The sequence below is a fragment of the Nocardia sp. CA-135953 genome (assembly GCF_050955735.1).
In the GTDB taxonomy this organism is placed as follows: domain Bacteria; phylum Actinomycetota; class Actinomycetes; order Mycobacteriales; family Mycobacteriaceae; genus Nocardia.
Genome location: NZ_CP192082.1, coordinates 3,205,071 through 3,261,677 on the forward strand (window position 1 = coordinate 3,205,071; position 56,607 = coordinate 3,261,677).

Here is a 56,607-nt window from a genome sequence, read left to right on the forward strand (position 1 = left end):
GCTCGCACGGCCTCGATCTGAATCTGTTCGCCGGCTGACCTAGTCGGCGACCGCTTCGGCGAAGGTTTCCTCCGGTGACTCACCGGTGCCACTGTCCGGCCAGCCCGGATAGACCGGTGGTGTGCCGCCGAATGCGGGGCACAGACTCTTGTAGCTGCAATGTCCGCACAGCCAGCTTGTGCTCGGCAGGAACTCTCCGGTCCGCCCGGCCGCCAGAATGGCCTGCCACAGGGCCGAGAGAGTGCGTTCGAAGCGCAGTAGTTCGTCCTCGTCCGGGGCATAGGTGAGGACCTGTTCGTCGGCCAGGTAGATCAGCCGCAATTGGGTGGGCAGGATGCCGCGGGTGCGCAGCACCACCAGCGCGTAGAACTTCAGCTGGAACAGCGCCTTGGTCTCCTGGGCGAGTCCGGGCGCCCGTCCGGTCTTGTAATCGACGACACGCAGCTCCCCGGTCGGCGCGACATCGATGCGGTCGACGAACCCGCGCAACAGCACACCGTCGTCGAGTTCGACCTCCACCCGCGACTCACACGACTCCGGATCGAACCGGGTCGGATCCTCCAGCCGGTAATACGTCTCGACGAAAGCGCGCACTTCGCCGAGAAAGCCCGCCAGCCCGTCCGCTGCGACCACTTCGGCGCTCTCCGGTCTGTCGGCCAGCACCCGGGCCCATGCGGGCTCGACAAGCTCGGCAGCCCGTTCGAACCGGCGTTCCCCGGCGGGCAGTCCGTACAGATCCTCCAGTACCGCGTGCACCACTGTGCCGCGCACCGCGATCCGGGTCGGCGGCTCCGGAATCCGATCGATCGCCCGGAACCGGTACTTCAGCGGGCACTGCTTGAAATCCATTGCCCGCGAAGGTGACAGCGCCGGACGCGGACGGTCGGGTGCGACCTCCCGCGCGGTGTCGGCAGGGGGCGTGAATACCGGCGGATGCATACCTGGCAGGCTATCCGGGCGCACCGACACGCCGGTGCCACCCAGGACAGACAGCAGCGACGACCAGCGAACGGAGATACATGACGGCCAGACGGACCGGGCCATTCACCATCGGGGACCGGGTACAGCTGACCGATGCCAAGGGGCGCCTCTACACCGTGGTGCTGGAACCGGGTAAGGAATTCCACACGCATCGCGGCGGTATCAAACACGACAACCTGATCGGCGCCGATGAGGGCAGTGTCGTGCAATCCACCAATGGCACACCGTATTTGGCGTTGCGGCCGTTGCTGATCGATTACGTGCTCTCCATGCCGCGCGGTGCGGCGGTCATCTATCCCAAGGACGCCGCCCAGATCGTGCACGAGGGTGATGTGTTCCCCGGCGCGCGCGTGCTGGAGGCCGGTGCGGGCTCCGGCGCGCTGACGTGCTCGCTGCTGCGCGCTGTCGGCCCGCAGGGCCAGGTGGTCTCCTACGAGATCCGCGAAGACCACGCCGACCACGCGATCCGCAATGTGGAGACCTTCTTCGGCGAGCGGCCGGACAACTGGTCGATCACCGTCGCGGACGTCGCCGCCTACGCCGGACCGCCGGTCGATCGCGTCGTCCTGGACATGCTCGCCCCGTGGGATGCGCTGCCCGCCGTGTCCAAAGCGCTGGTCCCCGGCGGTGTGCTGATCGTCTATGTGGCGACCGTCACACAATTGTCGAAAGTGGTCGAGGCGCTGCGCGAGCAGGAGTGCTGGACCGAGCCGCGCTCGTGGGAGTCGATGGTGCGCGGCTGGCATGTGGTCGGTCTGGCGGTGCGGCCCGAACATCGCATGCAGGGCCACACCGCCTTCCTGGTCAGCGCGCGGCGGCTCGCCGAGGGCACGGTCACCCCGAAGCCGCAGCGTCGCCCGTCGAAGGGTTGAATCAGGCCGGCACGCAGGGCGCCTGCGCGAAGCCGAGCATCAGGCAGCCGCCGGCATCCGAGAGCTTCCAGGCGCCGTCGACGTGTTCCCAGGTCAGGGGCATGGCGGGGGCGGTGCCGTGCGGTGAGGTGATGGTGACCTGGGCGGTCGCGGAATTGCCGCTGGTGGTGATATCGGCGACCGCGTAGGTGAGCTTGCCGTAGCCGCCGAGCGCCTGGTTCATCTGGTCGATATTGGCGGCGCGCTTTTCGCCGTCGACGATCAGCTTGGTCTTCTCGGATGTGGGTCTCGTCGGGTCGGAAAGGGCATCCAGGACGGCGGTGAGCGTTTCGGCGGTGGGTGCGGCGACGTTGCCGTGGTCGCCGTGACCTGCGGCGCTGGTGGACGCGGCGGCGGAAGTGGTACTCGTGGCCTTGGCATCGGACTTGTCGTCGGACCCGCAGCCGGTGAGCCCGACGGTAGCGGCCATCGCCGCCGCGGCGATAACCATGGACATACGCAGCGTCCTGGCGGGAAGGAGCATCGTCAGCAACCTTTCGGTTCGATCGGCGAAGCGCGTCGCCGTGGACTGGTTAGGGCAGGCTAACATGGTGTATCCGCCGTCGACCGCAGCCCAGATGTGATCACGACGAAACCATGTCGGAAAGCGAGAACGGTTCGCGCCCGGTAGCGTTAATAGACCGGGACTGGGAGGAGCAGCACATGAGCCCCATCGAGAATTCGGATTCGGCGGCCTGGAGAGAGCTCGAGGCGGTACGCGCCGAAGCGGCTGCACTCCGAAGGCAACTCGCCGATTCGCCGGATCGCGCACGGGAATTGGAAGCCCGCATCGATTCGCTGACCATTCGCAACACCAAGCTGATGGACACCCTCAAGGAAGCGCGCCAGCAGTTGGTGGCCTTGCGCGAGGAGGTCGATCGGCTGGGTCAGCCACCGAGCGGGTACGGAATTCTGATCGGTGTGTACGAGGATCAGACGGTCGACGTGTTCACTTCGGGCCGCAAGATGCGCTTGACGTGTTCACCCAATATCGACACCTCGACCCTCGAATACGGTCAGACCGTCCGTCTCAACGAAGCCCTCACAGTCGTCGAAGCCGGAATCTTCGACGCCGTCGGTGAGATCGGCACCCTGCGCGAGATCCTCGACGACGGACGCCGGGCGCTGGTCGTCGGGCATGCCGACGAGGAGCGCGTGGTGTGGTTGTCGGGTCCGCTGGCCAAGGTCGCCGAGGTCGATGATCTCGACGATCCCGATTCGCCGATCCGCAAGCTGCGGCCGGGCGATTCGCTGCTCGTGGACACCAAGGCCGGTTTCGCCTTCGAGCGGATTCCCAAGGCCGAGGTCGAGGATCTCGTACTCGAGGAAGTCCCCGATGTCGATTACGGCGATATCGGTGGTCTCGGTCGACAGATCGAGCAGATCCGCGATGCGGTGGAATTGCCGTTCCTGCACAAGGATCTGTTCCGCGAATACGCGCTGCGCCCGCCCAAGGGTGTGCTGCTCTACGGTCCGCCCGGTTGCGGTAAGACGTTGATCGCCAAGGCCGTTGCCAACTCGCTGGCGAAGAAGATCGCCGAGGCGCGCGGTGAGGATGCCAAGGAAGCCAAGTCGTTCTTCCTGAACATCAAGGGCCCCGAGCTGCTGAACAAGTTCGTGGGTGAGACCGAGCGCCACATCCGGATCATCTTCCAGCGGGCACGGGAGAAGGCGTCCGAGGGTACGCCGGTGATCGTGTTCTTCGACGAGATGGATTCGATCTTCCGCACTCGTGGTTCGGGCGTGTCCTCCGACGTGGAGACCACGGTCGTGCCGCAGCTGCTCTCGGAGATCGACGGCGTCGAGGGTCTCGAGAATGTCATCGTGATCGGTGCGTCCAACCGCGAGGACATGATCGACCCCGCGATCCTGCGGCCCGGACGTCTCGATGTGAAGATCAAGATCGAGCGCCCGGACGCCGAATCGGCACAGGACATCTTCTCGAAGTACCTGACCGAGCAACTGCCGCTGCACGCCGACGATCTCGAAGAGTTCGGCGGCGACAAGGGGCTGTGCATCCGCGCGATGATCGAACGGGTCGTCGACCGGATGTACGCCGAGAGCGAGGACAACCGCTTCCTGGAGGTCACCTACGCCAACGGTGACAAGGAAGTCCTGTACTTCAAGGATTTCAATTCCGGCGCCATGATCCAGAACATCGTGGACCGCTCCAAGAAGTACGCCATCAAGGCGGTACTCGACACCGGCAACCCCGGCTTGCGCATCCAGCATCTCTACGATTCGATCGTGGACGAGTTCTCCGAAAACGAGGACCTGCCCAACACCACGAATCCCGATGACTGGGCCCGCATTTCGGGTAAGAAGGGCGAGCGGATCGTCTACATCCGCACCTTGGTCACCGGCAAGAACGCCAGTGCCAGCCGCGCCATCGACACCGAGTCGAACACAGGTCAGTACCTGTAGGTTTCGAACCGAGGGCCGCGCTTCCGTCTGGGAGCGCGGCCCTTCGGCGTTTCCGGGGTCATCGTCGTGTTCGGCGGTGTGCTGTTGGTCGTGGGGATCTGGGCGCTGTTCCGCCTGGAGATGTTGCGGCCGTACCGATTCCCCGCGCCGCTACCACTGCTGCTGGCTGTGGCATTCATCGCGACCAAAACGGTCGCCCTACTACACGGCCGGCTGCTACGCGGCGATCACGGCGGCGGGCGCGGTGCACTGGACCGAATACACCGAACGATGGCGAATCTATCCGACTGTCCCGCTGGTCGCGATTTCGGTGGCGATCGCGATGTTCACGATGCCGTGGCAATTCGAGTCGTCCATCGATCCGGTCGACAGCCAGGCCGAGGTATCGAAATCGGCCTCTACGGCAAGTTCGGCTGTCCCGAGTTGCGCGAGGCGAGCGCCAATGCCTGCCAGGCGCTCCCACCGGCCGAGCGCGGCAACGCAATGGCGGATGCGATTGTTCGCACGCACGGCTGCCTCTGCTCGGTACGGATGTCAGCAGACTATCGAGAACCCGCCATCGACGGTAGGCGAACTCGAGTCGCTCGCCGGTGACGAGATCGTATACGACACATGCCCTTTCGCATTGTTTCGTTGTGAAAGGGCATGTGCCGTACGGACGCTAACCGAGTTCGGCCAGTTGGGTTACCGCCGGCGCCATGCCCTCGATCCACGCCGCCGGGGACCCGGTGGTCGGGATAACGATCACGGTGTGCACGCCGATCTTGGCGTAATCGGCCATCTCGCGGACGAATTCGTCGCGATTGTCCGGATTCGGGCGCGGATTATTGGCCATGATGGTGATGCGAATATCGTCGAAATCGCGCCCGACATCGTCGCAATGGCGGCGCAGGATGTCGAGTTTGTGGGCGACATCCTCGGGGGCGGAACCGAAAAGGTTGCAGGCGTCGCCGTACTGCGCGACCAGCCGCAGCGTCTTGCGTTCGCCGCCACCGCCGATGAGCACCTTGGGCCGGTTGATCGGCTGCGGCGAGCACAGCGTCTCGGCCAACTGGTAGTGCTTGCCGTCGAAGGGGCCGTTGTTCTGCGGATCCCACATCTGCTGACAGATGCGCAGCGTCTCCTCGAGGCGCTCGAACCGTTCGGCGATCGGCGGGAACTGCACACCGAGCCCGCGATGCTCTCGTTCGAACCACGCGGCGCCGAGGCCGAGCACCGCACGGCCACCCGAAAGGACATCGAGGGTGGTGACGATCTTGGCGAGCAGGCCGGGATGCCGGTAGGTCACGCCGGTGACGAGCAGGCCGAGGTCGATACGGGAGGTGTGCGCGGCCAGATAGCCGAGGGTGGTGTAGCCCTCCAACATATTGGACTCGGCCGGGAGGCCGGTCGGCTCGATCTGGAAGTAGTGGTCCATGAGCGACAGCCAGGTCGCACCGGATGCCTCTGCCGCGGCGCCGACCCTGGCCAACTCGCCCGCAATGGCGGTGGTGCCGCCGTCGATGTCGAATATCGGTATGTGAAAACCGAGTTCCATGAAGTGATCCCCTGGTACTAGACGATTTTGCACTGCCAACGCTATGACCTGGAGTGCACTCCAAGTCAAGTGTTGTTCGGGGGGCACCAAAGACCAGTGGCGGTGTCGCCATGGACGACACCGCCACCAGCTTATGTCGATCAGCCCTGAGCGGTGGTCACCGAATTCAGGACGACATCGGCGTTCGGGCGTCCGTCTTCCCCGCCCGCGGCGCCCGCATCGGCGACCCGCGCCAGCACATCCATACCGGCGGTGATCTTGCCGAACGGAGTGTAGTTCGGCGGCAGCTGCGAATCCTTGTAGACCAGGAAGAACTGGCTGCCATTGGTGTCGGGACCGGCGTTGGCCATGGCGACCGTACCGGCCGGATAGGTGGCGCCGTCCAGGTTCTCGTTCGGGAACTGGTAGCCCGGACCGCCTGTGCCGGTGGCAGTGGGATCACCACACTGCAGGACGAAGATGCCAGCGGTGGTCAAGCGGTGGCACTGGGTGTGGTCGAAATATTTCTGCCCGGCCAGGAATACGAAGGAGTTCACCGTGCGGGGTGCGCGGGCGGCCTCCAGGGCGATACCGACTGTGCCGCAGGTGGTTTCCAGCTGCGCGGTGTACTTCGCGCCCGTGTCGATCGCCATCGCCGGCTCGCTGGCCCACTGCTTGCCCTCGGGCTTGGCCGAATCGGGGGCCACGCATCCGGCGACCGGTGTGCCCGGATCCGCCGAGACCCCGCCCGCGGCGAAGATCGCGAGGGTGGTGCCGACGGCGAGTACACCGAGGCCCCGTAGCAGGGCAGTCCCGACTCTACGATGCTGCCTGATGGGCTGATGGTGGTCGAATTGCCGGACCTGCACTTCGCTGCTCACCGGTCAGGATCTCCTTCTGTTGTGTATCGCATCGGGTGATGCTGAGCGGATCATTCCATCTCGACGCTTCCAGCGGAACGAGATGCGTATTGCGACTGTGTGGCAATAGAAATCAACGGATATGCGGCGAATGGGTGGCCATCAGCAGCAGTGACTACCCGCAGTACGCGCCGAACCCGAATACCGGCGAACCCTTCGGCGACAGCGTCCGGACACAGCCCGCGACGCAGACGATCTACAAGGATGCCGAGCACCCGTCCTCGGTGATCGTGCCCGTCATCCCGGCCGGTCACCACGGCGCCACCAGCTTCGACATCGAGCCGGGATCCTAGGCGCGGCGAACGCGACGGTAGGTGGGGGCCGCGGTGGTCGCGGCGGCGAGCTCGCCGGTGAGCCAGTCCAGCTCGCCGTCGGTGATCGCGGCGACGGTGATGCGCAGGTGATCGCCGTGCGGGTGGTCCTCGACCTCGAAGGGGCGGCCGGGGGCGGCCTTGATACCCGCGGCGGCAAGCGAGATCATGGCCGCGTTCTCGTCGGCGACGGGGAGCCACAGGTTGATGCCGTCGCCACGGGCGACGGCGACGCCCTTGCGAGCCAGCGCGCGGCGGAGTTCGGTTGAGCGCCTGCGGTATTCGGTACGGGCGGCGGCTACGGTGCGTGCGGCGGTGTCGTCGTCGAGCATGGTGAGCAGCAAGCGTTGCAGCAGTCGGCTGGTCCAGCCGGGGCCGAGCATGCGCCGTTCGATCATCGGATCCAGGAAATCGGCGGGGCCGCCGACCACCGCGAGGCGCAGGTCCGCGCCGTGCGATTTGGAGTAGGAGCGGATATGTACCGTCCGGCTCGGCAGTCGCGAGCCGAGGGAGCGCAGTGTGGTGGATGCGATGCCCGCGGAGTGGTCGTCCTCGATGACGAGAGTGTCTGTGCCGGTCAGGATTTCGGTCAGTTCGCGGGTGCGTGCGGCGGTGAGCGAGACGCCCGTCGGATTCTGTGCGCGCGGCTGCAGGATCAGCGCTGCGGCGCCACGTGTCCGCTCGAGATCGTGTGGCAGTAAACCGGATTCATCCATGCGAACCGGAATGGGCCGAGCGCCGATCCGGGCGAGCAGGTCGAGGAACGGTGGGAAGCAGGGATCTTCGACAGCGACTGCATCGCCCAACCGTACATGGGTGGTGAGCAGTCGGTCGATGGCGTCGAGCGCCCCGTCGACGACTGCGAGTCGTTCGGCGCGGAAGGGCCAATCTGTGCGCACCTTGGCGGCCAGTTCCGGTAGCACGGCCTCGCCCAGATAGTCCGCCGCGAGATCATTGCCGCGTCCGTGCTCGGTGATCGCGCGCAGTGCGGCGACCAGATCCGGTAGCAGCTTCGGATCGGGGGTGCCCCGGGACAGATCGATGCGGAAGGCGCTGTCCGAAGGCGGGTGCAGGCGCTGATAGCGGCCCGTGGGCGTGGATGCGCGGGTGGCGCTGCGTTCGCCGACGAAGGTTCCGGCACGCCCCCGCGCCACTATCGCGCCGGTGGCGGCCAGCGCGCGCCAAGCCTGGTTGACGGTAGCGGGGGAGACCCGCAATTCGCGGGCGACTTCACGCACGGTCGGCAGCCGCGATCCGGGTTCGATTGCTCCGGAACGAATCCGGCGGCTCACTGCGGCCGCGATTCCGGCCGGAGTGCGATCTTCGAGATCCGCGTTGAACAGCCCCGACCCGGCTGTGACAGGTGCGGGCATGGTGTCTCGCAGGTCGTCTGCGGGCACCTGCGGCGCGGTCGTCGGATCGAAGTTCACAGCGTCATTCTGCGTCGGGCACAGCGCCGGAACGGAGACCGGCCCCAAGGTTTACGGCTACGAAACTGTTTCCGCAATCTTGTAACACAACCGAATTGGATCTCGGTGAAGTATAACAAAGCATGGGAATCGTTCGAGCGGCGCTCGTCCAGACGAACTGGACGGGTGATAAAGAGTCCATGATCAAGGCGCACGAGGACTACGCACGCCAGGCTGCCGCACAGGGCGCCAAGGTGATCTGCTTCCAGGAGTTGTTCTACGGCCCGTACTTCTGCCAGTTGCAGGACACGAAATTCTACGAGTACGCGGAATCGGTGCCAGGGCCGACGACGGAGCGATTCGCCGCCCTGGCAAAGGAATTGGGTCTGGTGATGATCCTGCCGGTATACGAGCAGGAACAGCCCGGGCTGCTCTACAACACCGCGGCGGTCATCGACGCCGACGGCAGCTACCTCGGCAAGTACCGCAAACATCATATTCCGCACGTCAACGGATTCTGGGAGAAATTCTATTTCCGGCCGGGAAATGTGGGCTGGCCGGTCTTCGATACCGCGGTCGGCAAGGTCGGCGTGTACATCTGTTACGACCGGCATTTCCCGGAGGGCTGGCGCGCGCTGGGCCTGGCCGGCGCCGAAATCGTCTTCAACCCCTCGGCGACCTCGCGTGGCTTGTCCGGTTACCTGTGGAAGCTGGAGCAACCGGCCTCCGCGGTCGCCAACGAATATTTCATCGGCGCCATCAACCGGGTCGGCATCGAGGAATACGGCGATGACGATTTCTACGGAACCAGCTATTTCGTGGATCCGGAAGGTAAATTCGTCGGGGACGTCGCCTCGGACACCGATCCGGAACTGGTGATCCGTGACCTCGATATGGATCTGATCAAGGTGGTGCGCGACCGCTGGGCGTTCTATCGCGATCGCCGCCCCGACGCCTACGGACCGATGGTGGCTCCCTGAGGCTGGTGATATCGATATGACGAAGACATTCATTCACGGCGGCACGGTGGTCTCGGCCACCGGCTCGCAATTGCTCGATGTGCTCGTCGACGGCGAGACCATCGTCGCGGTCCTGCAGCCCGGCGCCACCGCATTGGGCGCGGATCTCGCCGAGTCCGCCGATGTGGTCATCGACGCGACCGGCAAGTATGTGATTCCCGGCGGCGTGGACGGCCACACCCATATGCAGCTGCCCTTCGGCGGCACCGAGGCATCCGATACCTTCGAGACCGGCACCCGCGCGGCCGCCTGGGGCGGCACCACGACCATTGTCGACTTCGCGGTGCAGAAGCCGGGGGAGCGGGTGCAGGACACCCTCGGTCTGTGGCACGAGAAGGCCGCGGGCAACTGCGCGATCGACTACGGCTTCCACCAGATCATCGGTGAGGTGAACGACGAATCCCTTAAGGGGATGAGCGAATTGGTGGCCGAGGGAGTCACCAGCTTCAAGTTGTTCATGGCCTATCCCGGTGTCTTCTACTCCGATGACGGTCAGATCCTGCGGGCCATGCAATCGGCGGGCGATCTGGGCGCGTTGCTGATGATGCACGCGGAGAACGGCATTGCCATCGATGTGCTGGTCGAGCAGGCACTGGCCCGCGGTGAGACATCGCCCTATTACCACGGCGTCTCTCGGCCGTGGCAGATGGAAGAGGAGGCCACCCATCGCGCGATCATGTTGGCGCAGTTGACGAACGCGCCGCTGTATGTCGTGCACGTCTCGGCCAAGCAGGCGATGGAACAGATCGCCGCCGCGCGGGGCAACGGGCAGAACGTCTTCGGTGAGACCTGTCCGCAGTATCTGTATCTGTCACTCGAAGAGCATTTGGGCGCACCGGGTTTCGAGGGCGCGAAGTGGGTGTGCTCGACGCCGCTGCGGTCGAGGACGGAGGGGCATCAGGACGAGCTGTGGCGCTATATCCGCACCGGTGATGTCACATCGGTGAGTACCGACCACTGCCCCTTCTGCATGAAGGATCAGAAAGAGTTGGGGCTCGGCGACTTCAGCAAGATCCCCAATGGGATCGGGGGCGTCGAACATCGGATGGATCTGATGTTCCAGGGCGTCAAGAACGGATTGATCTCATTGGAGCGCTGGGTCGAGGTCTGCTGCACCACCCCGGCGCGCATGTTCGGCATGTATCCGCGCAAGGGCGTCATCAGTCCGGGCGCCGACGCCGACATCGTTATCTATGACCCGAACGGGCACACCAGCATCGGGTTCGGCAAGACCCACCACATGAATATGGATCATTCGGCCTGGGAGGGCTTCGAGATCGACGGACACGTCGACACGGTGCTCTCGCGCGGCCGCGTGATCATCGACGACGGCTCGTATCTGGGCAGTGCCGGTCACGGCCGGTTCATCGCTCGTGAACTGTCGCAGAACCTGATCTGACCCGATTGACCTGATTGACCTGATTGGAGGGTGCCGCATGGATATCGGTGTGGTGCTGCAATGCACACCGCCCGCCTCGCGGGTGGTCGAACTGGCCAGACAGGCGGAGACGCATGGCTTTTCGCATGTATGGACCTTCGATTCGCACCTGCTGTGGCAGGAGCCCTACGTCATCCACAGCCAGATTCTGTCCGCCACCCGAAGGGTGGTCGTCGGCCCGATGGTCACCAACCCGGCCACCAGGGACTGGACCGTGACCGCGTCGACCTTCGCGACGCTCAACGATATGTTCGGCAATCGCACCGTCTGCGGCATCGGCCGCGGTGACTCCGCGGTGCGCACCCTCGGCGGCAAACCGACCACGCTGGCGACATTGCGGGAGTCCATCGAGGTGATCAGGGAACTCGGCAACGGTCGCAGTGCCCGCATCGGTGACACCGTGGTGCGCTTCCCGTGGGCGAGCGCGTCGCGGCTCGAAGTGTGGATGGCCGGATACGGTCCGCGCGCACTCGATTTGACCGGCGAGGTCGCCGACGGATTCATTCTGCAACTCGCCGACCCGGATATCGCCGCGTGGACGATCGCCCGGGTGCGCGCGGCCGCGGAGAAGGCGGGACGTGCGCCCGGATCGGTGAAGATCTGCGTGGCGGCACCGGCCTACGTCACCGATGGATCCGATGCCGCGACAGCGCATGCCCGCGAACAGTGCCGCTGGTTCGGCGGCATGGTCGGCAATCACGTCGCCGATATCGTCGCGAAATACGGTACCGACGGCGATATTCCGGTCGCGCTCACCGACTACATCGCGGGCCGTCAAGGCTACGACTACAACGAGCACGGTCGCGCGGGCAATACGCATGCCGAATTCGTTCCGGACGCCATCGTGGACCGCTTCTGTGTAATCGGCACGCCCGACGAGCAGTTGGCTCGGCTGCACGAGCTGGAGAAGTTGGGCGTCGACCAGTTCGCGGTCTATCTCCAGCACGATGCCAAGACCGCCACATTGGACACGTACGGGGAGTCGGTGCTGCCCAGGCTGGCGCATCCGGTCACGGCGACGGCGGGTGCCGAGTGATCGCCTCGGCAGCGGCGGGGTGCTATGAGCTGGTCGAGCGGCGTCTCGCGAAACCGGTTCCGGTGTCGGTGGGTGATCGATGAGAGCGGGAGCCTTGCGGGCGCGGCAGGTCGGCTACGCGGTCGGTGTGCTGGTGCTGGTGATCGCGGTCTGGGAACTCGTCAAGTACTTCGTGCCCGAACGCGGGGTGAGTATCGGCGACACCCGTATTCTGCCGCGCACGAGCGACGCTGCATTGCCGCACGTCTGGTCGGTCATCACCGTGCTCGGTGACAAGGACGGGACAGGCACCGTCGGCGGAACACTGCTGCGCACAGCGGGATTCACGTTCGGGCTCGCGCTGTTGGCGTTGACGATCGGCACGGTAGTCGGTGTCGCGCTCGCGGTGGTGATGCAGCGCTTCTCCTTCGTCGAACGCGGATTACTGCCCTACATCGTTGTCTCGCAGACGGTTCCGTTGATCGCCTTGGCGCCGCTGGTGGCCGGGTGGGGCGGGAAGATCGTCATTGCCGGTGCGCCGTGGCGGCCGTGGATGAGTATCGCGGTTATCGCGTCGTATCTGGCCTTCTTCCCGGTGGCGGTCGGGATGTTGCGCGGATTGCAGGCGCCGTCCAAGGCATCGGTGGAATTGCTGCACAGCTACTCCGCGAATTGGTGGGAGACTTTGGTGCACTTGCGGTTTCCCGCCGCAGTGCCGCACTTCCTGCCCGCCTTGCGCTTGGCCGCCGCGGCATCGGTGATCGGTGCCGTGGTCGCGGAGATCTCGACCGGCACCGCGGGTGGCATCGGCCGTCAAATCATCGTCTTCTCCCAGCAGGCCACCGGCGACGCGGCCCGGCTCTACGCGGCTGTTCTCGCCGCCGCACTGCTCGGTGTCGCGGTGACCGCCGTCGTCGGTTCGGCAGAAGTGGCACTACGTCGTTACAGCCGTCCCGCCGGGACGCGCGGTTCCTCAGGAGGTACCCGTTGACCGGGAAAGTGGAATCGGCCACCACGGGCAGCGATGTGGCCGACGCGCAGATCCGGAAGCCGGATCCGGGTATCGTCGCGGCGAAGGCCGAAGAGGTCGCGGCAGTCGACCTCACCGAAGTCGGCAAAATCTTCGACGCGGGTTCGGTTACCGCGCTCACCGGTGTGTCGCTGAAAGTCCTTGCGGGGGAGTTCGTCTCGCTGATCGGTCCCTCGGGCTGCGGCAAATCCACCCTGCTGCGCATCATCGCCGATCTGGAACGACCGAGCAGCGGCACCGTGACCGTGCACGGCAAGTCCGCGCGGCAGGCCAGAATCGACCAGGACTACGGGATCGCGTTCCAACAGGCTGGACTCCTGGACTGGCGCACCGTTGCGGCCAATGTCGAACTGCCACTCGAGTTGCACAAGGTCCCGAAGGCCGAAAGACGCTCTCGCAGTGCGGAACTCCTCGAGATGGCCGGTCTCACCGATTTCGCACACCGCTATCCGGCGGAACTGTCCGGCGGTATGCAACAGCGCGTGGCGATTGCCAGGGCATTGGCCCGTAGACCTTCGCTGCTGCTGATGGACGAACCATTCGGGGCGCTGGACGAAATGACCCGCGAACGCATGCAGGGCGAGTTACTGCGCATCGCCGGAGAGACCGGTGCCGCAGTGGTTTTCGTGACGCACTCCATTCCGGAGGCGGTGTTCCTGTCCGACCGGGTGGTGGTCATGTCACCGCGGCCCGGCCGCATCACCGAGATCGTGCCGACCGGCGGCTGGGGCCGTGCGGCGGGCGTCAGCGGTGACGATATCCGTTCCAGCGAGGCGTTTTTCGAGGCCGTCGCCGCCGTCCGCACCGCACTGCGCGGCGGACACGGGACCGCCGACATCATCGTGGCGGGACAGGATCTGCAATGAAGACGTGGCTACCACCGGTGATATTCGGTGTCGGCGGATTGGCGCTGTGGCAAGTGCTGACCGTCGTTGCGGGTGTGCCGTCGTTCCTGCTGCCCGCGCCGACCGCGATCGCGAAACAGTTCACCGAGAACTTCGACCGCATCGTCGATGCCGCCACCGCGACCGGTACGAACGCGCTCATCGGCCTGCTGGCCGGTGCGGTCCTCGGCATTGTGGCGGCCATGGTCGCGGTGCGGTTCCGGCTGGTCGAGGGGCTGTTGACGCCGCTGGCCGCCGCGGCCGCCGCGGTGCCGATCGTCGCGCTCGCCCCGCTGCTGAATTCGATGTATTCGACCACCACCGAAACCCCGCGCCGCATGGTGGTGGCCATCGTGGTGTTCTTCCCGATGTTCGTCAGTACCGCCCGTGGCCTGCGGCAGGTGCCGCAGGTGCACGCCGATCTGATGACCTCGTATGCGGCGGGCGGCTGGCAGATCACCCGCACGGTGCGGCTGCCCGCGGCACTGCCCTACCTGTTCACTGGGCTGCGGATCGCGGCGCCGGGCGCGGTGATCGCGGCCATCATCGCCGAATATTTCGGCGGCCTGCAGAACGGCCTCGGCAGCCGAATCACCTCCGCCGCCGCGAATACCGCTTATCCACGCGCGTGGGCGTACGTGGTCGGCGCAATGATCGTCGGCCTGCTCTTCCTTGCCGTCGTCCTGATCCTCGAACAATTGACCCGCCGACCTCGGACCATCCTGATCCGTGACATCTATGGGAGATCGAAATGAGAACTGCCACAGGGCGTTTACGCGCTTGTCTAGCGCTGGTTGCGTTGGCGGCGGCCGCGCTGACCGGCTGCAGCACCACCGACAACAGCTCGGGAACCACCGCAGACGGCCTGACCAAGGTCCGCCTGCAATTGCAGTGGTTCAAGCAGGGGCAGTTCGCGGGTTATCTGGCCGCCGTGGATCAAGGCTTCTACAAGGAGCAGGGCCTGTCCGTCGAAATCCTCGATGGCGGAACCGATATCGTGCCGCAGACGGTACTGGCCCAGGGACAGGCCGATTACGCGATCGCCTGGGTACCCAAGGCGCTGGCCTCGCGCGAGGCCGGGGCGGGTATCACCGATGTGGCGCAGGTATTCCAGCGCTCTGGCACCAAGCAGGTGTCGTTCAAGTCCGACAACATCACGGGCCCGGCCGCGCTGCGCGGAAAGACCGTCGGAAACTGGGGTTACGGCAACGAATTCGAGCTGTTCGCGGGCATGACCAAGGCGGGCATCGATCCGTCCAAGGATGTCAAGCTGGTCCAGCAGCAGTTCGATATGAACGCCTTCCTCGCCAAGGACATCGCTGCCGCCCAGGCAATGTCCTATAACGAATACGCCCAGCTGTTGGAGACGAAGAATCCGGGCACCGGGAAGCTCTACACCGCAGACGATTTCGCCACCATCGACTGGAACGACGACGGCGTGGCCATGCTGCAGGACGCGATCTGGGCGAATTCGGAGAAGCTGAAGGATCCGAAATACCAGGACCAGACCGTCAAATTCATCGCGGCCTCGCTGAAGGGCTGGGCGTTCTGCCGCGACAATGTCGACAAATGCCGCGATATCACCGTCGCCGCGGGCAGCACGCTCGGCGCCAGCCACCAGCAGTGGCAGATCAACGAGGTGAACAAGCTGATCTGGCCCTCGCCCAACGGGATCGGCATGATCGACAAGTCCGCATGGGACCGCACCGTGAAGATCGCCAAGGAGACCAAGAACCAGGAGGGCGTCACGGTGCTGAAGCAGGATCCCGATGCGGGCGCATTCACCAACGAATACGTCACCAAGGCACTGGACCTATTGAAATCCGGTGGAATCGACGTCACCGGAACGGGATTCGCGCCGCAGCAGGTGACACTGACCGAAGGCGGTAAATAGGTGGTCGATCATGTCTTCTATCCGTGGAGCGCCCAGGCGACCCTGAATCCGGTACCGATCGTCGGCGCGTCGGGGTCGTGGTTCTGGGAGGAGAGCGGCAAACGCTACCTCGACTTCTCCTCGCAACTGGTGAATGTCAATATCGGCCACCAACATCCGGATATCGTCGCGGCCATTATCGATCAGGCGCAGAAACTCGCGACCATCTCGCCGACCGTCGGCAATGCGGCACGCAGCGAACTGGCCCGGCTGATCGTGGAACGCGCACCGGGCGAGCTGCAACGGATTCTGTTCACCACCGGTGGTGCGGAGGCCGTCGAACACGCGGTGCGGCTGGCCCGCAGCTACACCGGCCGTACCAAAATGCTCGCGGCATACCGCTCCTATCACGGCGGCACCGGCGTCGCGATCGGGCTGACCGGTGAGCCGCGGCGCTGGGGTGCCGAGCCGACCAATGTCGACGTGGTCCGCTTTTTCGGGCCCTACCCCTACCGATCCCCATGGGGCTCGAGCACTCCCGAAGAAGAGACGACGGCGGCGCTGAACCACTTGCGTCAGGTCATCGAATTGGAAGGGCCGCAACATATTGCGGGCCTGATCCTGGAGACGGTGGTCGGCACCAACGGTGTGCTCGTGCCGCCGCCGGGCTATCTCGCCGGTGTCCGGGAAATGTGCGACGAATTCGGCATCGTCTATATCGCCGATGAGGTGATGGTCGGATTCGGCCGGGTCGGTGAGTGGTTCGCGGTGCGGGCCTTCGACGTCGCGCCTGACATCATCACTTTCGCCAAGGGCGTGAACTCCGGTTACGTTCCGCTCGGCGGTGTACTGATGGCCGAGCGGATCGCCCAGCGCTACGACAATACGGTGTATCCCGGCGGACTCACCTATGCTGGACATCCCCTCGCCTGTGCCGCGGGCATCGCCTCGATCAATGTCTTCGAACGCGACGGCATTCTCGACCATGTGCGCACCGTCGGCGCGGATGTCCTCGGAAAGGGCTTGGCGGAGTTGGCGTCTCGACATCCGAGCGTCGGCGAGGCGCGCGGCCTCGGGTTCTTCTGGGCACTGGAGTTGGTGCGCGATCCACATACCCGCGAGCCGCTGATTCCGTTCGCGGCTGCTGGTCCCGCCGCTGAACCGATGAACCGGGTCACCGCCGCGGCCAAGGACCGTGGGCTGTGGCCGTTCAATGCGGGCAACCGCTTCCAGATCGCGCCGCCGCTGACCACCTCGGCTGACGAGCTGCGCACGGGGCTGGAGATCGTCGACGAGGTGTTGGAGGTCGCCGACGAATACGTGGGGTGAATCGCCTGCTGGCGGGCGGGAACCGTGGGCATCGGTGTCATCGCCGCCGCGGCGTCGGCCGTTGTCATTGCCGTCGGCGTGAACGATGCCTTTTCTGCACTGCGATTTCGACCACGTCGAACCAGTTGCGAAGGTGGACAGTCGAATCGGCTATCCGGGCAACACCCAGAACGTCACCGTGTGGAAAGGTACCGATCTGCGCCACCGTGGTCGCAGGTGTGGCCGACCTGGATGCACCTGTAGGTACGCTGCGACCATGACATCTGGGCAAACCGAGATCTGGCACAACCCGCGGTGCAGCAAGAGCCGCAATGCCACCGCACACCTGGACGAGGCGGGCGTGGACTACACGGTCCGGCGCTACCTCGACGATCCGCCCACGGCGGCGGAATTGCGGACCGTGCTGAAGCGCTTGGGCGCCGAGCCGTGGGATATCACCCGCACCGGCGAGCAGATCGCCAAGGATCTGGGCCTATCCGCCTGGGGACGCACCGCCGCGGACCGGGACCGCTGGATCGAGGCGCTGGCGGAGAATCCGCAGCTGATCCAACGGCCGATCGTGCTCACACCCGACGGCGGCGCGATCGTCGCGCGCGATGAGCAGACCTTGGAATCGCTGGACCCTTCGTAGCCGAAATAGCCGGTAGGGTCGGCATTTATGAAGGTACAACTGCGTCATAGTCCGGCCTCCGCGGTCGCGCGGTGCTTCCTGGCCGGCGGCGAGCCGATGCGGGTCGAGAGCGGCGCCATGGTCGCGCATTCGGCGGGAGTTTCGTTGCAGGCCAAGGCCGAAGGCGGAATTCTCGCCGGGCTGAAGCGTTCGGTGCTGGCGGGCGAATCATTTTTCGTCTCGACCTTCACCGCACCGCCGCAGGGCGGCTGGGTGGATGTGGCGCCCGCACTGCCCGGCGACATGCTGAATCTGCAGATCACCCCTGATCGACCGTTCTTCATCAGCCGCGGCGGTTGGATCGCCAACTCGCACGGCGTGCAGGTCGAGGGCAAATGGGGCGGTTTCGCGAATCTGTTCGGCGGCGAGGGCGGCTTCGGTCTGCGCGCGCACGGCGAGGGTGAGGTGGTCGTCGGTGTATTCGGCGCGATCGATGTGATCGATCTGCAGCCGGGCGAGCCGATCACCATCGATACCGGCCATGTGGTGGCTTATGACCTGACCATGAACTTCACCATCCGGCGCGCCGTATCCGGGCGTTCCATCCAGTCGCTGAAGTCGGGCGAAGGCTTCGTCTTCGACTTCACCGGACCTGGCCGGGTGCTGCTCCAGACCCGTAATCCGGGCGCCTTCGCGGCCTGGGCGGGGTCGGTGGCGTCCTCGGGTTAGTCACCGGTTTTCATGACCCCCTTACCTGCCGGACACCTAGCCCATGCAGAATGCAACTTTCATATCGGGTCCAGCAAGGGAATGTACATGGAGCTCCTCGAAGTCGTCGCGAACCTCTTCACCCAGGTCATGGGTGCTATGAGCGGTAGCGCCGCCTGACGGAACGCAGGCTCATCGGCCCATCAGATCCTCGACCTGGTGGGCCGATGGCGTTTCAACCCAGCAGCTGGTCGGTGAGGATTCGGGTGTCCGGGACGAACGGCCAGGTCGGGTCGGCCAGATGTGCGCGCAGTTCGGCATCGGTCCACCACCAGCCATCCACGATCTCCTCGGGCTGGTGCCGCATGGGCCCGTCGTAGCGCAACTCGTAGGCGAACAGATGGCAGCGCATCGGCGCCCCCTGCCAGATGCCGTCCCAGGACGCGCCGGCCCGCAGGGGGAGCGGTGACGCGTCAGCGGGCAGGACGATGCCGAGTTCCTCGGCGAGTTCACGGACCGCGGTCTGCGCCGGTGTCTCGCCGGGGTCGACGACACCACCGGCCAGGCAGTCGTGCATACCGGCGAAGACCATCTTGGTATCGGTGCGACGGTGCACATAGATGCGCTCGCCGTCGCCGGAACGAACGAGCACACCAGCACTGGCATGCCAGATGCCGTCGCGATAGACGGTGGCCCGGTCGGCCGCGCCGATTTGGCGGCCCACGGCGTCATAGACCGCGATCATCTCCTTACTAGGGTGCACGAACACCGGTCGAGAGTAACCTGATCTGCGCCCGCCACCCCGAGAGAGGACCGCCCCGGATGGTGCTTCCGCGCACACTGGCGAAATTGAACCGGCACGTGACGAATCCGATCCTCGGTCGGTTGGCCGGGAAAGTGGCCCCGATGAGCATGGTCGTACACAAGGGACGAAAATCCGGGCGGGCCTATAGGACTCCGGTGTTGGCGTTCGAATCCGACGGTGTGTACCGGATCGCGCTGACCTACGGCCGCGATGTCGACTGGGTCAAGAACGTCACGGCCGCAGGCGGTTTCGAGCTCGAGGCCAAAGGGACCGTCGTGCTGCTCAGTGATCCGGTGGTTGTGCACGATGCGTCGGCGTCGTGGGCGCCACTCGGCGTTCGGCAGGCGCTGCAGGTGCTGTCGGCGACGGATTACCTGCAGGCGCGTCCGGCGTAACAATCTGCTGAGCATTCGGTTCGCCCGCGCGCAAAAGGCAGTGTACGGGACATATTCGCTGGCATGCGTCGGGATCTCTTGTGCAACAACGCCTCCGGATGCCCTCGAGCATATCGGGCAGATCAGGAGGCAGACCTACGGTGAAGTGCGCGACCAGAGGGCGAGTTCTGTTGGGCGGAACGCGAGGAACGATAGGCAAATCCCGAGCATTGAGGTTATGCGGCTTCGCGATGCGGACGTTCGAGTGTGTTCCGCGCGCGTTCCAGTACCTGTCGCGGCTCGAAGTGGTCAGCCTGCCACGAGTCGGTGCCGATGCCCACCTTCCCGCGCCAGGCCCGCACGATCTCGGCGTGCACCGGCCATCGCACGAATCGGCGCATGTCATCCTCCGATTCCCACACCGTGATGGATCCGCCGCGCCACGCGGTGGGCCTGCCCCACAGCCACAGGCCCACCGCGCCCTGCATGACCGGCCAGGTGTTCCCCAACTCGAGCCCGATCTCGTAGATGCTGCGGACTTCCTCTTCGGACCGGGCGAGGAAGTCGGTCACGCTGATGAACACACGCCCGGAAATGTCCTGGCGCGGACCGGGTTTCCATGGCATGAGCACGATGCCGTCCTCGAACGGCTTTTCGGGGGTCTCGATAGTACGCATGCGCATATAGTAAGCTCAAGCGTACGAATATGGGAAGTCGGTGGTTCGAACTCGGCTGATCGCGCGCAAGGGTGGAATCAAGGCGGCTGCCGATCCGTATGCGGGACGCCCGGTTGGGGCTGATGATCGCAGTCAGATTCGGTTTCCGGTTCCGATCGGGCCGGGTCCGAGCCGGAAAATGAGCGAAAGCCGTTGCTGTGCAACGGCTTTCGTGTCCAATGGTGTTCGGAAAGGGTTCGCCGCACGTCCTGATCTCGCCGGGCATGGATTCGTGCCCATGATCCCGTATTCATCGGCACCGCCGATGTCACTCGGGTGGCGGCCGCGCACCTGATCGTGGTGTGCGCGGAGATCCTGTTGACCCTCGCCGAATCGGCCGAGAAGCGCCGTGGGCTTTACCGCGTGCAGGCGCTTCCCGGTGTCTTCGTGGTGGCAGGTCAGAGATCCATGAGATCGGCTGCGAGACTGGACAATTCGTTCTTGTAGGTTGTCGCGAGTCCGACCAGTGAGTTGGCTTGGGCCTCCTGCGCTTTGATCATGGTTTCGAGAACCGTTACCCTTCGCCGAAGTTTCGCGATGATCCTCGCCTGATCGCTGATGATCGCTGCATGATCACTGATTCTCGCCGCTGCACCCTCGACGGCGGATGCCGGTTTCTCGGTGGCCAGGACGACTGAACTCGAATACGTCACCAGGTCCTCTGCTTCGACCGCCACCAATCCCACTTTCTCTTCGGACTCGACGCCTGTCTCGTCGTCGGTCGCTATCGCATCTTCGGGTACATCACTCTCGATGGGGCTGCCCGCGTCCTCAGCTTCTTGCTCGACCTCACTAGCGGTGTTGCCCTCGGCTACCTCTTCAGGTTCCGCAACCCCGACTTCTGCCTCGGGGTCGGTCTCGGCCACGGGTTCGGCCGCCGGTTCTGGTGTCTCCGTAACCGCGGGCTCTTCCTCGGTCACGGGTTCGGCCTCGGCCACGGGTTCGGCCGCCGGTTCTGCTGCCTCCGCAACCGCGACCTCTCCCTCGGGTTTGGTCTCGGTCACCGGTTCAGCCTCGGCCACGGGTTCGGCTTCTGGTTCTGGTGTCTGCGCAACCGCGGGCTCTTCCTCGGTCACAGGTTCAGCCTCGGCTACCGGTTCGGCCTCCGGCTCTGGTGTTTCCGCAACGGCGGGCTCTTCCTCGGCTATCGCGTCTGCTTCGGCGGCGAATTCCACTTCGGGGGATTGGGTCGCGTTCTCTTCTTCAGCTACGTCGATGTCACCGACCTCGGCCACTGGGTGGTCCCTGGTTGGTGCGTCGGTATCGGTAGCGACTACCTCGGCGGAGGCTTCGGTCTCCTCATCGTCAGCTGCGTCTTCTTCGTCCGTTTCCACGCCCACTGCGCCAGATTCCGCTTCGGGCTCTTCCTCGGTCACCGGTTCAGCCTCAGCCGCTGGTTCGGCCTCCAGCTCTGCTGACTCCGGCGATGCCTCCGCAACCGTGACCTCTGCCTCGGGTTCGGTCTCGGCTACCGGTTCGGCCTCCGGCTCTGGTGTTTCCGCAACGGCGGGCTCTTCCTCGGCTATCGCGTGTACTTCGGCGGCGAATTCCACTTCGGGGGACTGGGCAACGCCTACTTCCTCAGCTACCTCGATGTCACCACCCACCTCGGCCACCGTCTCGTCCTTGGTCGGTGCGTCGGTTTCGGCAGTGACCACGTCGGCGGAGGCTTCGGTCTCCTGATCGTCAGCTGCGTCTTCTTCGTCCGTTTCCACGCCCACTGCGCCAGATTCCGCTTCGGGCTCTTCCTCAGTCACCGGTTCAGCCTCAGCCGCCGGTTCGGCCTCAAGCTCTGCTGCCTTCGCATCCGCCACCGCGACCTCTGCCTCGGGTTCGGTCTCGGCTACCGGTTCGGCCTCCGGCTCTGGTGTTTCCGCAACGGCGGGCTCTTCCTCGGCTATCGCGTCTGCTTCGGCGGCGAATTCCACTTCGGGGGATTGGGTCGCGTTCTCTTCTTCAGCTACGTCGATGTCATCGACCTCGGCCACTGGGTGGTCCCTGGTTGGTGCGTCGGTATCGGTAGCGACTACCTCGGCGGAGGCTTCGGTCTCCTCATCGTCAGCTGCGTCTTCTTCGTCCGTTTCCACGCCCACTGCGCCAGATTCCGCTTCGGGTTCGGCCGCCGCTGGTGGCTCACCCTCGGTTACTACCTGCCCCTGTTCAACCGCTTCGAAGATCCCGGCGGCCTCAGCATCGGGTGACTCAGCCGCAGCTGCCTCGTCCGCCAGCTCTGTTACGTCGGACGCTTCGGCCTCGGGGGCGGGGGGCGCATGTTCTTCGTCGGCTGCGGCCACAACTACTTCTGCCTCGGGCGCCTCCTCAGCGTGTGCGGGTGCCTCGCTTTCAGCGACCACCTCCGCTGCAGCGGCCTGCCCCTCTTCGGCCCCCGCCTCCGCCGCAACGGTCGGTTCAGCCCCGGCGACTACCGCATCGCCGTCTTCTGCGGCGACGTCCACCTCGGCCGGTGTTTCGGTCGTGACATCCGCACGGCCTTCAGCTACCTCGCCGGAGGCGCTGACCACCTCCTCGTCGGCCGCCGTGACATCACCTTCGCCGGTGTCGGCGTCCTCCGTGGTCTCGACTTCGGCTTCGGCCTCAACTGCCGGTTCGGCTTCCGGCGCTTCACCTTCGGCCTCAGTCTCAGCCACGGTAGCGGTCTCCGCCACCGGCTCCGCACCTTCAGCGTCAGGTTGGGCCTCGCCAGCTTCACTCTCGGCAGCGACATCGTCTTCGGCGTCCACGCCGACCGTTTCCGCAGCCGCATCCGCGACCTCGACTCCGTCGGCCTCGACTGTCCGCGCGACTTGCGGCACTTCATTGTCGTCTGCTGTAACGGCTTCGGTCTCGGCGGCAACAGCATCGGCTTCTGCGACCGGCGCCGCAGCTTCGGCCTCAGCGTCAGGTTGAGGCTCGGCGGTGGCTTCGTCTTCGTCGGCGGTCGCTGCTCTTTCCTCGATCGAGTCGGAAACTTCGGCCTCGGCCTCGGCTGTCGATTCGGGTTGCGGCACTTCATCTTCAGCTGTGGCCGAGTCTTCGGCGGCTGCCTCACTCTCGATTGCGGCGGTTTCGGTGACCGCTTCACCCTCAGCAGCCGGATCGCTCTCGGCGGAGGATTCACTGGCGTCGGGTGCCTCAGCCGCGGGTTCCGACTCAGCGTCGGCGACGGTCTCACCTTCCGTCAGTTCACTCTCAGCAAATGCGGATTCAGCTCGCGACGCTTCGGTGCCCTCGGTCACAGCTGCGGGCTCCCGCTCGGCCGCCACATCGTGCTCAGCCACCGATACCGTAATCTCCTGGGCTGCTTCAGCTTCAGCAACCGCCGTTTCGCTCTCAGCCGCCGTTTCGCTCTCGGCGAGCGCGGATTCGCCCGCTGCGTCCGGCGCTCCGACCTCGGCCGCAATGGCCGTCTCCGGCTCGGTCACCGCCACCTCGCCGTCGGTAGCTGTCGTCTCCTCCTCGGCGTCATCGGTGGTCCGTGCCCGGTCGTCGGTCGTTGTCATAATTGTCTGCCCTTTCGAACACTGCGATACTTCCCCGGCTCGAGCCCCGGGGGCCTACAGCGTCGCACGGGATCGAGGTTGCTGCCGCCGAATCCGGCGGTGCTGGTACGTAATTCAGCAGAAGTACACAGTCGACACCAATCTGTGACCCGAAATGTCGGTGACGTCGTGCTCGCTGGTTCCGAGCGGCCGCAGCTCGTCACGCGACCACACGCGCACGACTCATGTGAACCCCTGATGCTGAAATGTTGCTGTGCCAGTGCAAAACCCGGTCGGCGCGAACTAGCCGCACCCGATCATGGTCAACCCTGCACGCCGCAAGGTCGCGCTCGTGACCGAATGGTCCGAGCGGCGGATGGACGGGTATGGACAACGCGAACAATCTGAACGCGCGCTACATCGGCATCAACGTCCCGCCCGGGAGGGCCACCTTCAACGATCGGGCTCATCGGCGGCCCGAACCTGTTCACCCTCGGCGGCCGTTACGTGGCGGGCGCACCGGCAAGAACACCAATATCTACATGCTCTTCGATATCGACAACCTGGACGAGGGGCAAGCACAGCGGTGAATATTCGCCGATACCGGCCCGTGGCCACCCGCGGTCGCGACCATCAAAGGGGTCACCTACGTCGCTTGGCTCGGCACCGACGGCCAGAACAAGCTCAACTTCGCCGACCTGGGCTCACTGCCGACTATCTACCGAGGCGGCAGCGGATAGCCGCCCGTCCGTCGGCGCCTCAGCCGTTGCCGTAGATGCGATCCGGGACGACGAGAACGACCGCGCGGCGCTCGGCAGCCATGACCCGGTCATATTCGTCCCAGTCGTCGTGGGTGCCACCTGCCGCAGTAAAAACCTCCCGCAGCAACTGCCGCAGCCGTTCGGCGTCGATGTCCGGCATCGGGTCGTCGGGACCAGCGATCCACACCGATCCCTCAACGGTCGCCCACGCCCACCCGACACGGACGACAACCGTCATCCGCGCTCGAACACGGAGGTTGTCCAATTTGCGCGTACCACCGCGGATCACCATGCCAACCACGGGCTCACCGGTCTGCGGGTGCGCCAACACTCCTGCGTTGACGAGCGAGGAGTGAACAGTGCCATCGGCCCGCGAGGTCGAGACGACGCACAGGCCATGATCGCCGGTGATCAGCCGAGCAAAATCCGCGATATCGGTCACGGCCGAAGTCTACGGAGCGCGGGCGACAACGCGGGCGTGCCGAAGCAAATCCGTACGACCTCGAACGCACGGCCTGCCACAGCCGTTCCGGTGGGACGAGTTCGCCGCGTCGCGCGGTGGTCATCACCGGACGTGGCGAAGCCGGAATTACGCGAGGACACTGAAGGCGTAGCGCCGAAGTCGACTTCAGGAGCAATGTGATGGCACCCGACAGGCCTTTTGGGTTCGATCCGGAAGAATTCGAGCGCGCGTTGCGGGAGGTGGGGATCGAATTCCGTGACCTGCTCGGAAAGGCCGGCGAATACATCGATCGCACCAGCGGGAGTACCCTGGCGTCGCTGCTCGGCCAGTTTGTTCAGCCGGAGCGCACGCGGCCACCGAAGCCCGAGGGCGAGACCACCGGCGAGACCGGCAGTGGAGTCTGGGTCATCTACAGCGTCGATGACGCCGGCGAGGCCAGGGTCGAGCAGGTTTTTCCGAGCGAGCTCGAGGCTTTGCGTGCGCATCGCGACAATACCGACGAACGCCGTCGCGTGCGGTTCCTGCCCTACGGTGTCCCCACAACGGCGCTGGGCACCCAAGTGCCAAGTTCTGATTGACGGCAGCGCAATAGACGACCAGCCTGTGTCGACGCCGCGCCACTCGGCTGGATGATGACCTCGAGAGCGGCTTGCTGGAGCGGTCGCTCAGGTACATGGCCTCGGCGGACCGGTCGGCCAAGACTTGATCGCTGGGCGGACGTGGTCAGCCCTCTGAGCGGTCGGCGCGGCAGGCGCCGCTGAGCGGGTCGCTCGTCTCGCCACGACGGGTCGCGTTTCGAACTCTCCGGAAATTTCGTGCCGTCCGGCGAGTTCTCCGAACGGCACGAAACCCGGTGCTCAAGGAAGTTCCGGATGCACACCGCGGAGAGCTATCTCGTTGGCAGGCATACGGAGTCATCAGAGTTCACCCAGCCGTGGTTACTCTACCCGGCCAATGAACGGTTCGAATTGGGCAAATTCACTGCAATAGTGCGCATTCGCCGCCGTGTGGCGTAGTGGCACAAAAGGAATCCGGCCCCGAGAGGGCGTCACGGACGAAGCGGTGATCTACCGAGACCGAATCAGGAGGCAGGCTTGGGCTGGGTCAGGTCCCTGACGCCGGTGATCGAATTGATGATGTTGAGGATGGCGGTGGTGCCGTGGTCGACGGCCGAGCTGCCGGAGTCGAACAGGGCGGAACCGGAGGACGAGCCGGCCGAACCCGAGGATGAGCCGCCGTCGGCCGAACCCGACGCGGAGCCGGTGGCGGCCGAGCCAGTGGGGGAGGAGGGAGCGGCGGAGGCCATCGCGACCGGGCCGAAGAACAGGGCGGCGGCGGAGACGGTGGTGGCGGCGACCAGGGCCTTGCGAGAGAACATCTACGGAGCTTCCTTTCACAGATGGATAACGACGCCATCACGGCGCGCACCACAAATGTTATGAAGAAGAAATCTGCAAATCCACTTCTCTCATTGTGTGAATAATCACCGTTAATAATCGGCTAACGGTCAATAATACCGATGTAACACATTTGATCATCATTTCGGATGCGAATTCCATGATCAAATTCGATTGATTTCTTCGAGGGCGCCGCGTAATAGCGTGCGGCGGACCCGATCTCGCAACCGACCTTCGATCTCGGCGCTGCTCGACCTAGCGTCGCCGACGCGCGCAGGGGCCGCCGTGATGAGGGCGATCCGGCGTTACCGGGCGAGTTGTCCCGCCGCGCACCGGCACGAAACACGCGAAATCCGATGTCGTCACTCCCCTGCTGTGCTATAGGACTGCGGGCGTCGCTGCACTGCTGTCGTGTATCGGCCGGTGGTCAGCGCTGGTTCTGCCGCGAGCTGCGGGACAGCGTGCGTCGGAATGCTTGCAGGTCATCCTCGAGTTTTCGGTGCAGCCAATAGTTGCCGATGAAGCCGAAGACGCCTGCGATGGCGAGCCAGCGGATCGAATCGGTGACCAGGGCGACCTCGTCCGGTTTCAGGAACATCAGACCGTGGATGACGCCGATCAATGGAATAGATGCGGCGACTGCGAGGTAGCGGGTGCTGCGGCGGCTGAGGGCGCGGAGGTTGTCGTGGTCCTCGGGCGTGGTGCCGTACGGAAGAAGGCGGGGGTAGATGACACGGACGACGAAAAGGGTGACGAGAAAGAACGGGTAGGCGACGGCGATCGCGCCGGAGACCAGAAGTGAAGCGGACAAGTGCACCACCTGGCCGAGGGACAGGTCGGTGTCGCTGAGCAGTGCCATCGTGGTCACAATCGCGCTGACGCTCCACCCGGCGAATGCGACCCAGGCGACTCGGTCACCGACAGACAAGGTGTCCCTTCGTGCCAGCGCCAGAATCTCAGCGGTGAACGTCCGGCCCTTCCTCAGTCCGCGCCACACCACCAAAAAAACCCTGCGGCACAAGTAGTTCGTCACGATGAGGACCAGCAGGGGGATGATCAGCTCGAGCACCGGGTTGATGGCCCGCAAGGACTGTCGCTGGTCGTCCGGAATCCACGCCTCGATCAAGGCCTTGTTGTGTACGTTGCCGTACAGCACGCCGAGGAAGCCTCCGGTCGCGCTGGCCAGGGTGACGAGCGCCCCCAGCGACCAGGGACCGACTTTCGAACGCAGACTGCTTCCTTGCGGGTCCACGAGATCGCGGGCGCGACGGTCCAGGCACAGCTCGAACTGCCGCGCCAATTCGGCGCCGCTCGACCAACGGTTGTCCCGCTGTGGCGCAAGGCATTTCAACAACACTCGGCACAGGGTCGGCGGGCAGTCCGACGGCAGCTCGGACAGGAACCGTGGTTCGATGTCTTGTTGTCGCAGCTCCAGCATGCGCGCCAGCGAGGTTTCGGATTCACCTGCCAGTGGTTCGTCGTCGAAGGGCCTGCGGCCGGTCAATAGTTCCCACAGCATGACCCCGAGCGCATAGATATCGCTGCGCAAGTCCAGATCTTCGGCGGTGGTCGGCAGCTCCGGATGGCAGGCGGCGAGTTGTTCGGGGGACATATAGGCCAGCGACCCGCCGAAGTACGCCATCGGATTGGTTCCGGCCACGTGGTTGCTGAAGCTGACATTGAAGTCGGCGAGCTTCGGAATGCCTTCCGCGGTCAGCAGCACATTGGCGGGTTTGATATCGCGATGCAACACCCCGCGGCGCGCGGCGTAGTCGAGCGCTTCGGCGAGCCGGCTGCCGAGCCACGCCACCGTTTCCGGCCACGAGTATCCGGTGATATCGCGGCGGATACCGGTCCCACTCGGGACGATGCCGCCCTGGTCCTGAATGGCGTGATCGACGGCGTCGAGCAGCAGGGCGCCGCTGCGGAGCTCCGGTGATGGTGCACGCACCAGATTCAGCACCCCGAGCAGCGTGCCGCCCGGAAGGTACTGCATATACATCAATTTGAGCTCGCCGTTCTCGATCAGCCGGTGATCGAAGACCCGCACGATGTACTCGTGATCGAGCTGCGCCAGCGTCTCCGGCTCGGTGCCGCGGTTGTACGAGATCTTCACCGCGACCAGCCGTTGCATCGACCGTTGCCGCGCCAGGAATACCCGTGCGAAGGCGCCGCTGCCCAGTCCGATGAGCAGGTCGAAATCGTCCACGCTCGCACCGGCGCTGATCCCGTTGAGCGCTTCCAGAGACCGCGGCGGGGCGATCAGCGTGCTGCGGTAGTTGATATCGGACCCGGTCGGCGCGGTGGTACCCACTTCGGTGGGCTGCGTACCGGGTTCCTGGTCGCGTCCGGATCGGCGCCGTACATGGAACTCCTCGAAGGCCAGATCGGGTGGCGTCGGCCCGGTGCACAACTCGGCGTATTCGGCGCAGTACTGAGCGAGCCGCTTCGGATGGTCGTAGCGCAGCCATCGGTACTCCAGATCGACCTTGATCAGCTCGATCAGGCACATCCGCCGCAATCCGGGCGCATCCGGCAGATACTCCGCGAGGTCCGGTGGCGCACCGGTCTTCTCCCAGGTGTCGGCGAACCGCCTGACAACCGATGCCAGCAAGGTGCGAGTTCGGTGGACAGCATCCGACTCATTCGTCGTCGGTTCCAACTCCGCTCCGATCATTCCCAGAAGGCATCTCCAAGATGCAGTCTGTCATGGCGGCGAGGCCGCGACCAGGGATTTCCTGCCGGGACAGAGTGCGGGGGGTCTGGACAGTCGGGGGCCGCCGGGCGCCGAACTCGCCGATCAGGTGCTGCCGCCCTGGCCGCGGCCACGAGGGTGCTCGGCGAGCAGGACCCGCGCGAGGCCGACAACTTCCGCCGCACGGTCATGATCGCCGTCGAAGCCGCCGCCGGGTCCCGCAAGGGCGAGCCCAGCCTTGCGACGGCCACGACAGCCCGCAAGATCACTGCGGCCCTCGATGCAGCCCGACGGGTGTGGAAAGCCGAAATTCCTTGTCCTGCAAGTGTTTCAGCTTTCAGCCGGGCTGTCCCTCACTGGTTTGTGGTGCTCTTGGTGCCCACTGAAACGGCCGTCGGAATTCGCGTCCCTTTCAATGTGGTCGGACTGCGCCTGACGTCGCTTAACGCTGAAAGCCCTTGTCCGCGTGGAAAAGGGCTTTCAGCTCACGTGCGCTCGCGCGGGTCGAGCACGACCTGTGTTCCCGGCGTGGTTGCGACCTGCAGGGTGCGCAGTCGCAGCAGTGTCGGGTGTTCCTCGAGCAGTCGCGCGGTATTGGCCAGTGACCGTAGTGCGGCCGCTTCCGCCCGCGCTCGTTCGAGCTCGGCCCTGCCGCGTTCCTTGGCGAGCACGGTTTCCAGTGCGGCCTTGCGTAGTTCGCCGGGCAGCATCAGGTCGCGGGCGTTGAGTGCGTCGACGCGTATGCCGAGTCCTGTTACCGCCGTGGTGATTTCGGCGATGTCCCCGACGAGCAGCGTGCGGTCGGTGACGAGTTCGTCGAGGGAATGGCTTGCCACGGCCCGGCGAGCGGCATCCTGCACCGCCGCGTACAGCACGCTTTCCGGGTACTGCGCGCCAGTGGTGAACGCCGCCGGATCGGTGACCTGCCAGTTCAGTGCGTAGCTGACCCGCAGTGAGAGTCCGTCGCGGGTGAGCAGTTCCTGGCCGCTGACATTCAGCAGCCGGGGCCGCATGTCGACGACGATCAGCGTGCAGCGCTTGGCGTCGTAGCGGTGGCGTCCTGGCTCGAGTACTCGCTCGAGTGTGCCGTCGCGGTACAGCAGCGTTCGCTGCCACTCCATGACCGTCGTGTACATGTTTCACTCCTCCCGTACCGTGTGTCGTTGGCTGCCTGGTTATTCGGATGTCACCCGGTTCCGGTCACGGATTCGCGGCGGGGGCGTCCCGCGGCCGTAGCCGTGGAGCCCGCAGAGCCGTTTGCCGTATCCGACCGGAACCGGGTGACAGCGCAGTGGGAATCGAACCCATCCAGGCTTGGAGCCCTTCGCCAGGTGCGAGACCGAGCCCGACACGGGGAACGCGGGTGCGGAGATTCCGCTGCGCCCCTTGACTCGACCTGGAACAACCATAGGTTTCGCGGCACGGGTCCGCGAATGATTTATCGCCGCTTCGGTTTCACGCCGGGTTTGGGGGCGGCGTCGGCCCGGGTCGCGGCGACTCGCTCTGCCTCGTCGGCTGTTTCGGCATCGAGGCGGCGGTAGACGAAGTGCTGTTGTACGAGCGTCCAGGCATTGTTCGTGACGAAGTACAGCAGGATCGCCACCGGCAGCACTGCGCCGCCGAGAATCGCGGCCACCGGGAAGACCCACAGGCTCAGCGTGCGCATGAAGGGCAATTGCGTCGCCCCGGTCTGCCGATCCATTGACGCGCGTGCAGTGAAATGCGTTGCGATAGAGGCGATCAGCATGAGCGGAAGGGCCACGACCGCCACGGTCGACAGCAGTTCGCCGGCACCGCCGAGTGTTGCCGACAGCGGTGCGCCGAACAGATCGGCATGCAGGAACGACTGCACATCACCCGGACCGAAGAGGTAATTCGCAGTCGCGGCATTCTGTTCGGCCGTCATTGTCGCGGTACGCCCGAACGGTAGATAGTCGAATGTCCCGGTGCGGTCGAACGAACGCAGCACATGGAACAGGCCGACGAACACGAAGACCTGGGCGATCATCGGAACCAGGCTCGAGAACAGATTGACACCGTTGTCCTTGTACAACTGCTGGATTTCGGTATTCCTGCGGACCGGATCGTCTTTGTATTTCTGCTGAATGGCTTTGACGCGTGGTTGCAGCCGCTGCGCAGCCGCCTGGGTGCGCGCTTGTTTCAGAAATGGCGGGAATAGCGCTGCGCGGAGGGTGATCACGAGAAATATCACCGCGAGCACCCACGCGAGTCCGCTGATGGGACCCAGGACGGCGGCGAAGGCGGTGTGCCACAACCAGAGAATGGCGGACACCGGGTAATAGATGAAGTCGAGCATGGGAGCACCTGATTGTGGGAACGTGCGTATGCGCACGTCGATGGAATGGTCAGCCGGATCGCCTGGGGACCAGGCGGCGAGTGATCGCTAAGCGGTGACCGAACCAGGTGCTCGTGGGCGCGGACGTCCGGCGGTGTCCGGATTGCTCTGACGCAGGAAGGAACCCCGGCGGCGACGTTGCGCCGAGGGCGGCGGGCCCGAGTGGGCCAGCGCCATCGGGATACGTCGAGTGCTCTGCAGGGCGAGCAGCGTCAAGGTCAGCGAGGCGGCGATGACACCGAAGACGGCCAGTGCCGCCGGTTCATTCGACGGCGCCGCGGCCAGGGCGAGCGCGGGCACGACGAGTGCGAAGACCGCGAACGCCATGATGTGTACCCGCGAGAACATGCCAAGAGCTTACCGATTACATTGCACAGCCGCCGTCCGCTGTGAACGGGTAGACGAACTGGTCGCCATAGCCGGTCGGGTAGTCGGGTTTCGCTGCCATACCGAGATCGTCGGTGCCGAAGCGTCGTGCCGGATCGTAGGAGTAGGTGCGGAACAGGTGATCCCAGATCAGCGTGAACAGGCCGAAATTGACATCGCCGATACCGGCGAACTTCAGATGATGGAAGCGGTGGCCCTCGTTCATCGCCAGCAGGTGTTTGGCGGGTCCGATCCGGTAGTCGGCATTGGAGTGTTGCAGCAGCAGCTGGATGGCGACCGAGAGAGCAAGGGCTGCCGCGACATTCGATGGCAGGCCGATCAGGATGAGCGGGGCGACACCGGCGGCCATCTCCACGGTCTGGTGCAGCGGATGTTTCATCAAACCATTGAGGCCGTAAAAGCGTTCGATGCTGTGGTGCACCGCGTGGAAGCGCCACAGAAGTCCGATTTTGTGACTGGCCAGATGTACCGTGGTGATACCGAGATCAGCGACCAGGATGGCAAGCAGAACCTGGCACAGGAACGGCCACGAGGTCGGCCAGCCGTCCGGAGCGGGCACGATGGCCGCCAGCAGCGGAATCGCCGCGACGCTGAGCAGGATGAGCATTTCGTTGACGAAGGCATGGATGCAATCGCGCAGGGTGTCGTCGAGATCGTGATTCCAGTCGGCCTGGTACGGAATCAGCCGCTCCACCAGAAACGAGGCGACGATCGCGACCGCCAGTGCGAGCAGTAACGAAATTTTCGGCGCGCCAGCGGAACTCAACGCAATACCGACACCGTTGAGGCCGATCAGCATGAAGGGCACATAGCCGTAGCGCGCGAGACGCTGTGTGGGCGTGTAGGTAATGGTGGTCATAGGGGCAAGCCTGGTCGGCCGTGCCCGGAATGGCTTGAACGATTCGGCTGGACCTACGGGGCGTCGCCGAGATCCCAGTCGACGCGTCGGTTCAGGGCCGAGGGTGGCAGTCCAAAGGTGCGGCGGCAGGTGCGGGTCAGGTGGGAGCTATCGGCGAAACCGGCGGCGTGGGCGGCGGCGGTGAGATCGTCTCCGGAGCGGACGCGGGTTATCGCCACATGTAGTCGGAGCCAGAGAATATAGGGCCGCAATGGAATTCCGACCTGTTCGGTGAACAGATGGGTGAGTCGGGTTGCGGAAATGCCGACCCGGCGTGCGACATCCGCGCCGCGGATCGGTCCCTCGGCGACGATGGAAGGCAGCAGTCGCAGCACCTCGGTCACTGCCTCGTGGCGCACGTCCTCGATGCTGTGCGAATTGTCGCGTTCGAGATCATCGACAACCTCGGCGACCAGTTCGGCGAGTGTTTCCCGCTCCGGATCGATGGGCAGGGAATGTTTATAATCGGCCCACCCGTAGGCATGGGCTCTGCGGTCGGCGGCCGCGCCCGCGACGGACTCCGGATCGAGATAGATCGCGGTGCCGCGCTCGGCTCCGGTGGCGATGCGATGCGGTGCGTCTGCGGGCACGATGACATGTGTGCCGCGATGCCGAATGCCGCTCGCGTCCACCACGACCACCGGCGTACATGCGGCGACCACTTGGACTGCGTGATGGGCGTGCAATGCGGTGGTGCCGATACTGCCGCCGAAGGCGAGCACGCCGGCGCGCAGCAATGCGGTACCCTCCCAATGCAATTCACCGGGGGACCCGGAGACATAGTGCACGGATCGGGGCGAGGTGGCTGCCCCGTCGGTAACCAGAGCCTTCATAATCGGATGCTCCCGGGTGACTGCGAATCCCGAATCGGATCCCTCACGGAGACTATCCGGCCGCACGGCCGCTGTCAGGATAACTGCGACGCGATCGACGAACCCGATGATCAATGGCCGGGCTCAGGGTGTCCGGGAATCGGATGCGCAGCGAGACCGTCACCGGAGCAGGGGAATCACAGCCGCACACCACCGAGCGGCGTCCTGCGGCTGAACTGCGCCGCATTACGCGGCCGGGACCACAGCGCAGCGAGAACCGCCGGGCAGCGTCGATCCCGGTGACTGCGGGATCCGCGGGTACGGCGGCAGGCTCCCGTAGAACCCGTAGACCAGCGTCGCGGCTCTCCGGTGCAAATCGTCGACGACCCGGGTCCTTGTCGGCGTCATTGAGCCTCTCCGTCCCGCACTACGGGTACAAGCTCTCGATCGTGTCGTTGTAGCGGGTGGCGATCGGGGAGCGCTCGAGTTTGCCGGGCGCCGTCAGAACATCGCTTCCGGGCTCCACACCTCCGGTAGCACGATGTACTTCTTGATCTGCTCCACCTGGGAGAGAGTTCGCTATTGGCGGCGGCAACACCTGCGGATACGCGGATCGGTCCGTTTCTCGCTCGGATTCGGGTCCGTCATTGATGTCGAAGTCGTATCGTGAGACTCGGCGAGCAGGACATGCCGTGACCCATGGACGGGTCCGGTCGTCAGGGCGTCGCCTCGCCACCCGCGGATAGACCTGCACCGCGAAAGCGAGGAGCAAGCCGTGTTGAACGAGCGAGCAGCCTTGACTGCCACCACCGACGGAATTCTGGAATACATCTGCGCCGCGGAAGTCGAATACGTCGATATTCGATTCTGCGACGTTCCCGGTATACAGCAACACTTTTCGATACCGGCCGTCACATTCGGTGCGGATCTGGTCGACAACGGGATCGCCTTCGACGGCTCGTCGGTGCGCGGATTCCAGTCGATCCACGAATCGGATATGTTGCTGCTCCCGGATCTGCGCACCGCGCAATTGGATCCCTTCCGTGCCGCGAAGACCCTGAACTTGAACTGCTTCGTACACGATCCGCATACGCACGAGGCCTACAGTCGCGATCCGCGCAATGTCGCGCGCAAGGCCGAGGAGTATCTGAAGAGCACCGGCATCGCCGATACGGCGTACTTCGGACCGGAGGCCGAGTTCTACATCTTCGAGGCCGTGCGCTACGACACCACGATGAACGGCGCCTTCTACGAGGTGGATTCGTCCTCCGCCGACTGGAACACCGGCGCCGAATACAATCCGGACGGCACGATCAACCGCGGGTACAAGGTGCGCCCGAAGGGCGGCTACTTCCCGGTGGCCCCGTACGACGCCGATGTCGATGTGCGCGATCGGATGTGCACGAATCTGCAGAACGCCGGCTTCGAATTGGAGAAGGGGCACCACGAGGTCGGTACGGCGGGCCAGGCCGAGATCAACTACAAATTCAATACCCTGCTGGCCGCCGCCGATGACCTACAGCTGTACAAGTACATCATCAAGAACACCGCATGGGCCGAGGGCAAGACCGTCACCTTCATGCCCAAACCACTGTTCGGCGACAACGGTTCCGGAATGCATGTGCACCAATCCCTGTGGTTGAACGGCACCCCGCTGTTCTACGACGAAGCCGGATATGCGGGCCTGTCCGATCTGGCCCGGCACTATATCGGCGGACTGTTACTGCATGCGTCATCGTTGCTGGCATTCACCAATCCGACGGTGAACTCCTACAAGCGCCTGGTGCCCGGGTTCGAGGCACCCGTGAATCTGGTCTACAGTCAGCGCAATCGTTCAGCGGCCGTGCGCATTCCGGTCACGGGCGCGAATCCGAAGGCCAAGCGTCTGGAATTCCGCTGTCCCGACTCCTCGGGCAATCCGTACCTGGCCTTCGCCGCCATGATGATGGCCGGCCTGGACGGTATCCGCCGCAAGATCGAACCCCCCGTCCCGATCGATAAAGACCTCTACGAGCTCACCCCGGAGGAATCCGCCGAGGTCACCCAAACCCCACCCAGCCTCGACAGCGTTATCGAACGACTGGAAGCCGATAACGGCTACCTGACCGAAGGCAACGTGTTCACCCCGGATCTGATCGAAACCTGGATCCGCCTCAAGCGCGAAAACGAAATCGCGCCGGTGAACCTGCGTCCGCATCCGTACGAATTCGAGCTCTACTTCGACGTGTAGGTCAGTCGATGTGCAGCTCGCCGTTGACGGTGAGGAAGGCGTGGGGGTGAGGCCGACATGGCGCGGAAGGTATCGCTGAAATGCGAAGGGAAGGCGAAACCCGCGTCCGCGGCGGCGCGGGTGAGGTCGTGGCCCGCGTCGTAGGCCCTGCCGACGCGCAGCATCCGCGCCCACTGCACGTAACGGGCGGAAACTGGTGCCGGTCTGTTCGGCGAAGGTATGCAGGAAGTAGGAGGTGGATAGTCCTGCGGCACTTGCCTTTTCGGCTGCGCGCTGCTTGCTGGGTCGGGTCGGCGCGAATGGCCGTGGCGACGGCGGTGATGCGGGGATCGCGGATGGTAGGAACCGGGACGCTGGCCCCGGATCCGGATACCGGATCGGCCGAACAGGACCTGACCGTCCTCCTCGAGGCGCTCTACAGTGTGGTCGAATATCCGTTGCGGGTCAAGGCATTACGCGGGTTGATGGCCGAGGCTCAGCTGGACTGGTCCACCTACTCGGTCCCGGACTTGCCGATCTGGAAGTGGATGTGATCGATATGGGCCGCGCGACCGGATGTGGCCGGGAGCGGATGGTCATCCGGATGGTCGGGATGCAGGATGAAACTCGGATCGCCGATGCCGGAGATGGCAGTCGCGGGATCGGGACTGTCCGAGCAGTCCTGCCATTCACCCGCCGCGAAATCGTAGACGCTGCGGAAGAAGTCGGCGACGAACAGATCGCCGTCCGGATCGCCGAGCGGACTCGCATCGGGTTCGTCGAGTCGGTAGCGCACCCGGGATCCGGTGCCGCGCGGCCATGTTCCGCCGGGTGTCACGGCGGTCTCGACGATGCCCCAATGCGCTGCCACGGTGATTCTGCGCGATACGTCCCCGACCGGCATGGTGACACCGGCGAAATCGAAGGCGCGGCCCTGGCCGTGGCAGTCGTCGGAATGCGTTCGGCGGCCATCTACTCCGAGGGTGTGCAACTCGGTGACGCCGAAATTTGCGGAGAGAAATCGGCAGAATCGAACCAGTGCCAACGCATTTCGCGAATCGAGGTGTTGCGGTGCTACCGGGGTGCTGCTGTGGCGGACGACCACCCCGGCGAGACTGCCCGGTAGCGGCCGGCCGGACTGTGGGTCGAAACCTGCGAATCCGACCAGAGCCGGGGACGCCGGCCCGTCGAAGCGGATCAGGTCATCGTTCGCGAGACGTTCGAGTTCGGCGAAAGCATGGTCCTTACTCATTGCTCGGGCCGGTTCCGACACCACGCACCTCCTGTGCATCTGAAATCGATACGTCGACGCAGTTAGGTGACGTCGTGTCAGCATCCGGCATCGGCGCGGAAAGCACACGAGTAGTCCGCTACTCGTGTTCTCCTCGGCCGCGTCCGATCGCATTCGCACCGGTTTCGGGTCTTGAACTGCGGCGATGTGCGCAGACGGGCGGTGGCTCAGTGTTCGCGGGCCAGCGCGCGGTAGCTGAGATTCCACACCGACTCGACCGGGCCGCGCTCGAACCGGCGCATCCACAGGTGCGCGAGAGTCACGATGATCAGCGCGACCAGCAGGTAGATACCCACGGTGAACGGTACGCGGGCGTCAGGGGAGACGCGCGCGGCAAGGCCCAACCCCCACCCGTAGCACAGCGCCGAAGCGACCAGATTCTGCAGGATATAGCAGCTCAGCGCCATCCGCCCGACCTCGGTGAGCCGCCTGCCGACGAATCCGACCCGCGGACGACGCAGGTAGAACTCCGCGACCAGCGCGAGCAGGCCCAAGGCGACGAACGGGGCGGTGCCGTACCTGGTCAACAAGACCAGATCGCCGCCGAGCACGCCGACCGACAGATCGATCGGCGCGGCAACAGCGAATCCGACGATCATGAGCCGCCTCCGTATCCGCGCACCCTCCGGTCGGAACACTCCCGCCCGGAACAACTGCGCACCCGCGAGGAACAGCGCGATCGACATCGGGAAGACGAAGATCGGCTCGAACCGGAATATGCCCGCGTTCGCCAGTCGGAACCACACCAGATCCCAGAACGACCCGTCCGCATAGGGATTCGGATCCAGCGGCGCTCGCGGCGTCGAATCCTGTTGGTTCGCAACGGCCATCGCGACGCCGATGAGTGTCAGCACGGCAATATGGAATCCGGCCGCGATGGTCAGCCAACGACGTTGCGCGCGTTCACTTGTCGCGAGAATGAAGGCGACGACCAATCCCGTGACGGCATAACCCATCAGCACATCGAACTCCGCGATGAACACGAAGTTCAGCACACCGTCGAGGAACAGCAGCCCCGCCCGCCACGGATAGCTGCCCGGCCACCGTCGATCGGCCCGCACCGCCGAGCCCTGCTGGATGGCCAGGCCGATGCCGAACATGATGGTCAGCAGCCCGAGGAACTTGCCTTGCGCGAGTTGCTGCAGCACTCGCTCCGACCACATCCAGCCGGTCGCCGGGCTGCCCAATTCGTCGATATATCCGACGATGCCCTCGGGATGGGTGAGGATCCAGATATTGGTGCCGAGCGTGCCGAGGATCGCGATGCCGCGTAATACGTCCAGGGCGACCAACCGCGTGGGATTCTTCGGCTGGGTGAGGCTCGGTTCATCCGACTTGCGGTGGCGCCCCGTGATTTCGGCGATCGAATCGGTCATATTCCGAATATCCGGCCGCCGGGGCCTGGCCGTATCCTCCGGAAGTACCACCATCGGTATGACATCGTGGTCACCCGAGATCGCCGATGCCGCCGGTCGCGACCGGCGGCGGGCACGCGTCGCCTAGGCTCGACGGTATGCAGCGCATCATCGGTATCGAGGTCGAATACGGCATCTCCACACCCACCGAGCCGTCGGCCAACCCGATTCTCACCTCCACCCAAGCGGTTCTCGCGTATGCCGCCGCGGAGGGGGTGCCGCGCGCGAAGCGCACGCGCTGGGATTACGAGGTGGAATCGCCGCTGCGCGACGCCCGCGGCTTCGACCTGAGCCGGATGAACGGTCCGGCCCCCGTGATCGACGCCGACGAGGTCGGCGCGGCCAATATGATCCTCACCAACGGCGCCCGGCTCTACGTCGACCACGCCCATCCGGAGTACTCCGCACCCGAGGTCACCGATCCGCTGGATGCGGTCATCTGGGACAAAGCCGGCGAACGGGTCATGGAGGCGGCCGCGCGGCACGCGTCGAGCGTGCCAGGTGCGCCGCGACTGCAGCTGTACAAGAACAATGTCGACGGCAAGGGGGCCTCGTACGGCACCCACGAGAACTACCTGATGAGCCGCGACACCCCGTTCAACCAGATCATCGTCGGGCTCACCCCGTTCTTCGTCTCACGCCAGGTGATCTGTGGTTCCGGCCGGGTCGGCATCGGACAGTCCGGTGATCACGCCGGATTCCAGCTGTCCCAGCGCGCCGATTACATCGAGGTCGAGGTCGGCCTGGAGACCACGCTCAAGCGCGGCATCATCAACACCCGCGACGAACCGCACGCCGATGCGGACAAATACCGCCGCCTGCACGTCATCATCGGCGATGCCAACCTCGCCGAAATGTCCACCTACCTCAAGGTCGGCACCACCGCGCTGGTGCTGGATCTGATCGAGGCCGGCGAGGATCTGTCGGATCTGCAGCTGGCCCGCCCGGTCACCGCCGTCCACCAGATCAGCCATGACCCGACTCTGCGTGCCACAGTGGCGCTCACCGATGGCCGTGAACTCACCGGGCTGGCGCTGCAGCGCATCTACCTGGACCGGGTGGAGAAGTTCGTGGCCCGCAGCGGCAACGACGACGAGCGCGTCAAGGACATCCTGGAGAACTGGGCCAATGTGCTCGATCTGCTGGAACGCGATCCGATGGAATGCGCCGATCTGCTCGACTGGCCCGCCAAGCTGCGCCTGCTCGAGGGAATGCGCAAGCGCGAGGGCCTGAGCTGGGCCGCGCCCAAACTGCACCTGATGGACCTGCAGTATTCCGACGTCCGCCTGGACAAGGGTCTCTACAACCGCCTTGTCGCGCGCGGCTCGATGAAACGCCTGGTCAACGAGCAGCAGGTGCTCGACGCGATGACCAACCCGCCGACCGACACCCGCGCCTACTTCCGCGGCGAATGTCTGCGTCGATTCGGTGCCGATATCGCAGCGGCCAGTTGGGATTCTGTGATCTTCGACCTGGGCGGGGACTCGCTCGTGCGCATCCCGACCCTGGAGCCGCGCCGTGGCACCCGGGCCCACGTCGGCAAGCTGCTCGACGGTGTGCATACCGCCGCCGAGTTGGTCGAACAGCTGACCACGTAGCGCTTTTGGGGTGAATACGCCCAGGTAGCAACGAATATCGCGAACGCGATCCGCACGGAGCGAGTCTTACGAGCGACCGTTCGCGGCCCGTCTCGCGTCCGAGTCGTCGAAGCGCATGCGACGAAGTCGCGAGTCTCGACGGCTCGGACGCGAGACACCAGGGGGCCGCGAACACGCCGCGCCACAGGCGCGGCAAATCGAACACAGTCGCGAACACGCCGCGCCCGCGCGGCCAATAACCGAGCACGTTGTCAGGGCGGCTGGGTAGTGTTGATGTACGGGCACGGACATTGCTCATGATCAGGGTCGTGCTCAGAATGGAGCCCTGGTCATGATGAGGACAGAGGAGGTCGGCTGCCATGGCACAAGAGCAGACCAAGCGCGCCGGGGGCGGCGACGAGGACGAGGGCCCGGAGGGCGTTGACGCCGCCGGTCAGGAGCGCCGCGAAAAACTGGCGGAGGACACCGACGACCTGCTCGACGAGATCGATGATGTGCTCGAGGAGAACGCGGAAGACTTCGTTCGCGCGTATGTGCAGAAGGGCGGCCAGTGACAGCAGGTGACCCCTTGCGTCTCCACCCGGGGCACGCCCTCTCGTCATTCACCGAGCACCTGCGCATGCACGCACCGGAACTGTTGCCTGGCAACCGATTCGGCGCGATCGAAGGTGCCACCGGAATTTCCGGTGGCACCGCCGCGAAGGACCTGGCTCCGCACGGAACCACCATTGTGGCGGTCTCGTTCCGCGGTGGTGTGCTGATCGCCGGTGACCGCCGGGCCACCCAGGGAAACCTGTTGGCCAGCAGGGATATCGAGAAGGTATACATCACCGACACCTATTCGGCGGCTGGTATCGCGGGCACCGCGGGCATGGCCATCGAGATGGTGCGATTGTTCGCCGTCGAGCTGGAGTACTACGAGAAGATCGAGGGTGTCTCGCTGACCTTCGACGGCAAGGCCAACAAGCTGTCGAAGATGGTGCGCGACAACCTCCCTGCCGCGCTGCAGGGTCTGGCGGTGGTTCCGGTGCTGGTCGGCTATGACCAGCACGCCACCGATCCGGACAAGGCCGGTCGCATCGTGTCCTACGATGTGGTCGGCGGGCGCAGTGAGGAGCGGTTCGGCTACACCGCGGTCGGTTCGGGTTCGATGTTCGCGAAATCGTCGTTGAAAAAGCTGTACGCCAAGGGAATCGATGAGGATCGCGCATTGCGGATCGCCGTCGAATCGCTCTTCGACGCGGCCGACGACGACACCGCCACCGGCGGACCGGATCTGGTGCGCGGCATCTACCCGACGGCGATCGTCATAAACGACGAGGGCGCCGACGAGGTGACCGAATCGCGTTTGGAGGAGATCACGCGGGCGATCGTCGCCGATCGCGAGGCCGCGGAAGAGGGGAGTGCCACCGCATGACCGAGTCAGGGCACGGAGGAGGCAGCCTGCGTAACCACGGAGGGCCCCTCGAGCATGCGAAGAAGGGCACAGCATGACACTGCCGTATTACGCGTCGGCCGAACAGATCATGCGCGACAAGACCGAGCTCGCGCGCAAGGGCATCGCTCGCGGTCGCAGTGTGATCGTGCTGACCTACGACAAGGGTGTGCTGTTCGTCGCGGAGAATCCCTCCGCGACATTGCACAAGGTGAGCGAGCTGTACGACCGCGTCGGGTTCGCGGCCGTCGGCAAGTACAACGAATTCGAGGCACTGCGCCGCGGCGGCATCCTGCAGGCCGACCTGAAGGGCTACCAGTACGACCGGCGCGATGTCACCGGTCGTGGCCTGGCCAATGCCTACGCGCAGACCCTGGGCACCATCTTCACCGATCAGCTCAAGCCCTATGAGGTGGAGATCTGCGTGGCCGAGGTCGGCTACCCGGAGCAGTCACCGGAATCAGTGCTGTATCGAATCACCTTCGACGGCTCGATCGTGGACGAGCGCGAATATGTGGTGATGGGCGGCACGACCGAGCCGATCATGACCGCGTTGAAGACCTCTTACCAGCCCGGACTCGATCTGGCCGGTGCCGTCGACGTGGCTGTGAAGGCCCTGAAGGCCGGGGTGCCCGAGGGCGCCGCGGACAAGGACAAGCGGGTGCTGGGGGTGGGTTCGCTCGAGGTCGCCACCCTCGAACAGGCGCGGCCGCGGCGGGCGTTCCGCCGGGTCGCGGGCGTGGCCCTGGACCAGTTGCTGAACGGCGGTAAGTCGGCGAACAAGGCCGAGGCGGCGTCCGCCGAGGCGAAGTCCGCCGAGGCGAAGTCCGCCGAGGCGAAGTCCGCCGAGGCGAAGTCCGCCGAGGCGAAGTCCGCCGAGGCGAAGTCCGCCGAGGCGAAGTCCGCCGAGGCGAAGTCCGAGGACGCTCCCGAATCGGAGTAGTCCACCACGATCGTTCGACTGCGAAGGCCCTCCCGATTTTTCGGGAGGGCCTTCGTTTCGGCCGGTAGTTTTCCGCCGAACATTTCGCTCACGTGCGAAATCGTTGTGAAGACGTATGCACCGGGGTTGTCCGCAGCCCCACGCGAGTACATGACATGGCTGTAATGTCGATAGTGTGCAGCGACGAATCATGGGGATCGAGACCGAATTCGGTGTGACGTGCACCTTCCACGGACACCGTCGGCTCAGCCCCGACGAGGTGGCCCGGTATCTATTCCGCCGGGTAGTTTCCTGGGGCCGTAGCTCTAACGTGTTCCTCCGCAACGGCGCTCGGCTCTACCTCGATGTCGGGTCGCATCCGGAGTACGCCACCGCAGAGTGCGACAACTTGGCGCAGCTGGTCACTCACGACCGGGCTGGTGAGCGCGTGCTGGAGGAGTTGCTGATCGACGCCGAACAGCGCCTCGCGGAGGAAGGCATCGGCGGCGACATCTACCTGTTCAAGAACAACACCGACTCCGCGGGCAACTCCTACGGCTGCCACGAGAACTTCCTCGTCGTGCGGGCCGGCGAGTTCTCCCGGATCTCGGATGTGCTGCTGCCGTTCCTGGTCACGCGTCAGCTGATCTGTGGTGCGGGCAAGGTGCTGCAGACGCCGAAGGCGGCCACGTTCTGCCTGTCCCAGCGTGCCGAGCACATCTGGGAGGGCGTCTCCTCGGCGACCACCCGCTCGCGCCCGATTATCAATACCCGCGACGAGCCGCACGCCGATGCGGAGAAGTACCGGCGTCTGCATGTGATCGTCGGCGACTCGAATATGTCCGAGACCACTACCATGCTGAAGGTCGGCACGGCGGCGCTGGTGTTGGAGATGATCGAGGCGGGCGTCTCGTTCCGCGATTTCGCCCTGGACAACCCGATCCGCGCCATCCGCGAGGTCAGCCACGACCTGACCGGTCGTCGTCCGGTCCGGCTCGCAGGCGGACGCCAGGCGAGTGCGCTCGACATCCAGCGCGAGTACTACGCTCGCGCCGTCGAGCACCTGCGCAATCGCGACCGCGACCCCAATATCGACCAGGTTGTCGATCTGTGGGGCCGCACCCTGGACGCGGTCGAGGCGCAGGACTTCGCCAAGGTCGACACCGAGGTCGACTGGGTGATCAAGCGCAAGCTCTTCCAGCGCTACCAGGATCGCTACGGCATGGAGCTGTCCGATCCCAAGATCGCCCAGCTCGATCTGGCCTACCACGACATCAAGCGCGGCCGTGGCGTCTTCGACCTGCTGCAGCGCAAGGGTCTGGCCAAGCGCGTCACCGAGGACGAGGCGGTCGACGCGGCCGTGGACACCCCGCCGCAGACCACCCGCGCCAAACTGCGCGGCGATTTCATCACCGCCGCCCAGGAAGCCGGGCGTGACTTCACCGTCGACTGGGTGCATCTCAAGCTCAACGACCAAGCCCAGCGCACGGTCTTGTGCAAGGACCCGTTCCGCTCCGTCGACGAACGAGTGGATCGGCTGATCGCCTCGATGTAGCCCTCTCCAGGTTGCGGCAGCGATCAAGGTCGCCCGTGCTGTCACAGACCTATTGAGCGCCGCACACAGGTTGTGACTTCTGTGCGGAGTCCGACAGGTCTGTGAGGACCAAAGTCGGCGCGGGCTTGCGGCTAGCTGTCGGTGAGATAGCGCTCGACGGACTCGACCTTCGTGGTCATCGCGTCGGTGACGCCTGGTCGGATGTCCGCTTTCAGGACCAGGCTGCAGCGGGGTGCGACCTGGAGTATGGCGTCCGTGGCTTCCTTGACCACGGCCATCACCTCGTCCCATTCGCCCTCGACAGTGGTGAACATGGCATCGGTGCGGTTCGGGAGGCCGCTGGCCCGCACGACGCGCACGGCCTCGGCGACGGCTCGGCCGACGTCCACACCCGTACCCAGCGGTGTCACGGAGAACGCGATGATCATGACTCCATAATGGCCGCGGCGAACCGGATCGGGGTGAATCGCGCGCCGACGCGCGGTCGCGGCGGGCGGCCGATTACCCTGTGTCGAGTGGCGATATCCAAGGTCGAGCGGCTGATGAATCTGGTCATCGCGCTGCTGTCGACCCGGCAATTCCTGACCGCGGAGCGGATTCGGGACAGCGTCGCGGGGTACGAGGATTCGGCCAGCGACGAGGCGTTCAGTCGAATGTTCGAGCGCGATAAGAACGAGCTGCGTGACCTGGGGATTCCCCTGGAGGTCGGGCAGGTCAGCCGATTTTCGACGGTGGAGGGCTATCGGATAAACCGCGACGCCTACGAACTACCCGATATCGATCTGACCAGCGAGGAAGCGGCGGCGGTCGCGGTCGCGGTGCAGATGTGGGAGTCGCCGGAGCTGGCGGCCGCAGCCGAGGGCGCGCTGCTGAAATTGCGTGCGGCCGGGATCCACGTCGAGACCGATGCCGCGGTGGCCTCGGTGCCCGCGGTCCCCGCGCGGACCCGTGGCTCGGATGCGGTGCTCGGCAAGCTGCTGACCGCGATCGACGCAGGTCAGGCGGTGCGGTTCGAACATCGGGGTGCAATCAACGAGCCGTATGTCATGCGTGATGTGGAACCGTGGGGTGTGGTGACCCACAACGGCCGCTGGTATCTGGTCGGACACGATCGGAACCGGGATGCGGTCCGAAGCTTCCGCCTATCGCGCATCGGCGACGATGTGACCGCCTACGGGCCGCCCAATGCGGTCAGCAAGCCCGATGGTGTGGATCTTCGTGAGATCGTCGGCACCGTCACCGGCAGCGCCCCGGTGACCGGCACCGCGACGGTGTGGGTGGCCGATGGCCATGGCCGCGAGATCCGCCGACTGGGACACGTGTTGGAAGAGCGCACCATCGGCGAACGCCACGGCGTAGTTGTCGAATTGCCCATCCGATCCCGAGATTGGTTGGCGCGCTTGATTACCGGACTCGGTCCAGATGCCGTAGTGCTCGCACCGGAGGAACTACGCGCGGACGTGGTGGCGCGATTGCGTTCGGTCTTCGACCACACGGAGGTCACCGCATGAGCGAGCGAGCAATGGATGCAGCCGAGCACTCGCTCGTGCTGGAGTCGAGCGTCAGCGAGGCGCGGGCATGAGCGAGCGCAGCGAGCGAACAATGGATACAGCCGAGCACTCGCTCGTGCCGGAGCCGAGCGCCAGCGAGGTGAAGGCATGAGCGAGCGAACCAGGGCGCCAGCCGAGCGGACCACAGGCACAGCTGAGCGCAGTCGACTTTCGGTTCGGCTCTCACGGCTGCTCAATATGATTCCGTACTTCATCGCGAATCCGGGGATCAGTGCCGCCGAGGCCGCCGCCGATCTCGGTGTGACCACCAAGCAGTTGATGAGCGATCTCAACCAGCTGTGGATGTGCGGACTACCCGGTTACGGGCCGGGCGATCTGATCGACCTGTCGTTCTCCGAGGAGAGCATCGAGGTCACCTTCTCTGCCGGTATCGACCGGCCGCTGCGGCTGACCTCCACCGAGGCGACCGCGTTGCTGGTGGCGCTGCGCTCGATCGTGGATATGCCGGGCATGGTCGATCCGACCGCGGCACATGCGGCGATCGCCAAACTGGAATCGGCCATCGTCGGTGGCAAGACGGTCGACGAGGCCCGCGAACACCTGCCGACCGAGGCCCCGGCCGTTTCGACGGTGCGTTCGGCGCTGGCCCGACAGCGCGCGCTGCGCCTGGTCTACTACTCGGCGAGTCGCGATGTCGTATCCGAACGTGTCGTCGATCCCATTCGTATTGTGTTGGTGGACAACAACAGTTACCTGCAGGCGTGGTGCCGCGAGGCCGAGGGTGTGCGACTGTTCCGCTTCGATCGGATCGAGGCGGCTACCGAACTCGACGAGCCCGCCCACCCGCCGAGCCATGCGACCGAGGCGGCCGCCGCGCTCGACCTGTTCCAGGACGATCCCGCGGTTCCGTTGGCGCGCTTGCGCATTCGCGGCGATTACGGTTGGGTGCTCGATCAATATCCGATGCATCGGATGGCGGTGCACCCGGACGGCAGCATCGAGACGACCATGCGCTTCGCCACCATGGACTGGATGGCGCGGCTGCTACTCGGCTTCGGTTCCGGCGTCACGGTGCTCGGTCCACCCGAATTGATCACCGCGGTGCGCGAACGCTCGAATGCCGCGCTGGCCGCCTACGAAGCGGCCGGGTTCCTGGAGACCAGATGAATCGCACGGAGGCTGGAACGGCGTGAGTGAGGTGGTGGCACCCGCCCGGGTGCTGGTCTTGGGAGCCGGAAGTATCGGGTCCTTTGTCGGCGGAAAGCTGGCGGCGGCCGGCGCCGATGTCACATTCGTCGGCCGGCAACGGGTGCTGGACGAGATCAGCGCATCCGGGCTGCGACTCACCGACCTCGACGGCGGTGACGTCGCGGTGGCGGGGGATGCGGTGCGGGTATCGACCACACCGGAGGATGTCGGGTCCGCCGATCTGGTGCTGGTCACGGTGAAATCGGCGGCGACCGCGTCGGCCGTACGCGATCTCGACGGCAAGATCCGCCCCGGCACCGTGGTGCTGAGCCTGCAGAATGGGATCGGCAACGACGCGGTGATCCGTGAGATCCTGCCGACCTGCGTGGTGCTGGCCGGCATGGTGATGTTCAACGTCGTGCACCATCCCGACGGCCGCTTCCATCGCGGCACCGAGGGCGGACTGGCGGTGCAGGACGATCCGGCGCTCGCACAGTTCACCGACGTATTCGCGCGGGCCGGTCTGGCACTGCGGCGCTATCCGGACCTGCTGCCGGTGCAATGGGCGAAGCTGCTGCTGAACCTCAACAACCCGATCAATGCGCTGTCCGGCAGGCCGCTGCGCGAGGAACTGTCCGACCGTGACTTCCGGCGCTGCCTGGCCCTCACCCAGCGCGAGGCACTGGCCGCGATGCACAGGGCGCGCATTCGCCCTGCTCGGCTGACACCGCTGCCGCCGGAGTGGATGGCCCGGCTGCTGACCGTTCCGGACGGGATCTTCCGCCGGGTCGCCGCGACCGTGCTGGCCGTTGATCCGGAGGCGCGCTCGTCCATGGCCGATGACCTCGAACTCGGTCGCAAGACTGAAATCTCCTGGTTGTGTGGTGAGATCGTGAGCCTCGGCGCGATGGTGGGGCTGGCGACACCGGTCAATCAGCGTCTCATCGAACTGATCGTGGCCGCCGAACACGGCGACCGCCGCGACTGGACCGGACCGGAACTGTTGGAGCAACTGCGAACGGCCGCAGGACGATCTTGAACCCGGCGGGCCGCGAACTTCGTGTCGTATACGTGCGGCTGAACGCACAGCGAACGCGCGCCGACGCGGGCGTTCTCGCATGTCATAGTCCGGTAGCATCGGAGCTACCACATTCTTGGGAGGTTTGATTATGGGCAGTCTGAGCATCTGGCACTGGCTGATCATCGCCGCGGTCTTCGTGATGTTCTTCGGCGCGAAGCGTATGCCCGATGCCGCCCGCAGCTTGGGCCGCTCGCTGCGCATCTTCAAGAGCGAAGTCAGCCAGATGCAGAACGAGAGCAGCAGCGCACAGGCAAGTGCAGCACCGGTGCAGCAACCGGCCGCCGAACTGCCGCAGGCCTCGGCGGTCCAGCCGACGGTCGCGCAGCCGCAGGCCGAGCCTCAGGCCCAGCCGAAGTCGCTCTGAGCCCAGCCATGCCGCCGGGGTGAGTAGCGAACTCGCTCCGGTCCTAGTGCTGTTGCCCGCCGACCGCTGCGGGCACCGTCGACCCCAGGGGCCAACACACCACCATGCGAATCCCGTTCGATCCCCGGCGCAGTAAGCGCAGGACGAATCCCGACGGCACCATGTCGTTGGTCGAGCATCTGCAAGAGTTGCGCCGTCGGCTGCTGGTCTCGATCGCGGCGGTCGTCGTCACCACGCTGTTCGGCTTCTTCTGGTACGCGCACACGATCTTCGGTATCGAAAGCCTCGGTTCGCTGCTGACCGGGCCCTACTGTTCCCTGCCCGCCTCGTCGCGGGCCGTGCTCACCACCGACGGCGCCTGCCGTCTGCTGGCGACAGCGCCCTTCGAGCAGTTCATGCTGCGGTTGAAGGTCGGTATGACGGCCGGTGTGGTACTGGCAGCTCCGGTATGGCTGTATCAGATCTGGGCCTTCATCACGCCCGGTTTGTATGCGAAGGAACGCAAGTACGCGGTCGGCTTCGTCACCTCCGGTAGCGCGCTGTTCGTGACCGGCGCCGTACTCGCGTATTGGGTTGTCGCGCACGCGTTGAGCTTCCTGCTGAATATCGGCAACAATGCGCAGATCACCGCGCTGAGCGGTACGCAATACTTCAGCTTCATCATCCAGCTGCTCGTCATCTTCGGTGTCAGCTTCGAAATCCCGCTACTGGTAGTCGGATTGAATCTGGTCGGAGTGCTGCACTACGACAAGCTCGCCAAGTGGCGACGCGGAATTGTCTTCGGGCTCTTCGTCTTCGCTGCGATCGTGACCCCGCAGGACCCGTTCTCCATGCTGGCCTTGGCGCTGGCGCTGACGGTGCTGTTCGAGGTTGCCATCCAGTTCTCCCGGATCAACGACAAGCGGCGCGCACGTCGGGAGGCCGAGGAATTGGCGGCACTCTCGGACGAGGAAGCCTCGACGATCTCCGGCCCCGAGCCTGTCAACCCCGCAGATTCGATCATTGATCCGTCGGAGAAATCGGCGCGGGCTATGCCTACCCGCCCCGCAGGCGCAGCCGGCGACCATCCCCCCGTGTCGGACTACTCCGATACCCTCTGACCGTGACGTATCACCAGTCGCAGGCGGGCGAGCTGGCAAAGTTCTCTGCCGAGCTGACTTTCGGGTTGGATCCCTTTCAGCGCAATGCCTGTAAAGCCCTCGAGGGCGGGCACAGCGTGCTGGTCTGTGCTCCGACCGGCGCGGGTAAGACCGTCGTCGGCGAATTCGCGGTGCACCTCGCGTTGGCAGCGGGCGGAAAGTGTTTCTACACCACACCGATCAAAGCGCTGTCGAACCAGAAGTTCGCCGACCTGACCGAGCGCCACGGGCGCGACCAAGTCGGACTGCTCACCGGTGACCAGTCGATCAACCCGCACGCGCCGGTGATCGTGATGACCACCGAGGTGCTGCGCAATATGCTCTACGCCTCCTCGGACGCGCTGCGCGGACTTTCGTATGTGGTGATGGACGAGGTGCACTACCTCGCCGACCGTTTCCGCGGCGCGGTCTGGGAGGAGGTCATCCTGCATCTGTCGCCGGATGTGCGGCTGGTCAGCCTGTCCGCGACGGTCAGCAATGCCGAGGAATTCGGCGCGTGGATGGAAACCGTGCGCGGCGATACCGCGGTGGTCGTGGACGAGACCCGCCCGGTGCCGCTGTGGCAGCACGTGATGGTCGGGCGGCGGATGTTCGATCTGTTCGATACCGACTCCAGCGAGCAGAAGGTGCTCGTCGACGAGGATCTGGTGCGCTATATCCGCCACCGTGAAGCGGCGGACCGAATGAACGGCTGGGGTGGACCGCGCGGTCGCGGTGGCAACCGCAACTTCCGGCCGTTGCCGCGGCCGGAGGTGCTGGCCAAGCTCGATGAGGAAGGGCTGCTGCCCGCGATCACCTTCATCTTCAGCCGGGCCGGATGCGATGGGGCCCTTGCTCAATGCCTGCGTTCGCGACTGGATCTCAGGGGGACGGCAGTCGGCGGAGCCGCCGGGGTGGGTAAGAACAGCCGTGACGACGAGACCGAAGAGATCGACGCGATCATCGAGAAGCACACCGGGGATCTACCCAAGGGCGATTTGGAGGTGCTCGGCTACTGGGAATGGCGCGAGGCGCTGCATCGCGGCTTGGCCGCGCATCACGCGGGCATGCTGCCCGCCTTCCGGCATACCGTCGAGGAATTGTTCGTGCGCGGTCTGGTGCGGGCCGTATTCGCCACGGAGACACTGGCTTTGGGCATCAATATGCCCGCGCGGACGGTGGTTCTCGAGCGGCTGGTCAAGTACAACGGCGAGTCGCACGCCGAGCTGACGCCGGGGGAATACACGCAGCTCACGGGCCGGGCCGGGCGGCGCGGGATCGATGTCGAGGGCCACGCGGTGGTGCTGTGGCAGCCCGAGGTCGACACCAGTGCGGTCGCCGGTCTGGCCTCCACCCGGACCTATCCACTGCGCAGTTCGTTCCGGCCGGGCTACAACATGTCGATCAATCTGATCGATCGGATGGGCGCGGACGAGTCGCGGGCGCTGCTCGAGCGGTCTTTCGCGCAGTTCCAGGCCGACCGGTCGGTGGTAGGGCTGGTGCGCGGGATCGAGCGCAATGAGGGGCAGTTGCGCAAATTGCGAGATCAGCTCGGCGGTGAGGACGGCGGCTTCCTGGAATACATTTCCCTGCGCGAGCGGATCAAGCAGCGGGAACGTCAGATCGCGCAGCAGGGTCGGGCCGATCGCCGCGGGGCCGCGGTCGACGCGCTGGTCTCGCTGCGGCGGGGTGATGTGGTGGCCATTCCGTCCGGGCGGCGGGCCGGGCTCGCGGTGATTCTGGAGCCGGATGCCACGCCGGGGGATCCGCGTCCGCTGGTACTGACCGAGGACAAGTGGGCGGGTCGGGTATCGGTCGCCGATTTCCCGGTGCCCGCGAAGACATTGGGGCATATGCGGCTGCCGCGCAAGATCGATCACCGCACGGCACGGACTCGGCGTGATCTGGCATCAGCGTTGCGCAGCACCGGGATCTCGGCGCCGGGCCGGCCGCGGCGCGGTGACCGTTCGCAGGCGGGCGAGGACCGCGAGCTGTCGACATTGCGGCGCAGTCTGCGTTCGCATCCGGCGCATACGCGGCCCGATCGCGAGCAAATGAGCCGGGTCGGCGAGCGGTACAACCGGCTGCTACGCGAGACCGAGACGATGCGCCAGAAGGTTGCCGCGACCACCAATTCGCTGGCGCGCACCTTCGACCGGATCCTCGGCCTGCTCGAGGAACGCGGGTTCGTGCACGCGGGCGAAGTGACCGCCGACGGACGGCGGCTGGCCAGGATCTACGCCGAAAGCGATCTGTTGGTCGCCGAATGTCTGCGGCAGGGACTGTGGCGTGGGCTCGGTCCGGCCGAATTGGCGGCGGTGGTTTCCATTCTCGTGTACGAATCCCGCCAGGAGGGCGGCTATCTCGGCGCCAGCGGGCCCACCGAACCGATTCGCCGTGCGGTCGGCGCGACCATCGGGGTATGGAGCGAGTTGCGTTCCGACGAGGCACGGCACAAGCTGCCGCCCACCCGTGAGCCGGATCTCGGTTTCGTGACAGGTGTATACAAATGGGCGCGCGGCGATGGGTTGGCCGAGTCGTTGCTGGCCAGCGGTGATCAGAACGCGCCGCTGTCCGCGGGCGATTTCGTGCGGTGGTGCCGACAGGTGATCGATCTGCTCGATCAGATCCACGGAACCGCCGACGATGTGGAGATCGCCGGGACCGCGGCCAAGGCCGTCCGCGCGATCCGACGGGGTGTCGTAGCCGTGGACGCCGCGTAGCCGATTCGATTGTGATTTGATTTCTTTCGCGTACCGACCGTGGCGGAGGAGTCGGACAGGATCGCACCTCATACGGGATTGGTCCTGTTGTGCGACGAGTCTCACGCGGGGGGCTACCGTGTGTATAACGATGCGAGTGGAGGCAACCAGATGAGCGGCCCGTACGGACCGAACGACGCCCCTGGTCCCGGGGAGGGACGCAACGATCCCACCCAGCAGTGGGGCGGACAGCAGGCACCCGGTGCAGCCGGGCCGACTCAGCAGTGGGGTGCTACCCCGCAGGCGCAGCCGACTCAGCAGTGGGGCGATCCGAACGCGCAGCAGCCGCAGTGGGGTCAGCCGAATCCACAGAGTCAGCCCAGTCAGCCGCAGTGGGGCCAGCAGAACCCGCAGAGTCAGCCCAGTCAGCCGCAGTGGGGCCAGCCCCAACCCAGCCAGCCGAGTCAGCCGCAGTGGGGGCAGCAGCCGACCCCGCAGGACTGGTCCGCGCAGCAGGGGCAGCAGCAGCCCTGGCAGCAGGCCCAGCAGCAGCCGTGGCAGCAGCAGACCCCGCAGCCGAGCAGCGGCGGCAAGAGCAAGGGCCTGTTCATCGGCCTGGGTGTGCTCGCGCTCGCTGTCATCGGCGCCATCGTGGTACTGGTGCTCGTGCTGACCAGCAAGGACGAACTCGACCAGGCCGCCGTTCAGGACGGCGTCAAAAAGGTGCTCTCGGATTCTTACGGAATCCAGGACGTCGCCGATGTCTCCTGCCCCTCCGGCCAGCAGGTCAAGGTCGACGCGACCTTTACCTGCGACATGAAGGTCAGCGGCGAGCAGAAGAAGGTCACCGTCAAGATCACCAAGGACGACGGCACCTACGAGGTCGGCCGTCCGAACTGACGGTTCGTCGGTCGACAGGTCGGCGAGCGGGCGTCGGTGGGGCGGCCCGCTGCGCGGGCCTAGTAGGCGAGCGGGGCACGTTGGCGCGGCGACCAGGTACTCCTCGGGTAGGTCCCAACTCCTGACTCGGGCGGCGCAGCACCGAGCTGTTCGCCTGGTGGCGCAGAGGGAGCGACGGCCTCGCACAAACTGTGCAACCTATGCGAGGTCACTGGGTATGCGAGGCCTCGTGCTTGTGTATGGGATCGATGCGGTCACCCCGGGTGCGCCGCGGTCAGTGCCGCGATCAGGCGGGTGATGGGGCTTTCCGCGTTGTACATGGCGGCCAGTTCGCGGAGGCGGTCCGGGTCGGCGGGGGCCATGGGGAGGGTGTCGGGGCAGGACAGCTCCACATCGGCGTCGCAGACCACGCGGGTGACCGGGGCGGCGGCCTTCAGGTAGGTCTCGGCGGCGCGGAGTTTGGCGCGGATGCCCTGGGCCATATCGGCTGCGGGGTCGTCCACGGCCGCGGTGAGCGCGTCGAGGGAGCCGAAGCGGGAGATGAGCATCGCGGCGGACTTCTCGCCGATACCTGCGACGCCGGGCAAACCGTCGGAGGAGTCGCCGCGCAGGGTCGCCATATCCGCATAGGCAGGGCCCGCATTCTCCAGTGGCACACCATATTTCGCGGACACCTCGGCGGGACCGAACAATTCGGCCTTGGCCAATCCACGACCGGCGTAGAGCACGCGCACCGGCGGTGCCGGCTCGTCGCGGACCAGCTGGAGTAGGTCGCGGTCGCCGCTGACGACCACCACCGGATCGGTGCGCTCGCGGGTGGCCAGGGTGCCGAGCACATCGTCGGCCTCGAGTCCGATCGCACCGCCGGTGGCGATGCCCGCCGCAGCGAGCACGTCGAGGATCATCTCGACCTGCGGGGTCAAGGTGTCCGGCACGTCCTCGGCGCCGGGTGCCGCATCGGCGGTGGTGTCGAGGCGGTGGGTCTTGTAGGTCGGGACCAGCGCCACCCGGAATGCGGGGCGCCATTCCAGGTCCAGGCAGACGACCAACCGGCTCGGCTTGTGCTTGGTGACGAGCGAGGCGACCATATCGGTGAAGCCGCGCAGGGCGTTCACCGATCGGCCGTCGCGTGCGGTGATTTTCTCCGGAATCGCGTGGAACGCGCGGAACCACAGACTCGCGCCATCGAGCAACAGCAGGGGTCCACCGGAAGTCGCAGTGTTCACGCCGCTGAGGCTACCTGTCCGCAACGACAATCTCGGGTGATCGGTATTCACATTCGCGTTGATTTCGAGGGCGGGTAACGTCGCACGGTATGAGCTCGCACACGGAGTCCCGATTCGCGGCGGATATCTACAGTGATCGACTCGAGCGGGCGGTGCAGTTGATGCGCGCCGCTCATCTGGACGCGCTATTGATCACGCCGGGGCCGGATCTGCGCTATCTCATCGGCTCGGCGGCGGAGTCCTTCGAGCGGCTGACTTGTCTGGTGATCACGGCCGACGGCGCCACCCCCTCAGTGGTGATTCCGAAGCTCGAACTGGCCGCGCTAGAGGGTTCGGCCGCGGGTGAACTCGGTCTGCAGGTACTGGATTGGGTCGACGGCGTCGATCCGTATCAGCTCGTGAAGTCGTCGCTGCACGTCGGCTCCCGGGTCGCGGTCACCGATGTCATGCCCGCATTGCATCTGCTGCCGCTGGCCGAATCCGTCAGTGGACTGCCCACTTCGGCCACGCCGGTGCTGCGAGAGCTGCGAATGATCAAGGACCAGGCCGAAATCGAGGCTCTGCGACGTGCGGGTGCGGCCATCGACCGGGTGCATGCGCGGATGGGTGAATTCCTGCGCGTCGGGCGCACCGAGGCCGAGGTCGGCGCTGACATCAAGGCGGCGATCGTCGAGGAGGGGCATACCGAGGCGGCGTTCGTCATCGTCGGCAGCGGACCGCACGGCGCCGATCCGCATCACGGCGTGTCCGATCGTCGCATCGAAGCCGCAGATGTGGTGGTGATCGATATCGGTGGCCCGGTCGAGCCCGGCTACTACTCGGACTCGACCCGCACCTACGTCCTCGGTGAGCCCACGTCCACCGTGGCCACACAATTCGGGGAACTCGAGCGCGCCCAAGCTGCCGCGGTCGCCGCCGTCCGCCCCGGTGTCACCGCCGAATCCGTCGACGCCGCAGCCCGAAACCTGTTGACCGAAGCCGGTTTCGGTCCCGCCTTCGTCCACCGCACCGGCCATGGCATCGGTCTCTCGGTCCATGAGGAGCCCTACATCGTCGAAGGCAACAGCCTGGTCCTGGCACCCGGCATGGCCTTCAGCATCGAACCCGGGATCTATTTCCGTGGCGATTGGGGCGCACGCATCGAGGACATCGTCGTGGTCACCGAAGACGGCTGCGAGTCGATGAACCAGCGGCCGCATGGTTTGACAGTGCTCTGAGCCGTGCTGTGCCTGATTGACGGCTGGGGTGCGCCATCGCTACTGGCCGTGAATTCGTCGTAAGAGTGACCGCGCTGTGAGCGGCGTGGCGCATGCGCAACTACAGTGACGGCGCCCCGGCGCGATGATTCTTCGCGCCTGAGAGGTGGTGCGGTCAGCAGGGGCGCGGCGAAATGTCCTGGGATGCAATGACTTCGGGTTCGGGGTCGGCGGTGCATCAGGCCGGGGTAGGCGCGAGGGTGCTGCTGGAGAGTACGCGCTGGACTCGAATGGCGATGACCACGCGGGTCGGGTTCTCTCGGGGAACTCGGTAGCGGCCCGCGTATCGGTGCACGGCTTCTGCGACGTTGTCCGGATCGTCGAGCACCGTGGCCGGGCCTTCCAGGGTGATCCAGCGGATTCCGTCCACCTGGCTTACCGCCGCGTAGCCGGAGCGCCGCACATTGCGCACCTTCACCGAGCCGTCGTTGGTGATCACTCGCGCGATCCCGGCTTCCGGATCCCAGGTGAAACCCACCGCGACCACATGCGGCGTGCCGTCGGCACGCAGGGTGGTCAGGGTCGCGAGGTGGCGTTCGGCGACGAATTCGAGTGCGGCAGTGGACAGCTGTGCGGTGCTGGTCGGCATCCCCTGACCGTAGCGGTATGCGGGCCGTCCAGCACCGGCACATACCGAGTCCGCACGTCTGGTACGAACTGGTCAGTTCGGTGTTTCGTGCGCGCTCGGATATTCTGAGCGCCGAGATCGACAATCGAGGGGTTCAGGGATGCAGAGCACGGCTGTCCAGTTGGCCGCTCGATGGTGGCAGTGGGCCATGTCGATTCCGATCGCCAAGAATCCGGTCTGCGACGAGACCGGGGCCTGCGCGGCCGAAGCCCAGCCCGACGATGTCTGGTTCCTCGCCGGGACGTTCGGCGGCAAGGCCAGCCGAAGCTGCGCCGTGCCCTACGGTCGCCCGATCTTCTTTCCCGCCTTCAATATCTTCCAGAAGGTCGAAAGGTCGTTTTTCCAATTCGGCAGCCGACCGCCGGTGGTACCGACGGCGAGCGGCCACGCCGAGCTGAACGGCATCGCATTACCGCTGCTGGAAGTGACCAACCGCGCGGCGTTCCCCATCAACCCGGCGGCGGGCGGCCCGTTCCAGGTGACCGGCCGTTTCAAGGCGACAGCATGGGGGCTCTGGTGCAGGCTGGACGACCTGGTCCGCGGCGACTACATCCTCACCTTCGGTGGTGAGTACGAGCCGGGCGGCTTCTGGGTCGAGGCCTCCTATCAGCTCGAGATCGTCTGACCTGGCGGATCGGCACAGCGGGGTGGGGTGACAGACTGGCGGCATGGGATCGCGTGGAATTG

At 65.2% G+C, this 56,607-nt stretch carries 55 protein-coding genes and 1 pseudogene (2 of these 56 running past the window's edge); 34 read left to right on the forward strand and 22 right to left on the reverse strand.

From position 1 onward, the window contains the following. Positions 1-38, forward strand: the end of a protein-coding gene (locus ACQPXH_RS14670; RefSeq protein WP_433602889.1) for a hypothetical protein. Its footprint begins 112 nt before the window's first position; only the last 38 of its 150 coding nucleotides appear in the window; its start codon lies off the left edge, out of view; its stop codon occupies positions 36-38. A 1-nt stretch (position 39) separates the two neighbouring features. Here the strand turns inward: ACQPXH_RS14670 and ACQPXH_RS14675 are convergent, their stop codons facing one another. Next, entirely contained in the window at positions 40-939 is a 900-nt protein-coding gene (locus tag ACQPXH_RS14675) for a RecB family exonuclease (protein ID WP_433602890.1), read from the reverse strand. An 80-nt stretch (positions 940-1,019) separates the two neighbouring features. Here ACQPXH_RS14675 and ACQPXH_RS14680 point away from each other — a divergent pair, with 80 nt between their 5' ends. Next, entirely contained in the window at positions 1,020-1,853 is an 834-nt protein-coding gene (locus ACQPXH_RS14680) for a tRNA (adenine-N1)-methyltransferase (RefSeq protein ID WP_433602891.1), read from the forward strand. Between the two features lies 1 nt (position 1,854). On the opposite strand, the gene ACQPXH_RS14685 is transcribed toward ACQPXH_RS14680, so the two are convergent. Continuing rightward, positions 1,855-2,376, reverse strand: a complete 522-nt coding sequence (locus ACQPXH_RS14685) for a hypothetical protein (RefSeq protein WP_433602892.1) — start codon at positions 2,374-2,376, stop codon at positions 1,855-1,857. A 179-nt stretch (positions 2,377-2,555) separates the two neighbouring features. On the opposite strand from ACQPXH_RS14685, the gene arc reads away from it, so the two are divergent. After that, complete coding sequence (arc, locus tag ACQPXH_RS14690) at positions 2,556-4,316, forward strand: proteasome ATPase (RefSeq protein ID WP_433603458.1); 1,761 nt, start codon at positions 2,556-2,558, stop codon at positions 4,314-4,316. A gap of 279 nt (positions 4,317-4,595) precedes the next feature. On the opposite strand, the gene ACQPXH_RS14695 is transcribed toward arc, so the two are convergent. The 3 genes from ACQPXH_RS14695 to ACQPXH_RS14705 form a co-directional block, all read right to left on the reverse strand. Then, positions 4,596-4,826, reverse strand: a complete 231-nt coding sequence (locus tag ACQPXH_RS14695) for a hypothetical protein (protein ID WP_433602893.1) — start codon at positions 4,824-4,826, stop codon at positions 4,596-4,598. A gap of 151 nt (positions 4,827-4,977) precedes the next feature. Further along, the gene (locus ACQPXH_RS14700; protein ID WP_433602894.1) at positions 4,978-5,853 is read right to left on the reverse strand and encodes an LLM class F420-dependent oxidoreductase; all 876 of its coding nucleotides are present in this window, start codon (positions 5,851-5,853) and stop codon (positions 4,978-4,980) included. Positions 5,854-5,993: 140 nt separating this feature from the next. Further along, positions 5,994-6,713 carry a peptidylprolyl isomerase gene (locus ACQPXH_RS14705; RefSeq protein WP_433602895.1) on the reverse strand — a complete coding sequence of 240 codons (720 nt, stop codon included), beginning with the start codon at positions 6,711-6,713 and terminating at the stop codon, positions 5,994-5,996. A gap of 134 nt (positions 6,714-6,847) precedes the next feature. Here ACQPXH_RS14705 and ACQPXH_RS14710 point away from each other — a divergent pair, with 134 nt between their 5' ends. Next, entirely contained in the window at positions 6,848-7,045 is a 198-nt protein-coding gene (locus tag ACQPXH_RS14710; RefSeq protein ID WP_433602896.1) for a hypothetical protein, read from the forward strand. Here ACQPXH_RS14710 and ACQPXH_RS14715 read toward each other — a convergent pair. Further along, positions 7,042-8,493, reverse strand: coding sequence for a PLP-dependent aminotransferase family protein (locus tag ACQPXH_RS14715; RefSeq protein ID WP_433602897.1), 1,452 nt, complete (start codon positions 8,491-8,493; stop codon positions 7,042-7,044). The two genes, ACQPXH_RS14710 and ACQPXH_RS14715, sit on opposite strands and share 4 nt — an antisense overlap. A 122-nt stretch (positions 8,494-8,615) precedes the next feature. Here ACQPXH_RS14715 and ACQPXH_RS14720 point away from each other — a divergent pair, with 122 nt between their 5' ends. The 10 genes from ACQPXH_RS14720 (at position 8,616) to ACQPXH_RS14765 (ending at position 18,399) form a co-directional block, all read left to right on the forward strand. Further along, positions 8,616-9,452: a nitrilase-related carbon-nitrogen hydrolase gene (locus ACQPXH_RS14720; protein WP_433602898.1), complete on the forward strand. Its 837-nt coding sequence runs from the start codon at positions 8,616-8,618 to the stop codon at positions 9,450-9,452. Positions 9,453-9,468: 16 nt separating this feature from the next. Beyond that, positions 9,469-10,890 carry a dihydropyrimidinase gene (gene hydA / locus ACQPXH_RS14725; RefSeq protein ID WP_433602899.1) on the forward strand — a complete coding sequence of 474 codons (1,422 nt, stop codon included), beginning with the start codon at positions 9,469-9,471 and terminating at the stop codon, positions 10,888-10,890. 37 nt (positions 10,891-10,927) lie between these two features. Further along, the gene (locus ACQPXH_RS14730) at positions 10,928-11,965 is read left to right on the forward strand and encodes a TIGR03842 family LLM class F420-dependent oxidoreductase (RefSeq protein WP_433602900.1); all 1,038 of its coding nucleotides are present in this window, start codon (positions 10,928-10,930) and stop codon (positions 11,963-11,965) included. 79 nt (positions 11,966-12,044) lie between these two features. Then, positions 12,045-12,935 (forward strand): ABC transporter permease, encoded by an 891-nt coding sequence (locus ACQPXH_RS14735; protein WP_433602901.1) that lies wholly within the window; start codon positions 12,045-12,047, stop codon positions 12,933-12,935. Continuing rightward, a complete protein-coding gene (locus tag ACQPXH_RS14740) occupies positions 12,932-13,840 on the forward strand; it encodes an ABC transporter ATP-binding protein (RefSeq protein ID WP_433602902.1) in 909 nt (302 codons plus the stop codon). The genes ACQPXH_RS14735 and ACQPXH_RS14740 overlap by 4 nt, the downstream gene beginning before the upstream one ends. Continuing rightward, a complete protein-coding gene (locus tag ACQPXH_RS14745) occupies positions 13,837-14,613 on the forward strand; it encodes an ABC transporter permease (protein ID WP_433602903.1) in 777 nt (258 codons plus the stop codon). The genes ACQPXH_RS14740 and ACQPXH_RS14745 overlap by 4 nt, the downstream gene beginning before the upstream one ends. Continuing rightward, on the forward strand, positions 14,610-15,752 hold the full coding sequence (locus tag ACQPXH_RS14750) for an ABC transporter substrate-binding protein (protein WP_433602904.1): 1,143 nt from the start codon (positions 14,610-14,612) through the stop codon (positions 15,750-15,752). The genes ACQPXH_RS14745 and ACQPXH_RS14750 overlap by 4 nt, the downstream gene beginning before the upstream one ends. After that, complete coding sequence (locus ACQPXH_RS14755; RefSeq protein ID WP_433602905.1) at positions 15,753-17,060, forward strand: aspartate aminotransferase family protein; 1,308 nt, start codon at positions 15,753-15,755, stop codon at positions 17,058-17,060. Positions 17,061-17,316: 256 nt separating this feature from the next. After that, complete coding sequence (locus ACQPXH_RS14760; RefSeq protein ID WP_433602906.1) at positions 17,317-17,691, forward strand: arsenate reductase family protein; 375 nt, start codon at positions 17,317-17,319, stop codon at positions 17,689-17,691. A 27-nt stretch (positions 17,692-17,718) separates the two neighbouring features. Further along, positions 17,719-18,399, forward strand: coding sequence for a TIGR00266 family protein (locus ACQPXH_RS14765; RefSeq protein WP_433602907.1), 681 nt, complete (start codon positions 17,719-17,721; stop codon positions 18,397-18,399). Positions 18,400-18,613: 214 nt separating this feature from the next. Here ACQPXH_RS14765 and ACQPXH_RS14770 read toward each other — a convergent pair whose 3' ends face one another. Continuing rightward, entirely contained in the window at positions 18,614-19,123 is a 510-nt protein-coding gene (locus ACQPXH_RS14770) for an NUDIX hydrolase (protein ID WP_433603459.1), read from the reverse strand. 77 nt (positions 19,124-19,200) lie between these two features. On the opposite strand from ACQPXH_RS14770, the gene ACQPXH_RS14775 reads away from it, so the two are divergent. Next, the gene (locus ACQPXH_RS14775; RefSeq protein ID WP_433602908.1) at positions 19,201-19,578 is read left to right on the forward strand and encodes a nitroreductase family deazaflavin-dependent oxidoreductase; all 378 of its coding nucleotides are present in this window, start codon (positions 19,201-19,203) and stop codon (positions 19,576-19,578) included. Between the two features lie 215 nt (positions 19,579-19,793). Here the strand turns inward: ACQPXH_RS14775 and ACQPXH_RS14780 are convergent, their stop codons facing one another. Both ACQPXH_RS14780 and ACQPXH_RS14785 read right to left on the reverse strand, forming a co-directional pair. After that, on the reverse strand, positions 19,794-20,234 hold the full coding sequence (locus ACQPXH_RS14780; protein WP_433602909.1) for a hypothetical protein: 441 nt from the start codon (positions 20,232-20,234) through the stop codon (positions 19,794-19,796). A 437-nt stretch (positions 20,235-20,671) separates the two neighbouring features. Continuing rightward, entirely contained in the window at positions 20,672-23,014 is a 2,343-nt protein-coding gene (locus ACQPXH_RS14785; RefSeq protein WP_433602910.1) for a hypothetical protein, read from the reverse strand. 1,124 nt (positions 23,015-24,138) lie between these two features. Here ACQPXH_RS14785 and ACQPXH_RS14790 point away from each other — a divergent pair. Beyond that, positions 24,139-24,342 carry a hypothetical protein gene (locus ACQPXH_RS14790; protein ID WP_433602911.1) on the forward strand — a complete coding sequence of 68 codons (204 nt, stop codon included), beginning with the start codon at positions 24,139-24,141 and terminating at the stop codon, positions 24,340-24,342. A gap of 169 nt (positions 24,343-24,511) precedes the next feature. Here the strand turns inward: ACQPXH_RS14790 and ACQPXH_RS14795 are convergent, their stop codons facing one another. Further along, complete coding sequence (locus ACQPXH_RS14795; protein WP_433602912.1) at positions 24,512-24,955, reverse strand: pyridoxamine 5'-phosphate oxidase; 444 nt, start codon at positions 24,953-24,955, stop codon at positions 24,512-24,514. Positions 24,956-25,155: 200 nt separating this feature from the next. On the opposite strand from ACQPXH_RS14795, the gene ACQPXH_RS14800 reads away from it, so the two are divergent. Then, on the forward strand, positions 25,156-25,554 hold the full coding sequence (locus tag ACQPXH_RS14800) for a hypothetical protein (RefSeq protein WP_433602913.1): 399 nt from the start codon (positions 25,156-25,158) through the stop codon (positions 25,552-25,554). Between the two features lie 503 nt (positions 25,555-26,057). On the opposite strand, the gene ACQPXH_RS14805 is transcribed toward ACQPXH_RS14800, so the two are convergent. From ACQPXH_RS14805 to ACQPXH_RS14835, 7 genes are all read right to left on the reverse strand, one after another. After that, positions 26,058-26,354, reverse strand: coding sequence for a hypothetical protein (locus ACQPXH_RS14805; protein WP_433602914.1), 297 nt, complete (start codon positions 26,352-26,354; stop codon positions 26,058-26,060). A 446-nt stretch (positions 26,355-26,800) separates the two neighbouring features. Continuing rightward, the gene (locus ACQPXH_RS14810) at positions 26,801-28,987 is read right to left on the reverse strand and encodes a serine/threonine-protein kinase (RefSeq protein ID WP_433602915.1); all 2,187 of its coding nucleotides are present in this window, start codon (positions 28,985-28,987) and stop codon (positions 26,801-26,803) included. 566 nt (positions 28,988-29,553) lie between these two features. Further along, entirely contained in the window at positions 29,554-30,204 is a 651-nt protein-coding gene (locus ACQPXH_RS14815; RefSeq protein ID WP_433602916.1) for a slipin family protein, read from the reverse strand. Positions 30,205-30,506: 302 nt separating this feature from the next. Further along, entirely contained in the window at positions 30,507-31,385 is an 879-nt protein-coding gene (gene yidC / locus ACQPXH_RS14820) for a membrane protein insertase YidC (RefSeq protein ID WP_433602917.1), read from the reverse strand. A gap of 87 nt (positions 31,386-31,472) precedes the next feature. Continuing rightward, complete coding sequence (locus ACQPXH_RS14825) at positions 31,473-31,772, reverse strand: DUF6412 domain-containing protein (RefSeq protein WP_433602918.1); 300 nt, start codon at positions 31,770-31,772, stop codon at positions 31,473-31,475. Positions 31,773-31,788: 16 nt separating this feature from the next. Then, a complete protein-coding gene (locus ACQPXH_RS14830) occupies positions 31,789-32,670 on the reverse strand; it encodes a sterol desaturase family protein (protein WP_433602919.1) in 882 nt (293 codons plus the stop codon). 53 nt (positions 32,671-32,723) lie between these two features. Continuing rightward, positions 32,724-33,542 (reverse strand): helix-turn-helix domain-containing protein, encoded by an 819-nt coding sequence (locus ACQPXH_RS14835; protein WP_433602920.1) that lies wholly within the window; start codon positions 33,540-33,542, stop codon positions 32,724-32,726. Between the two features lie 775 nt (positions 33,543-34,317). On the opposite strand from ACQPXH_RS14835, the gene glnA reads away from it, so the two are divergent. Next, a complete protein-coding gene (glnA, locus tag ACQPXH_RS14840; protein WP_433603460.1) occupies positions 34,318-35,751 on the forward strand; it encodes a type I glutamate--ammonia ligase in 1,434 nt (477 codons plus the stop codon). A 335-nt stretch (positions 35,752-36,086) separates the two neighbouring features. Further along, positions 36,087-36,284: a hypothetical protein gene (locus ACQPXH_RS14845; RefSeq protein ID WP_433602921.1), complete on the forward strand. Its 198-nt coding sequence runs from the start codon at positions 36,087-36,089 to the stop codon at positions 36,282-36,284. Here the strand turns inward: ACQPXH_RS14845 and ACQPXH_RS14850 are convergent. Both ACQPXH_RS14850 and ACQPXH_RS14855 read right to left on the reverse strand, forming a co-directional pair. Continuing rightward, positions 36,245-36,982, reverse strand: coding sequence for a hypothetical protein (locus ACQPXH_RS14850; protein WP_433602922.1), 738 nt, complete (start codon positions 36,980-36,982; stop codon positions 36,245-36,247). The genes ACQPXH_RS14845 and ACQPXH_RS14850 overlap by 40 nt on opposite strands. A 206-nt stretch (positions 36,983-37,188) precedes the next feature. Beyond that, positions 37,189-38,397 (reverse strand): DUF418 domain-containing protein, encoded by a 1,209-nt coding sequence (locus ACQPXH_RS14855; protein WP_433602923.1) that lies wholly within the window; start codon positions 38,395-38,397, stop codon positions 37,189-37,191. Between the two features lie 137 nt (positions 38,398-38,534). Between ACQPXH_RS14855 and dop the strand changes: the two genes are divergently transcribed. The 5 genes and pseudogenes from dop to pafA all read left to right on the forward strand — a co-directional run bounded on the left by dop (position 38,535) and on the right by pafA (position 43,946). After that, the gene (gene dop / locus ACQPXH_RS14860) at positions 38,535-40,034 is read left to right on the forward strand and encodes a depupylase/deamidase Dop (RefSeq protein WP_387293791.1); all 1,500 of its coding nucleotides are present in this window, start codon (positions 38,535-38,537) and stop codon (positions 40,032-40,034) included. Between the two features lie 359 nt (positions 40,035-40,393). Next, on the forward strand, positions 40,394-40,588 hold the full coding sequence (locus ACQPXH_RS14865) for a ubiquitin-like protein Pup (protein ID WP_014351559.1): 195 nt from the start codon (positions 40,394-40,396) through the stop codon (positions 40,586-40,588). Next, positions 40,585-41,451: a proteasome subunit beta gene (gene prcB, locus ACQPXH_RS14870; RefSeq protein ID WP_433602924.1), complete on the forward strand. Its 867-nt coding sequence runs from the start codon at positions 40,585-40,587 to the stop codon at positions 41,449-41,451. The genes ACQPXH_RS14865 and prcB overlap by 4 nt, the downstream gene beginning before the upstream one ends. A gap of 73 nt (positions 41,452-41,524) precedes the next feature. Further along, a pseudogene (gene prcA / locus ACQPXH_RS14875) lies at positions 41,525-42,334 on the forward strand (proteasome subunit alpha); the annotation flags it as partial. A 253-nt stretch (positions 42,335-42,587) separates the two neighbouring features. Then, a complete protein-coding gene (pafA, locus tag ACQPXH_RS14880) occupies positions 42,588-43,946 on the forward strand; it encodes a Pup--protein ligase (RefSeq protein WP_218007602.1) in 1,359 nt (452 codons plus the stop codon). A 131-nt stretch (positions 43,947-44,077) separates the two neighbouring features. Here the strand turns inward: pafA and ACQPXH_RS14885 are convergent, their stop codons facing one another. Continuing rightward, positions 44,078-44,374 (reverse strand): MTH1187 family thiamine-binding protein, encoded by a 297-nt coding sequence (locus ACQPXH_RS14885; protein ID WP_433602925.1) that lies wholly within the window; start codon positions 44,372-44,374, stop codon positions 44,078-44,080. A gap of 87 nt (positions 44,375-44,461) precedes the next feature. Here ACQPXH_RS14885 and ACQPXH_RS14890 point away from each other — a divergent pair, with 87 nt between their 5' ends. From ACQPXH_RS14890 to ACQPXH_RS14920, 7 genes are all read left to right on the forward strand, one after another. Then, positions 44,462-45,457: a helix-turn-helix transcriptional regulator gene (locus ACQPXH_RS14890; protein ID WP_433602926.1), complete on the forward strand. Its 996-nt coding sequence runs from the start codon at positions 44,462-44,464 to the stop codon at positions 45,455-45,457. A 147-nt stretch (positions 45,458-45,604) separates the two neighbouring features. Further along, positions 45,605-46,624 carry a helix-turn-helix transcriptional regulator gene (locus ACQPXH_RS14895; RefSeq protein WP_433602927.1) on the forward strand — a complete coding sequence of 340 codons (1,020 nt, stop codon included), beginning with the start codon at positions 45,605-45,607 and terminating at the stop codon, positions 46,622-46,624. Positions 46,625-46,646: 22 nt separating this feature from the next. Continuing rightward, on the forward strand, positions 46,647-47,684 hold the full coding sequence (locus ACQPXH_RS14900) for a 2-dehydropantoate 2-reductase (protein ID WP_433602928.1): 1,038 nt from the start codon (positions 46,647-46,649) through the stop codon (positions 47,682-47,684). Positions 47,685-47,814: 130 nt separating this feature from the next. Further along, a complete protein-coding gene (tatA, locus tag ACQPXH_RS14905) occupies positions 47,815-48,090 on the forward strand; it encodes a Sec-independent protein translocase subunit TatA (protein ID WP_040691476.1) in 276 nt (91 codons plus the stop codon). 104 nt (positions 48,091-48,194) lie between these two features. Further along, positions 48,195-49,190, forward strand: a complete 996-nt coding sequence (tatC, locus tag ACQPXH_RS14910) for a twin-arginine translocase subunit TatC (protein WP_433602929.1) — start codon at positions 48,195-48,197, stop codon at positions 49,188-49,190. Continuing rightward, on the forward strand, positions 49,187-51,931 hold the full coding sequence (locus ACQPXH_RS14915) for a DEAD/DEAH box helicase (protein ID WP_433603461.1): 2,745 nt from the start codon (positions 49,187-49,189) through the stop codon (positions 51,929-51,931). Before tatC ends, ACQPXH_RS14915 begins: the two co-directional genes overlap by 4 nt. A 150-nt stretch (positions 51,932-52,081) precedes the next feature. Next, positions 52,082-52,810 carry a DUF4333 domain-containing protein gene (locus ACQPXH_RS14920; RefSeq protein ID WP_433602930.1) on the forward strand — a complete coding sequence of 243 codons (729 nt, stop codon included), beginning with the start codon at positions 52,082-52,084 and terminating at the stop codon, positions 52,808-52,810. A gap of 254 nt (positions 52,811-53,064) precedes the next feature. Here ACQPXH_RS14920 and ACQPXH_RS14925 read toward each other — a convergent pair whose 3' ends face one another. Then, complete coding sequence (locus tag ACQPXH_RS14925) at positions 53,065-54,036, reverse strand: 5'-3' exonuclease (RefSeq protein ID WP_433602931.1); 972 nt, start codon at positions 54,034-54,036, stop codon at positions 53,065-53,067. 89 nt (positions 54,037-54,125) lie between these two features. Here ACQPXH_RS14925 and ACQPXH_RS14930 point away from each other — a divergent pair, with 89 nt between their 5' ends. Beyond that, positions 54,126-55,253: a M24 family metallopeptidase gene (locus tag ACQPXH_RS14930; RefSeq protein WP_433602932.1), complete on the forward strand. Its 1,128-nt coding sequence runs from the start codon at positions 54,126-54,128 to the stop codon at positions 55,251-55,253. Between the two features lie 217 nt (positions 55,254-55,470). Here ACQPXH_RS14930 and ACQPXH_RS14935 read toward each other — a convergent pair whose 3' ends face one another. Further along, on the reverse strand, positions 55,471-55,881 hold the full coding sequence (locus ACQPXH_RS14935; protein WP_433602933.1) for a PPOX class F420-dependent oxidoreductase: 411 nt from the start codon (positions 55,879-55,881) through the stop codon (positions 55,471-55,473). A gap of 139 nt (positions 55,882-56,020) precedes the next feature. Here ACQPXH_RS14935 and ACQPXH_RS14940 point away from each other — a divergent pair, with 139 nt between their 5' ends. Together ACQPXH_RS14940 and ACQPXH_RS14945 are read left to right on the forward strand one after the other, a co-directional pair. Continuing rightward, positions 56,021-56,545: a hypothetical protein gene (locus ACQPXH_RS14940; RefSeq protein ID WP_433602934.1), complete on the forward strand. Its 525-nt coding sequence runs from the start codon at positions 56,021-56,023 to the stop codon at positions 56,543-56,545. A 43-nt stretch (positions 56,546-56,588) separates the two neighbouring features. Beyond that, positions 56,589-56,607: the 5' portion of an SDR family NAD(P)-dependent oxidoreductase gene (locus ACQPXH_RS14945; RefSeq protein WP_433602935.1), read on the forward strand. The gene runs 737 nt beyond the window's last position; only the first 19 of its 756 coding nucleotides appear in the window; it begins with the start codon at positions 56,589-56,591; its stop codon lies beyond the right edge, outside the window.

Coding starts and splice junctions, on each gene's coding strand:
- ACQPXH_RS14675 (WP_433602890.1), bottom strand. CDS start 939: ATGCATCCGCCGGTATTCACGCCCCCTGCCGACACCGCGCGGGAGGTC.
- ACQPXH_RS14680 (WP_433602891.1), top strand. CDS start 1,020: ATGACGGCCAGACGGACCGGGCCATTCACCATCGGGGACCGGGTACAG.
- ACQPXH_RS14685 (WP_433602892.1), bottom strand. CDS start 2,376: ATGCTCCTTCCCGCCAGGACGCTGCGTATGTCCATGGTTATCGCCGCG.
- arc (WP_433603458.1), top strand. CDS start 2,556: ATGAGCCCCATCGAGAATTCGGATTCGGCGGCCTGGAGAGAGCTCGAG.
- ACQPXH_RS14700 (WP_433602894.1), bottom strand. CDS start 5,853: ATGGAACTCGGTTTTCACATACCGATATTCGACATCGACGGCGGCACC.
- ACQPXH_RS14720 (WP_433602898.1), top strand. CDS start 8,616: ATGGGAATCGTTCGAGCGGCGCTCGTCCAGACGAACTGGACGGGTGAT.
- hydA (WP_433602899.1), top strand. CDS start 9,469: ATGACGAAGACATTCATTCACGGCGGCACGGTGGTCTCGGCCACCGGC.
- ACQPXH_RS14730 (WP_433602900.1), top strand. CDS start 10,928: ATGGATATCGGTGTGGTGCTGCAATGCACACCGCCCGCCTCGCGGGTG.
- ACQPXH_RS14735 (WP_433602901.1), top strand. CDS start 12,045: ATGAGAGCGGGAGCCTTGCGGGCGCGGCAGGTCGGCTACGCGGTCGGT.
- ACQPXH_RS14745 (WP_433602903.1), top strand. CDS start 13,837: ATGAAGACGTGGCTACCACCGGTGATATTCGGTGTCGGCGGATTGGCG.
- ACQPXH_RS14750 (WP_433602904.1), top strand. CDS start 14,610: ATGAGAACTGCCACAGGGCGTTTACGCGCTTGTCTAGCGCTGGTTGCG.
- ACQPXH_RS14760 (WP_433602906.1), top strand. CDS start 17,317: ATGACATCTGGGCAAACCGAGATCTGGCACAACCCGCGGTGCAGCAAG.
- ACQPXH_RS14765 (WP_433602907.1), top strand. CDS start 17,719: ATGAAGGTACAACTGCGTCATAGTCCGGCCTCCGCGGTCGCGCGGTGC.
- ACQPXH_RS14770 (WP_433603459.1), bottom strand. CDS start 19,123: ATGATCGCGGTCTATGACGCCGTGGGCCGCCAAATCGGCGCGGCCGAC.
- ACQPXH_RS14775 (WP_433602908.1), top strand. CDS start 19,201: ATGGTGCTTCCGCGCACACTGGCGAAATTGAACCGGCACGTGACGAAT.
- ACQPXH_RS14780 (WP_433602909.1), bottom strand. CDS start 20,234: ATGCGTACTATCGAGACCCCCGAAAAGCCGTTCGAGGACGGCATCGTG.
- ACQPXH_RS14790 (WP_433602911.1), top strand. CDS start 24,139: ATGGACAACGCGAACAATCTGAACGCGCGCTACATCGGCATCAACGTC.
- ACQPXH_RS14800 (WP_433602913.1), top strand. CDS start 25,156: ATGGCACCCGACAGGCCTTTTGGGTTCGATCCGGAAGAATTCGAGCGC.
- ACQPXH_RS14805 (WP_433602914.1), bottom strand. CDS start 26,354: ATGTTCTCTCGCAAGGCCCTGGTCGCCGCCACCACCGTCTCCGCCGCC.
- ACQPXH_RS14815 (WP_433602916.1), bottom strand. CDS start 30,204: ATGTACACGACGGTCATGGAGTGGCAGCGAACGCTGCTGTACCGCGAC.
- yidC (WP_433602917.1), bottom strand. CDS start 31,385: ATGCTCGACTTCATCTATTACCCGGTGTCCGCCATTCTCTGGTTGTGG.
- ACQPXH_RS14825 (WP_433602918.1), bottom strand. CDS start 31,772: ATGTTCTCGCGGGTACACATCATGGCGTTCGCGGTCTTCGCACTCGTC.
- ACQPXH_RS14830 (WP_433602919.1), bottom strand. CDS start 32,670: ATGACCACCATTACCTACACGCCCACACAGCGTCTCGCGCGCTACGGC.
- ACQPXH_RS14835 (WP_433602920.1), bottom strand. CDS start 33,542: ATGAAGGCTCTGGTTACCGACGGGGCAGCCACCTCGCCCCGATCCGTG.
- ACQPXH_RS14845 (WP_433602921.1), top strand. CDS start 36,087: ATGGTAGGAACCGGGACGCTGGCCCCGGATCCGGATACCGGATCGGCC.
- ACQPXH_RS14850 (WP_433602922.1), bottom strand. CDS start 36,982: ATGAGTAAGGACCATGCTTTCGCCGAACTCGAACGTCTCGCGAACGAT.
- ACQPXH_RS14855 (WP_433602923.1), bottom strand. CDS start 38,397: ATGACCGATTCGATCGCCGAAATCACGGGGCGCCACCGCAAGTCGGAT.
- dop (WP_387293791.1), top strand. CDS start 38,535: ATGCAGCGCATCATCGGTATCGAGGTCGAATACGGCATCTCCACACCC.
- ACQPXH_RS14865 (WP_014351559.1), top strand. CDS start 40,394: ATGGCACAAGAGCAGACCAAGCGCGCCGGGGGCGGCGACGAGGACGAG.
- ACQPXH_RS14885 (WP_433602925.1), bottom strand. CDS start 44,374: ATGATCATCGCGTTCTCCGTGACACCGCTGGGTACGGGTGTGGACGTC.
- ACQPXH_RS14895 (WP_433602927.1), top strand. CDS start 45,605: ATGAGCGAGCGAACCAGGGCGCCAGCCGAGCGGACCACAGGCACAGCT.
- tatA (WP_040691476.1), top strand. CDS start 47,815: ATGGGCAGTCTGAGCATCTGGCACTGGCTGATCATCGCCGCGGTCTTC.
- tatC (WP_433602929.1), top strand. CDS start 48,195: ATGCGAATCCCGTTCGATCCCCGGCGCAGTAAGCGCAGGACGAATCCC.
- ACQPXH_RS14920 (WP_433602930.1), top strand. CDS start 52,082: ATGAGCGGCCCGTACGGACCGAACGACGCCCCTGGTCCCGGGGAGGGA.
- ACQPXH_RS14930 (WP_433602932.1), top strand. CDS start 54,126: ATGAGCTCGCACACGGAGTCCCGATTCGCGGCGGATATCTACAGTGAT.
- ACQPXH_RS14935 (WP_433602933.1), bottom strand. CDS start 55,881: ATGCCGACCAGCACCGCACAGCTGTCCACTGCCGCACTCGAATTCGTC.
- ACQPXH_RS14940 (WP_433602934.1), top strand. CDS start 56,021: ATGCAGAGCACGGCTGTCCAGTTGGCCGCTCGATGGTGGCAGTGGGCC.